This is a genomic window from Candidatus Villigracilis saccharophilus (genome assembly GCF_016711665.1).
Genome location: NZ_JADJSO010000013.1, coordinates 1 through 57,218, shown reverse-complemented (window position 1 = coordinate 57,218; position 57,218 = coordinate 1). Strand labels below are relative to the sequence as shown.

Annotated in this window: 59 protein-coding genes (1 of these 59 running past the window's edge); 37 read left to right on the top strand and 22 right to left on the bottom strand. The window is 49.6% G+C overall.

Annotated elements, in window-relative coordinates; genetic code table 11:
• Positions 1-883: the 3' portion of a quinone-dependent dihydroorotate dehydrogenase gene (locus tag IPL17_RS05305; protein WP_345306035.1), read on the top strand. The gene continues 293 nt to the left of window position 1, outside the view; 883 of the gene's 1,176 nt are visible here — the last part of the coding sequence; its start codon lies beyond the left edge, outside the window; its stop codon occupies positions 881-883.
• On the opposite strand, the gene IPL17_RS05300 is transcribed toward IPL17_RS05305, so the two are convergent.
• Positions 771-1,412: a hypothetical protein gene (locus IPL17_RS05300; RefSeq protein ID WP_345306034.1), complete on the bottom strand. Its 642-nt coding sequence runs from the start codon at positions 1,410-1,412 to the stop codon at positions 771-773. The genes IPL17_RS05305 and IPL17_RS05300 overlap by 113 nt on opposite strands.
• A 100-nt stretch (positions 1,413-1,512) precedes the next feature.
• Here IPL17_RS05300 and IPL17_RS05295 point away from each other — a divergent pair, with 100 nt between their 5' ends.
• From IPL17_RS05295 to IPL17_RS05280, 4 genes are all read left to right on the top strand, one after another.
• Positions 1,513-1,878 (top strand): hypothetical protein, encoded by a 366-nt coding sequence (locus IPL17_RS05295; RefSeq protein WP_345306033.1) that lies wholly within the window; start codon positions 1,513-1,515, stop codon positions 1,876-1,878.
• A 57-nt stretch (positions 1,879-1,935) separates the two neighbouring features.
• Positions 1,936-2,712, top strand: coding sequence for an enoyl-CoA hydratase-related protein (locus IPL17_RS05290; RefSeq protein ID WP_345306032.1), 777 nt, complete (start codon positions 1,936-1,938; stop codon positions 2,710-2,712).
• A 205-nt stretch (positions 2,713-2,917) separates the two neighbouring features.
• Entirely contained in the window at positions 2,918-4,216 is a 1,299-nt protein-coding gene (locus tag IPL17_RS05285) for a Glu/Leu/Phe/Val dehydrogenase (protein WP_345306031.1), read from the top strand.
• Positions 4,217-4,380: 164 nt separating this feature from the next.
• Positions 4,381-5,574 carry an acyl-CoA dehydrogenase gene (locus IPL17_RS05280; RefSeq protein ID WP_345306030.1) on the top strand — a complete coding sequence of 398 codons (1,194 nt, stop codon included), beginning with the start codon at positions 4,381-4,383 and terminating at the stop codon, positions 5,572-5,574.
• Positions 5,575-5,621: 47 nt separating this feature from the next.
• Here IPL17_RS05280 and IPL17_RS05275 read toward each other — a convergent pair whose 3' ends face one another.
• From IPL17_RS05275 to IPL17_RS05265, 3 genes are all read right to left on the bottom strand, one after another.
• On the bottom strand, positions 5,622-5,987 hold the full coding sequence (locus IPL17_RS05275; RefSeq protein WP_345306029.1) for a VOC family protein: 366 nt from the start codon (positions 5,985-5,987) through the stop codon (positions 5,622-5,624).
• A gap of 124 nt (positions 5,988-6,111) precedes the next feature.
• Complete coding sequence (locus IPL17_RS05270) at positions 6,112-6,480, bottom strand: rhodanese-like domain-containing protein (RefSeq protein ID WP_345306028.1); 369 nt, start codon at positions 6,478-6,480, stop codon at positions 6,112-6,114.
• A gap of 77 nt (positions 6,481-6,557) precedes the next feature.
• A complete protein-coding gene (locus IPL17_RS05265) occupies positions 6,558-8,360 on the bottom strand; it encodes a M3 family oligoendopeptidase (protein ID WP_345306027.1) in 1,803 nt (600 codons plus the stop codon).
• A gap of 116 nt (positions 8,361-8,476) precedes the next feature.
• Between IPL17_RS05265 and IPL17_RS05260 the strand changes: the two genes are divergently transcribed.
• The 3 genes from IPL17_RS05260 to dnaN all read left to right on the top strand — a co-directional run bounded on the left by IPL17_RS05260 (position 8,477) and on the right by dnaN (position 12,184).
• Positions 8,477-8,950, top strand: coding sequence for a hypothetical protein (locus tag IPL17_RS05260; protein WP_345306026.1), 474 nt, complete (start codon positions 8,477-8,479; stop codon positions 8,948-8,950).
• Positions 8,951-9,007: 57 nt separating this feature from the next.
• Entirely contained in the window at positions 9,008-10,924 is a 1,917-nt protein-coding gene (locus IPL17_RS05255) for a DUF5671 domain-containing protein (RefSeq protein WP_345306025.1), read from the top strand.
• Between the two features lie 126 nt (positions 10,925-11,050).
• Positions 11,051-12,184: a DNA polymerase III subunit beta gene (gene dnaN / locus IPL17_RS05250; protein WP_345306024.1), complete on the top strand. Its 1,134-nt coding sequence runs from the start codon at positions 11,051-11,053 to the stop codon at positions 12,182-12,184.
• A 75-nt stretch (positions 12,185-12,259) separates the two neighbouring features.
• Here the strand turns inward: dnaN and IPL17_RS05245 are convergent, their stop codons facing one another.
• Genes IPL17_RS05245 through IPL17_RS05215 form a run of 7 tightly spaced genes read right to left on the bottom strand, consistent with a single transcriptional unit; the run spans position 12,260 to position 17,164 of the window.
• Complete coding sequence (locus IPL17_RS05245; protein WP_345306023.1) at positions 12,260-13,048, bottom strand: CPBP family intramembrane glutamic endopeptidase; 789 nt, start codon at positions 13,046-13,048, stop codon at positions 12,260-12,262.
• Positions 13,049-13,099: 51 nt separating this feature from the next.
• Positions 13,100-13,318 carry a hypothetical protein gene (locus tag IPL17_RS05240; RefSeq protein WP_345306022.1) on the bottom strand — a complete coding sequence of 73 codons (219 nt, stop codon included), beginning with the start codon at positions 13,316-13,318 and terminating at the stop codon, positions 13,100-13,102.
• 9 nt (positions 13,319-13,327) lie between these two features.
• On the bottom strand, positions 13,328-14,152 hold the full coding sequence (locus tag IPL17_RS05235; RefSeq protein ID WP_345306021.1) for an ABC transporter permease subunit: 825 nt from the start codon (positions 14,150-14,152) through the stop codon (positions 13,328-13,330).
• Positions 14,149-15,084: an ABC transporter ATP-binding protein gene (locus IPL17_RS05230; protein ID WP_345306020.1), complete on the bottom strand. Its 936-nt coding sequence runs from the start codon at positions 15,082-15,084 to the stop codon at positions 14,149-14,151. The genes IPL17_RS05235 and IPL17_RS05230 overlap by 4 nt, the downstream gene beginning before the upstream one ends.
• 5 nt (positions 15,085-15,089) lie before the next feature.
• On the bottom strand, positions 15,090-15,743 hold the full coding sequence (locus IPL17_RS05225; protein WP_345306019.1) for an SdpI family protein: 654 nt from the start codon (positions 15,741-15,743) through the stop codon (positions 15,090-15,092).
• A gap of 36 nt (positions 15,744-15,779) precedes the next feature.
• On the bottom strand, positions 15,780-16,721 hold the full coding sequence (locus IPL17_RS05220; RefSeq protein ID WP_345306018.1) for a slipin family protein: 942 nt from the start codon (positions 16,719-16,721) through the stop codon (positions 15,780-15,782).
• Between the two features lie 23 nt (positions 16,722-16,744).
• A complete protein-coding gene (locus IPL17_RS05215; protein WP_345306017.1) occupies positions 16,745-17,164 on the bottom strand; it encodes a GntR family transcriptional regulator in 420 nt (139 codons plus the stop codon).
• Between the two features lie 290 nt (positions 17,165-17,454).
• Here IPL17_RS05215 and pdxS point away from each other — a divergent pair, with 290 nt between their 5' ends.
• The 8 genes from pdxS to IPL17_RS05175 all read left to right on the top strand — a co-directional run bounded on the left by pdxS (position 17,455) and on the right by IPL17_RS05175 (position 24,124).
• Complete coding sequence (gene pdxS, locus IPL17_RS05210; RefSeq protein WP_345306016.1) at positions 17,455-18,342, top strand: pyridoxal 5'-phosphate synthase lyase subunit PdxS; 888 nt, start codon at positions 17,455-17,457, stop codon at positions 18,340-18,342.
• 77 nt (positions 18,343-18,419) lie between these two features.
• Entirely contained in the window at positions 18,420-19,001 is a 582-nt protein-coding gene (pdxT, locus tag IPL17_RS05205) for a pyridoxal 5'-phosphate synthase glutaminase subunit PdxT (RefSeq protein WP_345306015.1), read from the top strand.
• 53 nt (positions 19,002-19,054) lie between these two features.
• Positions 19,055-19,975: a hypothetical protein gene (locus IPL17_RS05200; protein ID WP_345306014.1), complete on the top strand. Its 921-nt coding sequence runs from the start codon at positions 19,055-19,057 to the stop codon at positions 19,973-19,975.
• Positions 19,975-20,652, top strand: coding sequence for an HAD family phosphatase (locus tag IPL17_RS05195; RefSeq protein ID WP_345306013.1), 678 nt, complete (start codon positions 19,975-19,977; stop codon positions 20,650-20,652). Before IPL17_RS05200 ends, IPL17_RS05195 begins: the two co-directional genes overlap by 1 nt.
• A 47-nt stretch (positions 20,653-20,699) precedes the next feature.
• On the top strand, positions 20,700-21,854 hold the full coding sequence (locus IPL17_RS05190; protein ID WP_345306012.1) for a hypothetical protein: 1,155 nt from the start codon (positions 20,700-20,702) through the stop codon (positions 21,852-21,854).
• Between the two features lie 121 nt (positions 21,855-21,975).
• Complete coding sequence (locus IPL17_RS05185) at positions 21,976-22,986, top strand: fatty acid desaturase (RefSeq protein ID WP_345306011.1); 1,011 nt, start codon at positions 21,976-21,978, stop codon at positions 22,984-22,986.
• Positions 22,987-23,136: 150 nt separating this feature from the next.
• Positions 23,137-23,448: an RNA-binding protein gene (locus tag IPL17_RS05180; RefSeq protein ID WP_345306010.1), complete on the top strand. Its 312-nt coding sequence runs from the start codon at positions 23,137-23,139 to the stop codon at positions 23,446-23,448.
• Between the two features lie 70 nt (positions 23,449-23,518).
• On the top strand, positions 23,519-24,124 hold the full coding sequence (locus tag IPL17_RS05175) for a DUF998 domain-containing protein (RefSeq protein ID WP_345306009.1): 606 nt from the start codon (positions 23,519-23,521) through the stop codon (positions 24,122-24,124).
• 36 nt (positions 24,125-24,160) lie between these two features.
• On the opposite strand, the gene IPL17_RS05170 is transcribed toward IPL17_RS05175, so the two are convergent.
• Both IPL17_RS05170 and IPL17_RS05165 read right to left on the bottom strand, forming a co-directional pair.
• On the bottom strand, positions 24,161-25,222 hold the full coding sequence (locus IPL17_RS05170) for an amidohydrolase family protein (RefSeq protein ID WP_345306008.1): 1,062 nt from the start codon (positions 25,220-25,222) through the stop codon (positions 24,161-24,163).
• A 109-nt stretch (positions 25,223-25,331) separates the two neighbouring features.
• On the bottom strand, positions 25,332-26,777 hold the full coding sequence (locus IPL17_RS05165) for a solute carrier family 23 protein (RefSeq protein ID WP_345306007.1): 1,446 nt from the start codon (positions 26,775-26,777) through the stop codon (positions 25,332-25,334).
• Positions 26,778-27,082: 305 nt separating this feature from the next.
• Here IPL17_RS05165 and icd point away from each other — a divergent pair, with 305 nt between their 5' ends.
• The 14 genes from icd to IPL17_RS05095 all read left to right on the top strand — a co-directional run bounded on the left by icd (position 27,083) and on the right by IPL17_RS05095 (position 39,825).
• Positions 27,083-28,483 carry an NADP-dependent isocitrate dehydrogenase gene (gene icd / locus IPL17_RS05160; RefSeq protein WP_345306006.1) on the top strand — a complete coding sequence of 467 codons (1,401 nt, stop codon included), beginning with the start codon at positions 27,083-27,085 and terminating at the stop codon, positions 28,481-28,483.
• 116 nt (positions 28,484-28,599) lie between these two features.
• On the top strand, positions 28,600-28,947 hold the full coding sequence (locus IPL17_RS05155) for a DUF1304 domain-containing protein (RefSeq protein ID WP_345306005.1): 348 nt from the start codon (positions 28,600-28,602) through the stop codon (positions 28,945-28,947).
• A 224-nt stretch (positions 28,948-29,171) separates the two neighbouring features.
• Complete coding sequence (locus IPL17_RS05150) at positions 29,172-30,881, top strand: succinate dehydrogenase/fumarate reductase flavoprotein subunit (RefSeq protein WP_345306004.1); 1,710 nt, start codon at positions 29,172-29,174, stop codon at positions 30,879-30,881.
• A gap of 2 nt (positions 30,882-30,883) precedes the next feature.
• Positions 30,884-31,321, top strand: coding sequence for a succinate dehydrogenase, cytochrome b556 subunit (sdhC, locus tag IPL17_RS05145; RefSeq protein WP_345306003.1), 438 nt, complete (start codon positions 30,884-30,886; stop codon positions 31,319-31,321).
• A gap of 10 nt (positions 31,322-31,331) precedes the next feature.
• On the top strand, positions 31,332-31,697 hold the full coding sequence (locus IPL17_RS05140; RefSeq protein WP_345306002.1) for a hypothetical protein: 366 nt from the start codon (positions 31,332-31,334) through the stop codon (positions 31,695-31,697).
• Between the two features lie 3 nt (positions 31,698-31,700).
• Positions 31,701-32,522, top strand: coding sequence for a succinate dehydrogenase iron-sulfur subunit (locus IPL17_RS05135; RefSeq protein WP_345306001.1), 822 nt, complete (start codon positions 31,701-31,703; stop codon positions 32,520-32,522).
• Positions 32,523-32,655: 133 nt separating this feature from the next.
• Positions 32,656-33,045, top strand: coding sequence for a hypothetical protein (locus tag IPL17_RS05130; RefSeq protein WP_345306000.1), 390 nt, complete (start codon positions 32,656-32,658; stop codon positions 33,043-33,045).
• Positions 33,045-33,473 carry a hypothetical protein gene (locus IPL17_RS05125; protein WP_345305999.1) on the top strand — a complete coding sequence of 143 codons (429 nt, stop codon included), beginning with the start codon at positions 33,045-33,047 and terminating at the stop codon, positions 33,471-33,473. Before IPL17_RS05130 ends, IPL17_RS05125 begins: the two co-directional genes overlap by 1 nt.
• Before the next feature lie 103 nt (positions 33,474-33,576).
• Positions 33,577-35,370: an FAD-dependent oxidoreductase gene (locus IPL17_RS05120; RefSeq protein ID WP_345305998.1), complete on the top strand. Its 1,794-nt coding sequence runs from the start codon at positions 33,577-33,579 to the stop codon at positions 35,368-35,370.
• An 11-nt stretch (positions 35,371-35,381) separates the two neighbouring features.
• A complete protein-coding gene (locus IPL17_RS05115; protein WP_345305997.1) occupies positions 35,382-36,089 on the top strand; it encodes a succinate dehydrogenase iron-sulfur subunit in 708 nt (235 codons plus the stop codon).
• Between the two features lie 143 nt (positions 36,090-36,232).
• Entirely contained in the window at positions 36,233-37,486 is a 1,254-nt protein-coding gene (locus IPL17_RS05110) for a class I SAM-dependent RNA methyltransferase (protein WP_345305996.1), read from the top strand.
• Positions 37,487-38,140, top strand: coding sequence for a 5-oxoprolinase subunit PxpB (gene pxpB, locus IPL17_RS05105; RefSeq protein WP_345305995.1), 654 nt, complete (start codon positions 37,487-37,489; stop codon positions 38,138-38,140).
• Positions 38,133-39,062: a biotin-dependent carboxyltransferase family protein gene (locus IPL17_RS05100; RefSeq protein ID WP_345305994.1), complete on the top strand. Its 930-nt coding sequence runs from the start codon at positions 38,133-38,135 to the stop codon at positions 39,060-39,062. The genes pxpB and IPL17_RS05100 overlap by 8 nt, the downstream gene beginning before the upstream one ends.
• A gap of 37 nt (positions 39,063-39,099) precedes the next feature.
• Positions 39,100-39,825 carry a 5-oxoprolinase subunit PxpA gene (locus tag IPL17_RS05095; protein ID WP_345305993.1) on the top strand — a complete coding sequence of 242 codons (726 nt, stop codon included), beginning with the start codon at positions 39,100-39,102 and terminating at the stop codon, positions 39,823-39,825.
• A 39-nt stretch (positions 39,826-39,864) separates the two neighbouring features.
• On the opposite strand, the gene IPL17_RS05090 is transcribed toward IPL17_RS05095, so the two are convergent.
• A complete protein-coding gene (locus IPL17_RS05090; protein WP_345305992.1) occupies positions 39,865-41,760 on the bottom strand; it encodes an NAD-binding protein in 1,896 nt (631 codons plus the stop codon).
• A gap of 206 nt (positions 41,761-41,966) precedes the next feature.
• On the opposite strand from IPL17_RS05090, the gene IPL17_RS05085 reads away from it, so the two are divergent.
• From IPL17_RS05085 to IPL17_RS05070, 4 genes are all read left to right on the top strand, one after another.
• On the top strand, positions 41,967-42,608 hold the full coding sequence (locus tag IPL17_RS05085) for a molybdopterin-dependent oxidoreductase (protein ID WP_345305991.1): 642 nt from the start codon (positions 41,967-41,969) through the stop codon (positions 42,606-42,608).
• A gap of 160 nt (positions 42,609-42,768) precedes the next feature.
• Positions 42,769-44,772 carry a hypothetical protein gene (locus IPL17_RS05080; protein WP_345305990.1) on the top strand — a complete coding sequence of 668 codons (2,004 nt, stop codon included), beginning with the start codon at positions 42,769-42,771 and terminating at the stop codon, positions 44,770-44,772.
• 58 nt (positions 44,773-44,830) lie between these two features.
• The gene (locus tag IPL17_RS05075; protein WP_345305989.1) at positions 44,831-45,154 is read left to right on the top strand and encodes a cupin domain-containing protein; all 324 of its coding nucleotides are present in this window, start codon (positions 44,831-44,833) and stop codon (positions 45,152-45,154) included.
• Positions 45,155-45,255: 101 nt separating this feature from the next.
• On the top strand, positions 45,256-48,462 hold the full coding sequence (locus IPL17_RS05070; RefSeq protein ID WP_345305988.1) for a substrate-binding domain-containing protein: 3,207 nt from the start codon (positions 45,256-45,258) through the stop codon (positions 48,460-48,462).
• 183 nt (positions 48,463-48,645) lie between these two features.
• Here the strand turns inward: IPL17_RS05070 and IPL17_RS05065 are convergent, their stop codons facing one another.
• From IPL17_RS05065 to IPL17_RS05055, 3 genes are all read right to left on the bottom strand, one after another.
• Positions 48,646-49,527 carry a GNAT family N-acetyltransferase gene (locus IPL17_RS05065; RefSeq protein WP_345305987.1) on the bottom strand — a complete coding sequence of 294 codons (882 nt, stop codon included), beginning with the start codon at positions 49,525-49,527 and terminating at the stop codon, positions 48,646-48,648.
• Between the two features lie 298 nt (positions 49,528-49,825).
• Positions 49,826-50,065, bottom strand: a complete 240-nt coding sequence (locus tag IPL17_RS05060; RefSeq protein ID WP_345305986.1) for a DUF3955 domain-containing protein — start codon at positions 50,063-50,065, stop codon at positions 49,826-49,828.
• 236 nt (positions 50,066-50,301) lie between these two features.
• Positions 50,302-50,841, bottom strand: coding sequence for an isoprenylcysteine carboxylmethyltransferase family protein (locus IPL17_RS05055; RefSeq protein ID WP_345305985.1), 540 nt, complete (start codon positions 50,839-50,841; stop codon positions 50,302-50,304).
• 71 nt (positions 50,842-50,912) lie between these two features.
• Here IPL17_RS05055 and IPL17_RS05050 point away from each other — a divergent pair, with 71 nt between their 5' ends.
• A complete protein-coding gene (locus tag IPL17_RS05050) occupies positions 50,913-51,383 on the top strand; it encodes a hypothetical protein (RefSeq protein WP_345305984.1) in 471 nt (156 codons plus the stop codon).
• Here IPL17_RS05050 and IPL17_RS05045 read toward each other — a convergent pair.
• Positions 51,364-52,020 carry a hypothetical protein gene (locus IPL17_RS05045; protein WP_345305983.1) on the bottom strand — a complete coding sequence of 219 codons (657 nt, stop codon included), beginning with the start codon at positions 52,018-52,020 and terminating at the stop codon, positions 51,364-51,366. The genes IPL17_RS05050 and IPL17_RS05045 overlap by 20 nt on opposite strands.
• Positions 52,021-52,095: 75 nt before the next feature.
• Here IPL17_RS05045 and IPL17_RS05040 point away from each other — a divergent pair, with 75 nt between their 5' ends.
• Entirely contained in the window at positions 52,096-52,278 is a 183-nt protein-coding gene (locus tag IPL17_RS05040; RefSeq protein WP_345305982.1) for a hypothetical protein, read from the top strand.
• Between the two features lie 322 nt (positions 52,279-52,600).
• On the opposite strand, the gene IPL17_RS05035 is transcribed toward IPL17_RS05040, so the two are convergent.
• The 3 genes from IPL17_RS05035 to IPL17_RS05025 form a co-directional block, all read right to left on the bottom strand.
• Positions 52,601-53,032: a methyltransferase gene (locus IPL17_RS05035; protein WP_345305981.1), complete on the bottom strand. Its 432-nt coding sequence runs from the start codon at positions 53,030-53,032 to the stop codon at positions 52,601-52,603.
• 17 nt (positions 53,033-53,049) lie between these two features.
• Positions 53,050-54,210: an ISL3 family transposase gene (locus tag IPL17_RS05030; RefSeq protein WP_345306053.1), complete on the bottom strand. Its 1,161-nt coding sequence runs from the start codon at positions 54,208-54,210 to the stop codon at positions 53,050-53,052.
• Positions 54,211-54,504: 294 nt separating this feature from the next.
• Entirely contained in the window at positions 54,505-55,002 is a 498-nt protein-coding gene (locus IPL17_RS05025; RefSeq protein ID WP_345305980.1) for a hypothetical protein, read from the bottom strand.
• A 150-nt stretch (positions 55,003-55,152) separates the two neighbouring features.
• On the opposite strand from IPL17_RS05025, the gene IPL17_RS05020 reads away from it, so the two are divergent.
• Positions 55,153-56,136 (top strand): integron integrase, encoded by a 984-nt coding sequence (locus IPL17_RS05020; protein ID WP_345305979.1) that lies wholly within the window; start codon positions 55,153-55,155, stop codon positions 56,134-56,136.
• A gap of 122 nt (positions 56,137-56,258) precedes the next feature.
• Here the strand turns inward: IPL17_RS05020 and IPL17_RS05015 are convergent, their stop codons facing one another.
• On the bottom strand, positions 56,259-57,203 hold the full coding sequence (locus IPL17_RS05015) for a hypothetical protein (RefSeq protein WP_345306052.1): 945 nt from the start codon (positions 57,201-57,203) through the stop codon (positions 56,259-56,261).
• Between the last annotated feature and the right edge of the window lie 15 nt (positions 57,204-57,218).

Genomic DNA, 57,218 nt, shown 5'->3' with positions numbered 1-57,218 from the left:
GTCCCCGCGCGTCTTTCGCCTTATAGAGGATGAAGCTGTGATCAACCGCATGGGATTCCCAAGCAAAGGCTCCGAATTCATGCAGATGAAATTGAATCCATCCCTGCGTTCGGGGTTGTTCGAGAATGTGTATGGAATCCAGCCGCGCAATAAAAAAAAGAAGATCACATCCATAAAAAAAGGCGGGGCGATACTTGGCATCAATCTCGGCAAGAACAAGGAAACGCCCAATGAAGAAGCTGTTCTGGATTATTTGGAACTGCTTCAAAACTTTTCCCCATATGCTGATTATTTAACGATCAATGTCAGTTCACCGAACACAGCCGGATTGCGCGATCTGCAGGGACGCGCCGCGCTTGAAAGTCTGTTAACCCATTTACATCAACAGAGACGCATCGAGGAAAAGAGACTGGAGAAGAAAATTCCGATCCTTGTGAAACTTGCGCCCGATCTATCCACATCAGAATTGAATGATTCCATCGAAGCGATCTTGAACGCGAAGATGGACGGCATTATTGTTACAAACACAACGTTGTCGCGCGAGGGATTGAGATCAACGCTAAAGGGCGAAACAGGCGGATTGAGCGGGTGTCCGCTTAAGGCTTTGAGCGAAGCGGTTCTTCATCAAACCATAAAAAAGGTGAATGGGGAAATTCCTGTCGTGAGCGTCGGCGGCATCATGGATCCAGCGGATGCAAAACGCCGCCTGGATATGGGGGCGGCGCTGGTGCAGGTTTATACAGGCTTGATCTATCGCGGACCTGGATTGGTTAAAGAGATTTTGAATACGACATATATAACCCGCCCGAGGATTCCATCCAATCGGCGATCTTCTCGGTGGCGGCTTCGATGTTGTTATCCGAAACATCCAATTCAAGCATAGGCAGAATTGATTCGCCGGCAAGTTTGCGGATCAATTTTTGTTCCTCGACAAACAGGTTCAAGTCGTTATATTGCGACGGGTTGCCTGAAACCTTGAGCCTTTCAGCGCGCGCGGCTTCAAAAGATTCGGGCGAGCGGGTGAGCAGCACCAAACGGAAATTCAGCGGGAGCAGCCGCTCTTCGAGCCAGCGGAAATCGTAATCCTTTTTGTAAGTGTTCAATTGATACATGCGCGTGGACAGGTGAAAACGGTCCACGATCCATGAGTAATAGCGCTGCAATTCGAAGAGCCTGACCCAGGTGGCGTAGGTTTCCATGGCGAGCGCTTCTTCCTGCGGCTCGAAGTTGATCAGCCCGCGCCCCCAGGGAAAATTGGTGAAGGCGCACCATTCCCCCGAGACAAGCGGAGAGTGATATTTATATTTGCGCGGTCCCACCACTCGTGGATGTTCGTTGAGCGCAAAAGCGATGTCGGTTTTGAAGGTCAGGCGTGTGCCTTCAAGGATGATCTTTGGGGTTAGTTTGGACATGTCCATATTATATGCCAGGAAAAGCCTGACAAAACTCTAATGAGATTCTGAAACAAATTCACACCCTAGATGTGGTATATTCTCGAACATAGGTAAAATTATGGAAGATAAAATCACAATCATCGAAGGTCCTACACCGATTTTTGAGCATGTCAACGACGGCTGGGCGTTGGGTCTGAACGAAAGCCCGAGCCTTTCCGTCCCCGCGCTCACTCGGCTGCGCACTTTTAACGGTCCCGCGCTCGTGGAGCGCTGCTATGCCGCCTGGCATAAAAAAGCCTCGATCCATCTGCACTACAGGAACGAAGCTGGCGCGGAGGAAACCGCTCCCATTCTCGCCGCACGGAATGTCACTACTCCAGACGGGCACATGCTGCTCTTGTGGGTCTATCTCGACAGCGATGGCATCGAATACGAAACAGATGCCGGCGATGACGACCAGATGGATGATTATCCCGACGAATAGGTTTATGAGTGACAGTCACCTTTAAGGTGACTGTCACTTTTCTTATATGGAGGATTTATGACAACCGTTCTGACTGACCTTCAATCTGGTACAGCGACATTGACTTTGAACCGCCCCGAGCGCGCCAACTCCTTTAACTTTGAGATGGTCAACGAGCTGAGGAATGCTCTCGCGGATGCAGAACAAGATCCGCAGGTGCGTTGTGTGATTATCACTGGTGGCGGCAAAGTATTCAGCGCCGGGCAGGATATTTCCGAAATGAAGCAAGGGGAAAAGATATCCTATCGCGAGCATTTGGAGCGGACCTATAACCCGCTGATCCTGCAGATCCGTAAAATGGGAAAACCGGTTGTGGCTGCTGTCAACGGTCCCTGTGCGGGTGCGGCTTTTGGCGTGGCGCTCGCCTGTGACTTGCGGGTCGCCAAATCCACTGCGTATTTTGTGGTTGGTTTTGGCGGAATTGCGCTTGCGCCTGATTCGGGAGTCTCCCTGTTGTTACCTGCTTATATTGGATTGGGGCGCGCGCAGGAATATTTCTATTCCAACAAACCCATCTTGGCTCGCCAGGCATATCAATGGGGCATGGTCAATAGAGTGGGTGGATTCAACTACCAGGCGCTGGTCAGCCAGATTGCGGCTGATCTGGCATCAGGTCCGCGTGAAGCGTTTGCCGCCGGGAAAGAGGCTTTTAATCATGCCATTCTTCCCAACTTGGAGGAATCACTCAATTTTGAAGGAATCCTACAAGAGAAGGCCGGTAAAACTGCCGAACACTACGAAGGCGTGGCTGCATTTTTGGGGAAACGGAAACCGATTTTTAATAAACATGTTTGAAACGCTCAAAAAGCGTCAGTAGTAATCAGAATTATGCTGATTTTTGTCATATTGACGTCACTCCGATTTTCGTGTAAAGTTTAGGTACATTTTATTGGAATGATGATATGACTCAGTGTATTGACATACCTCGTGATTAAAGCGGGCGCCCCTGTCTGGGGTGCCCGCTTATATTTTTCTCTACATCCCTAATTAGGAGAACAACATGTCAGGACAGATCAATGCGTTTGAAATGGCACAGAAGCAATTCGATGGTGTTGCCAAACAATTGAAGCTCGACCCCGGTGTGGCTGAAGTTTTACGCTGGCCGATGCGCGAATTTTCTTTCCGCATCCCCGTGCGTTTGGATGACGGCTCGCTCAGGGTTTTTCAGGGCTTCCGCGTACAGCACAATGATGCGCGTGGTCCCAACAAAGGCGGCATTCGTTTCGCCGCGAACGAAACCATGGACACCGTGCGCGCGCTCGCCACATGGATGACCTGGAAATGCGCCGTGGCAGATATTCCGCTCGGCGGCGGTAAAGGCGGCATCATTGTCGATCCCTCCACGCTTACTGTCAATGAAAAAGAAGAAATGTGCCGCGGCTGGGTACGCGCCATGTGGAAGAATATCGGCCCGCGCAATGACGTGCCCGCTCCGGATATTGGCACCACTCCCCAAATGATGGGCTGGATGATGGATGAGTATTCCCGCCTCGTCGGTCAATACACCCCCGGTGTATTCACAGGCAAGCCTCTTGGCGGCGGCGGTTCACTCGGACGCACTGAAGCCACCGGCTACGGCGTGATCTACACCGTGCGTGAAGCGATGAAGCACCTCAACATCGACGGCAAGAATTCCGTTGCTGCCATTCAAGGTTTTGGCAACGTGTCACAATACGCGGCTGCCGGCTTTGTTGAAATGCTCGGCGGACAAGTTGCCTGCGTTTCCTGCTGGGATCGCCATGAGAAGAAGGCTTTCACTTATAGCAAGAAAGGCGGCGTTGATCCGCGCTTCCTGCTCACCATCGTGGATGAGTACGGCACGATCGACAAGTCCAAGGCTCAGGATGCCGGCTACACCGTCGAAGACGGCGACGCCTGGATCACCAAAGAAGCCAATGTCTTGATCCCTGCCGCGATGGAAGGACAGGTCACCGCAGATACCGTCAACAAGATGTCCAAGGGCATCAAGATCGTAGCTGAAGGCGCGAACGGTCCCTGCACACCCGAAGCGGATGAATTCTTCAAGAAGAATAATATCTTCGACATCCCAGACTTCCTGTGCAACGCCGGTGGCGTGACCACCTCCTACTTCGAACAGGTTCAGAACGACATGAACTTCTACTGGAGCAAGGAAGAGGTCCTCGGCCGACTCGATGAAAAGATGACATCAGCCTTCAACAGCGTTGTCGATCGCAGCGAGAAGGAGAAAGTTTACATGCGCGATGCGGCTTACATGGTCGCCATCGATCGTGTGGTACAGGCCATGCACCTGCGCGGCTGGTTGACTGGAAATTCGTAAAGAGTAATTGGTAATTAGTAATTGGAAGAGGACTTGCCTTTAGGTGAGTCCTCTTTTTGATATACGCTTCGCACTTAACTGAAAGTTGATTCTGTTTTCCCAAAGAGAATAGAACCTGCGTACATTTTGATACAATCACCACATTCAATATTCACGAGGTACTCATGACCAAACAAACTTTCAAATGGGATGATCCCTTCCTGTTCAATGACCAGCTCACCAGCGAAGAACGGATGATCCGCGATACGGCGCGTAAATACTGTCAGGATAAGTTAATGCCGCGCATCCTCGAAGCGAATCGCAATGAGACTTTTGACCGCGCCATCATGAACGAGATGGGCAGTATGGGATTGTTAGGTTCCACGCTTCCGGAGGAATATGGCGGTTCAGAATTGAATTATGTTTCCTATGGTTTGATCGCCCGTGAAGTGGAGCGTGTGGACAGCGGTTATCGCAGTGCAATGAGTGTACAAAGTTCTCTGGTGATGCATCCCATTTATGCTTATGGCTCCGAAGAGCAGCGTAAAAAATATTTGCCAAGACTTGCCAGCGGTGAGATCGTTGGTTGCTTTGGCTTGACCGAACCTAATCATGGCAGTGACCCTGGCAGTATGGAAACCCGCGCTAAAAAAGCGGATGGCGGTTGGATTTTGCAAGGCAACAAAATGTGGATCACAAACTCCCCCATTGCAGATGTTTTCATCATTTGGGCAAAGGTCTTTGGCGGCGCAGACAAGGATGGCGATATCCGCGGCTTCATTCTCGAAAAAGGAATGAAGGGATTGAGTGCGCCGAAAATTCACGGCAAGTTTAGCCTGCGCGCCAGTTCCACAGGCGAGATCGTTATGGAAGAAGTTTTTGTGCCAGATGAAAATATGCTTCCCAATGTGACGGGCTTAAAGGGACCATTCGGCTGTTTGAACAAGGCCCGCTATGGGATTGCCTGGGGCGCGTTAGGCGCGGCTGAATTCTGCTGGCACGCAGCGCGTCAATACACGTTGGATCGTCCGCAGTTTGGGCGTCCGCTGGCAGCGAATCAGATCATTCAGCTCAAACTTGCCAATATGATGACAGAGATCACTTTGGGGTTGCAGGGCGTTCTGCAAGTTGGGCGTTTAATGGATGAAGACAAGTCCACCCCTGAAATGGTTTCCTTGGTCAAGCGTAACTCATGCGGGAAAGCGCTCGACATCGCGCGCAACTCACGGGATATGCATGGCGGCAACGGCATTTCAGATGAATATCACGTCATCCGCCATGTGATGAATTTGGAAGCCGTGAACACTTATGAAGGCACGCACGATATCCACGCATTGATCTTGGGCAGGGCGCAAACGGGATTACAGGCATTCAGTTAAATCAAAAAGAGGACATCCACATAAACGGATGTCCTCTTTTTGATTCACTAGATCTTTTCCATTAATTCAATTCGATTTCCGAATGGATCGAAGACGTGCACGCGGTTGTATCCAGCGAGTGGAGGCTGGGTGAGATCCGTTTCAAATCCAGCGGACTGAATTTTAGATATCAACGCATCGAGGTCGTCCACGACGAAAGCGGGATGCGCTTTTCTCGCGGGACGGAAATCTTTCTCCACACCCAGATGTATTTGCACAGTTCCAGCTTCAAACCAGGCTCCGCCGCGCTTGGCTAACTCTGGCGGCTTTGGAATCTCTTTAAATCCAAGCAAGTTGACAAAGAAAACGCGGGCTTTTTCTTCGCCTCCCTCTGGCATGGCGAGTTGAACGTGATCTATTCCAAGAATGCTCATCTAATTATTCCGTTGGAAAACCTGCTTCAGTCCAGGCGGACAGACCGCCGAGAATTGGGTTGACACGGGTATATCCATTTTGCAAAAGGATGAACGCCGCACGGGCGCTCGTATGCTCATTCTGTCAGGTACAGTAGGTAATGATCCACTGGTCTTTTTCCAATGGAATGTCGGCAGGATTATTCTCAAAGTTGATCAGCGGGATGGAGATCGCGCCAGCCACATGACCTGCGGCGAAGGACTCCGCGCTGCGAACATCAACGATGACCGCTCCAGCATTGTCTACTGCTGCCTTGGCATCTTCAACTGAAATGCGCGGCACGTCCGCTTCTGTGAGCGGGATATTTTGTCCCTCAGTTTTTGGTTGCGTTGCGATACCTTGTATCGTCGGCAACGGGTCTGATCCTGTTTGAGGTACTGCCGCATTGCAGGCAAGTGTTAATGAAAACAGTACTGATGCGATAAGAAAAAGTTTTATTTTTCCGTTTTTCATTCTCTCTCCTGATTTCTAAAGTTGACCGTTCTTTAAATAGAATCAGGACATGCATAAAGCATGTCCTGATAAAGTCCTTACAGTTCGCAGTAGCGGTCTACATGCTTGCCGATGATGGCGATGCTATCCGCCCAGAATTTCTTGGTGCGGATATTGATGCCAAAACGGTCGGCCAGTTCTGCCGCGCGGTCTTCGCCTGTGGAAGCAAGCAGGTTCTTGTAATCAGGCACAAAGTCTGCGCCGCGTTTTTGGTAAATGGCATATAGCCCGGTTGCAAACAATAATCCGAATGCATAGGGATAATTGTAGAAGGAGAATCCGCTGTTGTAGTAGTGCGGTTTCCAAGTCCACATGAATTTTTGTAGATACTGCTCGTCGAGGCCGTCACCGTACGTGGCTTTTTGCGCGCGTTCCATGATGTCGTTCAAGTCATCCGCGGAAAGTTCGGATTTTTCGCGGCGTTCAAAAACTTTCTTTTCAAAGAGATAGCGTGAGTAAATATCAACAATCACCGCGGAAGCGTTACTGATCTGAGCTTCCAATACCGCCAGTTCTTCCTGCGGATCGGTCACCTGTGACAATACGGCTTCAGTAACGATCGTCTCACACATAATGGACGCTGTCTCAGCCAATGTCATCGGTGTGGATTGTTGCAGCTGGGTCTTGTTTGCCTGATATGCGCATTCATTGTGGAAGGCATGCCCAAGTTCGTGTGCCAGGGTGCTGACCTGATCGAACGAGCCGTCAAAGTTGCTGAGGATGCGGCTCTCCTTGACTCCCGCTACTCCCATGCAGAATGCGCCGCCGCGTTTTCCGTCGCGCTGTTCGGCATCGATCCAGTTGTTGTCAAAAGCCCGTTGGGCGAATGCGCCTAATTCTGGGGAGAACTTATTGAAATTACTGACGATGAAATCACGTGCTTCTTCGAAGGAATAAACCTTGTCGGTCTTGCCCATCGGAGCGGATACATCCCACCACGCGAGTTTTTCCTTGCCGATCAATTTGGCTTTATGTTTGAAATATTTCCTGAACATCGGGAAGGAATCTTTCATCGCGCTGAGCATGGCATTAAGCGTGGCGCGGTCCATGCGGGCAAAGTCAATGGATGAGTGCAGAGCGTCTTCACGTCCGCGTTTTTTATTGAGGGTCAGCGCTTCACCCTTGACCCCGTTCATGCAGGCCGCCAATGTCTCTTTGACTCCCTCCCAGGCGATATTCTCCGCTTCGTATCCGCGGCGGCGGGTTGGTTCATCGGGATGCGAGCGCAGATTGATCAGCGCGGGCATGGGTAATTTCTCAGTTTTTCCACCCAGTTCAAAGTCAACTGAAAGCTGCGAGGTTAATGTTCCCTGCAATTTACCGAAGGCATTGCCTCCGCTCAGGGTTAATTCTGTAGCGAGAATTTCCTCAGCTTCGCTCATCAGGTACCTGGATTGTTCAACACTTTCGTTGAGTGTGAACTCATGCGCTTTTGCAGAAGCGTTCATTTTTGCGGCTTTCTTCACTGCGGCTTTGCCCAGCTTGCCGACCCATGCCTGGAATTTGGTTTCAAGAATGTTGGCCTGGACAGACATCTGTTCAAATTCCGATAGTGCGCGCATGGCTTCTTTGTTGCGCGAGTCTGTGGTGACGAAAGAATAAATAAAGGCTCTGATGGTGCCGGCCAGTTCGAAAAGCGCATTGAAGCGGTCTACAGATTCTCCGAGCAGTTTGCCCAGCTTCTTTGGGTCGGCTTTTGAATCTGCCTTGCTGGCTTTCTTGAAAAATACTTCCATTTCATCCAGCATGGATTTGTACTTTTTGACGGATGCTTTAAATTCTTTGGATTCGAGAGAGGGGAAGACGTTGGTCATATCCCAACGGGTTGCGGAAATTGTCATGACTATGCTCCTGTAAAAGTAATATGGAGGTAGTATACCAAAGGCCTTTGGGAACTTCCTTGCTTGCTAATTCATCTTTAACCCTATACAATGAATTTAGACTACGGAGGTGTTTTATGAAGCAAGACCGTTTTTTGACCGGTATTTTGATCGGAATTGGTTTGCTCATTCTGGTTGCGGTTGCATTGTTCTTCATGCGGCAGGACGAGAAGAAGTTTCTAACAGAAAAATCACCCTACGCGGCAACATACAACTATGTACTGGCTGTCACCAACCAGGATTATAAAGCCGCCTATGCATATCTCGCCGATAAAGAACACAAACCCACCTATGATCAGTTTAGACAATCTTTCTTTAGCGGAAACGTCAATTCGGATAATGTCGGCGTGAATGTAGGCGAGGCTGATGTGAATGGTGATGAAGCCTTTGTGGACCTAACCCTGGTTTACGCTTCCAGTGATCCGTTTTCAGGCGGCTATAACAACACAGACCGCGCTCAACTCGTCAAACAGAATGGTGAATGGAAACTGGTCTATATGCCCTATAACTTCTGGGCGTATGACTGGTATACGGAACCGATCAAGCCGTAAAGACAATATGTCATTGCGATGGGCAGGATCGTGTTGCAATGATTGGAGGAAGTAATCATGAAAACCATTCGAAGACTGTATTTTTACGCGGTCGCTTTTATTAGCTTTGAAGTGGTGCTGTGGGGATTGATCGGTCTGATCCGTTCCATTATCAATCCCGATCTCGTCACCAACAACGCGCAGGCATTGGCGCAGGCGCTTTCGCTTATTTTGGTGGGTGTGCCAATTTTTCTGATTCACTGGTTATGGGCACAGCGCACGTCCGCCCGGGAAGAGGAAGAAAAAAATGCCACTCTGCGCGCTGTCTTTTTATATGGTGCGCTTCTTGCCACGTTGATCCCTGTGGTACAAAATTTACTCGCGCTGATCAACCGCGCCTTTCTTGGTGTAGTCCGAATATCTTATGAACGCGCCTTATTAGGAGGGACTCAAAGCTGGCCGGACAACTTGATCGCGATCACGCTTAACCTTTTGCTGGCTGCTTATTTCTGGAGCATTTTACGCGCGGACTGGTCCACCCTGACGGACACCGAAAACTTCAAAGATATCCGCCGCCTATATCGTTTTCTGTGGGTGTTGTACGGCCTGTTGATGGTCATCTTTGGCGCACAGCAGATCTTACGCTACATTTTCTATATCCCAACCGGTGTGATCGGGATGATGGGACGCGAGACATTTATCAACGCGACGGCATTACTCATCATCGGCGCTCCGATTTGGTCCATCGCCTGGCGCATCTTGCAGGACGCTTTAGCTGATCCCGATGAAAAGGAGTCTCTCCTGCGCCTTGGCATTCTCTATCTGCTTTCACTGAGCGGAGTCATCGTGGTGCTCACTTCTGGCGGAAACTTATTTTATATACTGCTAAATCGCTTATTTGGCGAACAGATGGTTTCGAGTGATTTTATTCAAAAAATCGGCGGACCCATTTCGCTGGGATTGCCCTTCGGCGTGATGTGGGCGTATTACGGCAACTGGCTCAATCAGCAAATTGGTTTTGAGCCGCAACTCCCACGCCGCGCAGGAATGATGCGTATTTATTTTTACATCCTTTCTCTTTTAGGCTTGATCGCAGCTTTTATTGGATTGGCTTCTCTGTTCTCATTTTTGATCGATTTTGGGGCGGTCGATTCATCCCTGAACAGCAGCGGGGTTCGGCAAGCTTTGACAAGCGCTCTCGCCATTCTCGCGGTTGGCTTGCCGCTTTGGCTCAAGTCATGGCGTCCTCTGCAAACGGATGCTCTGACCGAAGGTGATGTTGGCGATCACGCCCGCCGTTCCATTATCCGCAAGGTATATTTGTATCTTGTACTGTTTGCATCTGTGATCGGTGCCATGGTATCTGCCGGGACTTTGATTTTTACGCTGATCAATGCCCTTCTGGGCGGTGATGCCCCGGGTTTTATAAATTCTATCCTCAATAGTCTGCAAACTTTGATCCTGTTTGTTATTTTGTTGACCTATCATCTGTCGGCTTTGCGAAAAGACGGTGCCGTGCGTGCTGATGCCTTGGAAGCCAGACAGGAGCAATTTGGTCTATTGGTTTTTGATCATATGAATGGCAAATTTGGTGAATCAGTTAAAGCGGCTTTCATGAAACATGCTCTCAAAGTCCAGATAACAGTAGTGAATTTAAATGAAAAAATTCCTGACGATATGCATCCCAATGCTGTTGTGCTGTCAGGGTCTGTGGCTGTGAATACGCCCGAAAATGTCGAGGTGTGGATGCGTTCATTTAACGGGAGCAGGCTCATCGTCGCGGATGATGCGGCGGGGGTCTATTGGCTGAATGATCTTGGGCAGGCGGCTGAATCAGTGCGCATCCTGGCTGAAGGGCAGAAACTCCCCCCGCAATCAGCAGCCAGAAATACATCAGTATGGACCACGGTCGCGTACGTTTTTGCGGCGTTATTCGCTTTACAGTTGGTGTTTATACTGATCACCTTGGGTATATCGCTGGTCACTGGTTTTTAAGTTTTCTACTAGATTTCAACAAAGAACGGGCAGAGTCTCTGTCCGTTCTTTGTTTTTATTTTGGTCGTTTGTTTTTTAGTGATATACTTTTGAAAAATTCAACTTTATGATCGAGGGCGATAACCTATGAAAGTAACTGTCCTTCAAGAAAATCTGGCACGCGGTTTAAGTGTTGTCTCTCGCGCTGTTTCACCGCGCAGTACGCTTCCCGTTCTCTCCAATATTTTGATCGCGACTGATGAAGGCCGTTTGCGGCTCTCTGCCACCAACCTTGAGTTGGGTATCACTTGTTGGATCGCGGCGCGTATTGATGAAGAAGGCTCAACAACCGTGCCATCGCGTACTTTCGGCGATCTGGTAAATACATTACCTGGCGATCAGGTGCAGTTAACCCTCGACGTGAAAACGCAAAGCCTGCATGTAAAGGGTGGGTCATCAAATAACGATATCAAGTGTATTGATGCGCAAGAGTTCCCTCCTTTGCCTGTTCCTGAAATGGATGGCGCCGTGCAGTTGAATGTGGCTGATTTCAAAGAGATGATCCAGCAGGTGGCTTTTGCTGCGTCGACAGATGAATCCCGCCCGGTGTTGATGGGTGTGTTACTGCATGTAGAAAAAGACAAGGTCACGATGGCGGCGGCAGATGGTTTCCGGTTGTCAGTCCGCAAGGCCTTGCTTTCACAACCCGTCCCGCAACCCATTAATGTCATCATCCCTGCCCGCGCGTTAAATGAGTTATCGCGTGTGGCTTCTGACAGCGAAGAACCCATTTATATGGTTGTTCCCAAAAATCGCGGACAGGTCTTGTTCCGTGTGAAGGATGTTGAAGTTGTCTCCCAATTGATCGATGGGACATTCCCCGATTATCAACAGATCATTCCGCGCAATTACAAATCACGCACTTTAGTTTCCACCGCCTCATTGCTTAAGGCTTGCAAACAGGCTGAGATCTTTGCCCGTGAAGGTTCGAATGTCGCCCGTTTTGATATCAAGCAGTCCAATGGCGAAATGCAGCCGAGCGAAGTTGAAATCTCTGCTGTATCCGAAGAAACTGGCAAGAATGAAACCATCGTTGAAGCTACAGTTGACGGCGGCAGTGTGTTGATCGCCTTCAACGTAAAGTTTCTGCGCGAGGCATTGGAAGTCATCAAGACTCCGAATGTTGCGCTTGAAACCTCTGCGGCGAATGCGCCTGGTGTAGTTCGCCCGGTGGGTGACGATAACTTCTTGCATGTCATTATGCCGATGCATTTGGGATAGGATAAAAAATGAAAACGTCGAGCCCAAGAGCCCGACGTTTTTTTTGTTGCCTTATTTATAGAACAAATGTTCTATTTATAAAACCATTAAAACATGCAAAACTATATCTGCAGAGAAGTGTGCGATCATTGCCGATTCAAGTCCGTGTTTTTGATAGAGCCAGCCAAACATTATGCCACCTATTGAGTTCAGCAGCACAGTCCGAATCATAACAAGCGTTGTGATCGGAATGATCGTTGCGACAGCTGGTAAATGTCCAAGACCAAACAAGATTGCCGCAAGAATATTTGCCATCCAAAATATTATATTTGTTGGCTTTCCATCTTTTGTTTTGTTGATGAATGAACCCAGCCATGCCAACAATGACATTACAAATAAGCGCAAGAGAATCTCTTCTGCAATGCCTCCATAGAATGATGCAAGGAAACCTTTCCATGCGGCTGGTTGAATAGTTAGATTAAGTGCATTTGCTTTCTCTCCGAGTTCTTGAATTAATGCGGGTTGAAAGATGTAAGTATCAAGTCCAATGATAAGCACAGACGCAAGAATACCCAACCCAATACTGATCGGTAAAAATGCGCGTACTTTGTTGAGTGCTGATTCACCTCGAGCAATAGCATCCAGAACGGGAGTCCCAAGCCCGATGCGCTTTGCAAGGAGCATTCCTAAAAATGTGCAGACCGCGAAAAGCAATCCGCTTTGAAGGACTTGCAATGTAATTAAAATTGGGAATGGAATGGGCAGATCCAGTTGTTCAAGAACTCCAGATTGAAGTTCAAGTGTGTATGGCAAAATTGCGATGGTCGCAATAAATGATGCAATCCAAAGCATAAAAAATACACGCCAATTAATAATGTTTTTCATATTGTTCCTTTTCTGCTTGTGCAAGCGCTTATACAGCAGGTGTGGTAATTGTTATCCAGGCATCGAGCGAGATCGTCTTGTTTCGCGTGTCAATGGACGTTTTGCGACTATGGTCACCTTGCCGCTTCCTTCGGGGGTATAGACGTGAGTCACTTCCCAGCCTTCACTTCCCCAATCATTTAGCATCGCCTCAATATTGTCGTCCTTGGTTCCAAAGATACTACCGATGGTCTGTACGCGGTATTCCCATTGTTTGAATTCTTCTGTCATTTTAGCCTCCTACAATTTTGCGACTAACGCACTGCGTTTGAATTTTTTCACGCTGATGTAAATCAACGCCGCATCCACCAGCCAGATGATCGTACCAATTATCAGCGTAGTACCAATTCCAAGAAACAGGACGCCGCTAACCTGTCCAGCTACGAGCCCGAGCACAAGCACCACCAGCGATGCGCTCATCTGGTAGGCTTCCATGAATGTGCGTACGCGGGATGAGATCAGCACCGTTGCGGAAATTCCCAGTACTGCCAGCGCAGGAGTCATCCACAACATTAGAGGCCACCAAGTGGGCAGCGGAAACCAGATGCTCCCAAAGAGAGGATAGCTGGCAACATTTACAACAATAATGTACACCACATAGGTGATCCAGGACAAACCTATTGCAGGGATGACTGCCGCGAGTACCTTGCCTAGGAACAATTCCATGTCACTGGTCGGCGTATAAAGCAGGGCTTCCATTGTTTTTCGTTCGCGTTCTCCCACAAATGAATCTGATCCGATCACCGTTGAAAACATCAACGGCATGACGAGAAACAATGGCGCCAGCATGAATCCTGCCATATAAAGCACGAACATCTGCTCCAAACTTTTTCCTTCAAACAGCACTTGTAGTGCGGGCGGCATGGCGCGCAGCATCCCATCCAGATCGCCCAACTCTCTTTGCACATCCTCAACGGGAATCACCTGCGGCAAAATGATGAACATCAGCGGCATGAAGACCGCGAATACCAGCGGCACCACGATCCCGGGACCCCAGGCCATCTTGTTCTGACTGACTTCCTTCAAATCTTTTTTGGCAATCGTCCATATCGAACGCCAGTTCATTTCTCACCTGCCTGCAAAGAAAAATAAATATCTTCCAGTGTGTAGTCACGCGGATTGACTCTGAGGATGGACGCTCCCTGCCCCGTCAAATGTTGCACGACCTGCGGGATCACTTCCTCGTTTTCGACTTGCGCTTGCATCGTCTTGCCCTGACCTGTGATCTGTATCACACCGCGTAGAGTTTTGAGTGTCTCTGTGACAGTTTCTGCAGGCGTCTCCCAAAATGTGATATCCACCCAGGTGACTGGCCACAACTTACGTGTCAATTCCTTGAGGCTGCCCATCGCCAGGATACGTCCCTTGTTCATCACGGCCACTCGGTCACATAGACGCTGCGCTTCGAGCAGGTTGTGCGTCGCCAGCAGGATCGTTTGCCCGCTGCGTTGACTGAGGCTCGCGATCAATTCGTTGACCTGTTGTGCCGCCTCGGGATCCAAACCCGAAGTTGGTTCATCCAAAAATAAGAGTGGCGGCTCATGGATAAGAGCACGTGCCAATGCCAGGCGCTGCTTCATCCCTTTGCTGTAGGTTTCCACCTTGTCGTTCACACGATCTTGCAGGCCGAAGAATTCCAAAATATCCAGCACGCGTTGCGAGAGTTTTTCCGCGGGGATACCCGCCAGTGTGCCGAAGAACTCCAGGTTTTCCCGCGCCGAGAGCCGTTCATATAGGGATGGAGATTCCGTCAACACGCCCGTTTGCTCACGGATGCGTTGTCCGTCCATTAAGGGATCCAGCCCGAAGACCCGCGCCGTTCCGCCCGACGGCGGCAGGATGCCGTTCAACAAGCGGACCGTTGTGGTCTTGCCCGCGCCGTTGGGGCCGAGCAGCCCAAAGACCTCGCCCTGTTTCACGTGAAACGTCATTCCATCCACGGCGCGGTTCTGCCCGAAGATACGTTCCAGCCCGTTGACTTCAACAATATTTTCCATGGATTTTATTGGCCTTTTGTTTCGCGGCGATATAACACGTATGAGTAAATCACAAGAAACAGAGTCGAGCCCATTATCGGAACGAACAGGAACCAGAATGCGATCATGCCGCCAAAGAGACCGCCGATGATGGCACATGCGCCTGAGACTACGAACAAGGTCGCACCGAGTTGATGGGTCTTATCCCATACATAGTCGCTGGATAGTGTCCACGGCGTGCGAATACCGATGAAGAAATTGCGCTTCGCTTTTCGCAGCAGGGATCCTATGGAGATGAACAGCACTCCCATGAAAGGCAGCATGGCTGAGCTCATCTTGAAATTTGTAAATCCGAGACTCCACGCCAAGGTCAAACCGTGGACGTAAAGCATAAATGCTATGATCAGCACGATGAAGACATTGAACGTTTCGCGGAATTGCGCGATATTGGCCTTCAACGGGTCAATGCCTGGCAAGACCAGGAATAGGACCAACATTCCCATTGTGACGAGAGGCATTAAGAACACACCCCAGAACTTTGGCATGGTCCCATCGACCTGGTCATTGGCGTTCCAGTGGGATGCTATTTGCTCTGGCAGCTGATCCCAGATCGCGAGTCCTGCGATGGTGGCAATGGTGATCAAAATTATTGAAATGATGGTGGTAGTTTTAGTAGTCATTTTATTTCTCCTTCTCTCTGTTTCACGTGAAACAAATTATTTTTCCTTGGGTAGGTTGTTCTGCGCCAGCGAGACCATTCCGCTCATCGCGCCGAGGTTCATTGAATCCACTGCCGAGGAGGGCACGATCACGAGCGCGCCTTTTTCCTTCAAACCTTCAAACAGCATGTTCATCGCACGCAGGTGCAGTGCGGTGGGGTTGTTGATATAAGCTTTCGAGGCTTCGGCGAAGGAGGCTGCGATCTGCTGCTCGGATTCACCGAGGATCACGCGGGACTGTCTTTCGCGTTCTGCCTGTGCCTGGCGGGACATTGCATTCTCAAGATCTGGCGGGATGATCACATCACGGATCTCGACCGACTGCACGGTCACACCCCAGGGAGTTGTTCTTTCGTCAATGATCTTTTGCAGGTCGGCGTCCATCTTGCCGCGGCCAACCAGAATATCTGCCAGTGTCATTTGACCGATGATCTCGCGTAACGCGGTCTGCGCAGCCCAGGAGATCGCAGAGTTGTAATCGGTCACTTCAAGCGCCGCCTTCTCCGCATCCCATACAACCCAGAACAGGACTGCGTCCACATCCACAGGCACTGTATCTTTTGTTAGGGTCTTTTCGGCAGAGAATGAAGTTACTGCCACGCGGTGGTCGATCCACATCACGGCGGTATCTATGATCGGGATGACCCAAAACAAGCCAGGACCTTTCAGCCCGATGAACTTGCCAAGGCGCAGGACTACAACTTTTTCCCACTGCGATGCGACTTTCATAGCAAACAAAAAGTATGTTCCAATGAGAGTCCAACCGAGCACCCAGGTTCCGATTATCGCATCTGGATAATTCCCATCTCCGATGATGGCTCCAATGATCCCGACGATCAGTAATAGGCCAAACAATGCACCTGCGATCGGCGAGATATGTTGTTCATCCTTTTTTGTGTTTCTTTTTTCGATTGCGGTTTTGATAAATTTTGTATTCATTTCTGCGTTCTCCTGTTTTTTTATTATTCACTATCGTTGGTTATTGCTTCTTTACTTATCTTCAATCTGTCTCTCACCATTTGGCTGACTTCGCGCTCTGAGAACCCCAGCCGAAAAGCCTCGCTGATGAATCGCTGGGTGAGGGCTTCCAGTGATTCCCGTCTTAGTCGTTCGTTGACTTCCGGGGGCGGGATTTCTGTGATGTATGTACCGCGTCCTTGTTGTGTTGAGATGATATGTTCTTCATCAAGGATGCGGTATGCCCGCGCAACCGTGTTGAAGTTGACTCTCAATTCCTGTGCCAGCGCGCGTACCGTTGGTAATTGGTCTCCGGGTTTTAGTATCCCGTTGACCAACTGGCTTTGGATTTGATTCACGATCTGTGTGTAGATCGGTAGCCCAGATCGAACATCTAATGATAGGGTGAGTTTCTTTTCTGTCATATGCATCCTTATGATTGTACTAATTGTATCATTGTAATAATTGTAGCACGCGGTTTCGTTTTGTCAAGTGGCGATTCTTTTAGCGAATAAACCAGCTTTCATATTGTGAGATGATGCGATTATTCATTTACAGTCCTCTTATGAATTTATGATTGTCTGCATGGTAGAATTCATTTGCATTACAAAGCACCGCAAAAACAAGTTGGACAGAATAATTATTTTTTACTGGCATCTTTTGCCCGAAAGATTAGTAAGTTCTGCAACAAGCGGTAATTAAAGGAGTCGATAAGATGGAATCAAAAACTGGAACATGGATCGAGAAGAAGGGTTTGGCCCAAATGTTAAAAGGCGGCGTCATCATGGATGTGGTGAACGCCGAGCAAGCCAAGATCGCTGAAGATGCTGGCGCCTGTGCGGTGATGGCATTGGAGCGCGTACCCGCTGATATTCGTGCGGATGGCGGTGTGGCGCGTATGTCTGACCCGGATATGATTTTGAAGATCATTGATGCGGTCAGCATCCCTGTCATGGCGAAGTGCCGCATTGGTCATTTTGTGGAAGCTCAGATCCTTGAAGCAATTGGCGTTGACTATATTGATGAGTCGGAAGTTCTGACCCCGGCTGATGAAGAGCATCATATCTTGAAGCATAACTTCAAAGTACCTTTCGTTTGTGGATGCCGAAATATTGGCGAAGCGCTGCGCCGAATTGGTGAAGGCGCAGCGATGATCCGCACCAAAGGCGAAGCTGGTACTGGCGATGTAGTGGAAGCTGTCCGCCATGCGCGCACTGTGATTGGCGCGATTCGTCAACTGCAAACCATGGGTGATGAAGAACTAATGACCTTTGCCAAGAATAACGGCGCGCCCTATGAATTGGTAAAAGAAGTTAAGGTGTCCGGCCGAATGCCTGTTGTGAATTTTGCCGCCGGCGGAGTTGCGACTCCGGCTGACGCGGCTTTGATGATGCAGCTCGGTGTGGATGGAGTCTTTGTTGGCTCTGGTATCTTCAAAAGCGGTGATCCTGCCCGCCGTGCCGCCGCCATCGTAAAGGCTGTGACCCATTATCAGGATGCGTCCATTCTGGTAGAAGTCAGCAAGAATCTTGGCGAAGCCATGGTTGGGCGCAACGTTTCGCAGATGCCTGAAAGCGAGAAGATGGCAGGGCGTGGTTGGTAATTTGATGTAGGCACGTAAATAGGTAGACAGGTAAACACGTGTCTGCTTGTCTACTTGTCTACTTATATACATAAATCATGAAAATCGGAGTACTCGCCTTACAAGGCGATTTTTCAGAACATATCTCCATGCTTAAAAGAATAGGTGTGGGGACAGTTGAAGTCCGTCTACCGAAACATCTTGATGGGGTAGACGGGTTGATCATTCCCGGCGGAGAATCCACCACGATCGGCAAGCTTGCTGTCGCCTACGATTTGATGGAACCGTTGAAACAGTTCGGTCAGCATAAGGCGATTTGGGGAACATGTGCTGGCGCTATCTTTCTTTCAAAAGATATAAATCGCAGTGACCAGCCTTTACTCGGATTGATGGATATAAAAGTCCAGCGCAATGCCTTTGGCCGCCAGGTGGATTCATTTGAAACCGATCTTGAAATTGATGAGTTAATGAAAGCCACAGGCACAGAGTATCCTTATCATGCTGTCTTTATTCGTGCCCCGTTGATTGAGTCAGTACATGGAAATGCCAAAATACTTTCCGCTCTGGATGATGGCCGCATTGTTGCTGCGCAGGAAGGTCACTTGCTTGCTACTTCCTTTCACCCCGAATTGACAAGTGACACGCGCTTTCATGAGTACTTTGTATCTTTAGCTCGTTAATGTGTCATTGCTTTGAATGAAAGTGTATCTCCTATCAACGACATAAAATTAATATGCCCATTCGTTCTCTTGACCTGTTAGACATCCCCATCATTACACGCTATCGAAACGACGTCATCACCCTCGATAGCGCGCGTGCCCTCACTCGCGGACATCCGCTTGGGGCGATGGGACTGCTTGCGTATGTTAACCCCGCCAGGCATTTATACGCCGCCATTGCAAACGGAGGGGACTCGGCCTTGCTGGGCGGAGTCATTCATACGCGCGGAGAAACATTTGCCAAACTGTTATACCTTGCGCCCGCTTCTCGTTTGGACGATCCCGAACTTCCACCTTTGCTCGAACACCTCGTAATCCAGGCCGGTGAGTGGAAGGCGTTCCACGTAATGGCGGAAGTTGATGAGTCGAGTCATATCTTTCCCGCACTGCGCACAGCTGGATTCTCCGTGTACGCATGGCAAAGACTCTGGGATGTGAGTCAGATCGAGAAAACAGAGTCAACTTCAAATCAAGGCTGGAGGCGCATCAATTCCCTGGATCTGCCCTCTGTGCAGAGTCTGCATTACCAGATCGTTCCGCCGTTACTGCATCCGGTTGAACCCGCGCCAAAGCGTGTGAGTGGATTTGTATATTCAGAGAACATGAAAGCTTATGCGAGTGTAACTTCGGGTATGTATGGCATTGTCCTGACGCCTCTTATTCATCCCGATGAAAATAATGTCAGCGAAAAGATCGCAGCGCTGGTCGCCAATCTTCCCGACCGGAGGGGACGGAAAGTTTATTTGTGTGTGCGCTCATATCAGACATGGCTTGAGCCGGTGCTGGAAGACCTTGGCGCGCAGGCGACTCCGCGTCAGGCGGTGATGGTGAAACATCTTGCCCGTTTGATTCAGGAAGGTCAGGCGGTGCGCTCGGTTCCAGCGAATGTCAACATACAACCTTCGCGCATCAGTAGAATGGATATTGAAGAGTAATGATCAAAGCATTGATATTTGATTTTGACGGCTTGATCCTCGATACCGAAACGCCAGAAGTTCTGGTTTGGCAATCCATTTATAAAGAACATGGATTTGAATTGCCTGTGCAGGAATGGGAGAAAACGATCGGCGGATATGGACTCTCGAATTTTGATCCTTCACAACATCTCTCGCTTCTCGCATCGGGACGACTGGATCCTGTTTCTTTGAGATCCCGCTACCGAAAAGAATCGGACGAGATCATTCATGCCAATCCTATTTTGCCCGGCGTGGTTAATCTGATCGAACAGGCAAAGCGATCTAATGTACAAGTTGCAATTGGTTCCAGTTCGCCGCATTCATGGGTGGATACGCATGCAAAACGACTGGGTATATTCGATTATTTTGACCAAATCATTTGTCAGGATGACGTCCCGCCTGGCAGGACAAAGCCCAACCCGGATATCTACCTCAAGGCGCTGGAACAGCTCAACGTTAAGAAAGATGCGGCTGTCGTTTTCGAAGATTCTCCCAATGGCGTATTGGCAGCCCGCCGTGCGGAGATCTTTGTGGTGGCAGTGCCAAATCCATTAACCGAAAAGATGGGAGTGTCGGGCGATATCACAGTTCCTTCGTTGGCTGGTCTATCTATGCAGGAATTGAACGTATGTCTTCACGACGCAAAAAATATATAAAATTCTTATTTTTCATGCTTGTTCTTTGGGGGATGTTGATTTCTTGTTTGAAAACCCCTCTGACCGAAATTCCTCTTACGCCCACGAATGTGGTAATTCCCACCCAAACATTTACACCCGCGCATATCCCCGAAACAATTCCAATTGAAGATGGTCCGTTAAAAGAGTCTGTTATTGCCGCAGGGGACTATTTGGCGCGTCAGCAGCTTGCGAATGGCGAACTTTCCTATCAGGTAAATTTTTTGAGCGGAGAGCGGGCTTACTCCCCATCCACGATCCGCTTGATTGAAGGGACGGGATCGCTTTTTACTGTATGCAGGGTTTCAGGCGAGATAAGATTTTGTAATGCAGGAAACCTTGCGCTTGAGCATTATCTTGAATTTTTGGTGAGCGATCCAGGAAAATTCAAGGGAACCTGTCTATATACAGAAGGCGCCTGTCAATTAAGCGGTTCCGCCCTGACGGTGGATGCCATTTATAAACGCTGGCAGGCGACCAGCATTTTTTTTCTTAAGGATCAAAACCTGCTGAATACGGCTATGAATCTTGGGTATTTTATTGTATCCATGAGAAAGCCTGATGGCGGCTTCTATCATGCGTTTGACCCTCATTATGCGGGGACAGCTAACCCTGATTATTACTTGGCATTCTCTTCCAGTGAGGCATTACTGGCGCTTCTGGAACTTTATGAAATGACGGGGAATGAATTTTGGCTGAAGCAGGCGCGTGAGGTCAATGCCTATATGACCACACAACCGCTCACAGAGGATCACTGGCATGGTCATGCATTTCGTATGATGTCACGCCTGGACAAATTAAATAAGATGGATTTGACTTACGCAGTTGATATTGCAAATACGATCATTGCGGGACAGGTCCGCTCTCTGGACCCGAGGAATACAAGCGGTTCAACCGCCGCAAAAATTGAAGCACTGGCTTCTATTGCTCAATCGTTATTTCTTTCAGGCGAGGAACATGAATGGCTTGACCCTGAGATCGGAGCTTTTATTGATTTCGTGGGAGCACGTCAATTGCCGAAGAACAATTGTAATTGGGACATCAGCAACGATATGATTATGAAATATGGCGGCGGCATCTTCAGCAGTTGTGAGGACGCCTCGATCCGTATTGACAGCCTTCACCACTGGATCAACGGTGCGACCGCATATCTAGAATATCAGAGCGTGATAAAAGTAAGGTAACACGCAGAATTTATTGATCATTTGCGTGATACACTTATTACCAGATTTTAGAGGTTTTGACGTGTTAGCGAAAAGGCAGATTCCCGATTCTGTCCGCGAAAACTTAACAAGGAGATTTATTATGAGTATCGGAAAAATCAAATGGCAATCTGTTGTTTCCAAGTATGCATACCCGGAAACATGGCGAAGCCTGTGGCAGGTTGTGAACTCAGTCATCCCATTCTTTGTGCTCTGGTACCTGGCGTATCGCAGTCTTGAGGTTGGATATTGGCTTACGCTCTTGATCACCATCCCTGCTGCGGGATTTATGGTGCGGATGTTCATCATTTTTCATGATTGTTGTCACGGGTCATTCTTCAAGACGCCGCTCGCCAATGATCGTTTGGGATTATTGCTTGGCGCAGCTGTCTGGACTCCGTATTTTGAATGGAAGCACTCTCATGCCATTCACCATGCCACTGCGGGCGACCTTGACAGACGTGGTGTTGGCGATGTTTACACCATGACCGTGGAAGAATATATCGCCGCCCCCTGGTATAAAAAATTTGGGTATCGGATCATGCGTAACCCGTTTATTTTGTTCACGATTGGCGCGACCATCGTTTTTGCGCTCACACATCGTTTCTGGACCTCGAAATCAGGCAAACGTGAACGCAACAGTGTGGTCTGGACGAATATGGCTTTATTCGCTTTTGTCGGGTGGACGGTCTATCATATTGGCTGGCAGGCTTATGTTCTGGTGGAACTGCCCATCCTGCTGATGGCTTGCGGTGCGGGCGTGTGGCTGTTCTATGTCCAGCATAATTTCGAGCCAACTTATTGGGAACGTCATAAGGATTGGGAATTCTTCAAAGCCGGCATGGATGGAAGTTCCTTCTACAAGCTTCCCAAGGTTCTGCAATGGTTCACGGGCAATATTGGTTTTCACCATATTCATCACTTAAGCCCGAAAATCCCCAACTACAAACTGGAGCAATGCCACAAAGAGAATCCGATCTTTCAGATCGAGCCGATCACATTCCGCGACAGTTTGAAATCCTTATACTTCCGATTATGGGATGAAAAGGAAAAGATGCTCGTCGGTTGGCGAGCAGTAAAAAAATATAAAATGAAAATGCAGATAGATCAATAGGTAAACAAAAAGAGACCGGTCGAAAAACCGGTCTCTTTTTGTTTATGTAAATTTGCATGAAAAACAAGGATAAATTCTACTAACTTGGATTAATTTATGATAAACTTCGCACATCGTTCAGGCTGGACGTTGAAATAATTTGGAGACGAGATGGAAAACAAGTTATATGTAGGCAACCTACCCTACGCCGCCAGTGAAGAGGATATCAAGACCCACTTCAGCAAGGCTGGTACAGTCACCTCCGTTGCGCTCATTATTGACCGCGCATCAGGCCGCGCAAAAGGTTTCGGTTTCGTGGAGTTGTCCACTGACGAAGAAGCCCAGAAGGCCATCAGCATGTTCAACGGCCAGGATTTCATGGGACGCAGCATTACAGTCAATGTTGCCCGTCCTCGTGAAGAACGCCCACGCAGTTTCGGTGATCGAAATCGCGGCGGTGGCGGCGGTAGACGCGATCGCTAGAAAAAAAACCAGCCCTGAACTTGAACAAAAATCAACAGCCTTGCAAAAGCAAGGCTGTTATCATTAACCCATGAAGCGAATTATCTTACTTGGCCCGCTCCTTTTTGCAATAACACTCGTCACGCTGACTATTATTCAATATGATTTCATGCGCGGACTTGGCTGGCATCCGCTCAATGACCCGACCTTTGATTGGCCCAGCGGACTCGCGCTCGGTCCATACGGGATCGTAATGACCGCGACCTTCATCATCAGCGGATTACTGATCGCCCTCCTCGCCATGCGCCTCAAAGCGGACCTCGAATCTGATATAACATCTCAAGCAGGATCAGCGCTTTTGGTTTTGTCCGGTCTAGCTCTTGCCTCCCTTGCATTCACCACCGATCCGACCATTCGCTCCACTCCGGCAACCTGGCATGGACGTATACACGATCTGTCGTTTGTTTTGCTTGGGCTGACCTTGTTTCCATCCATGATCACCCTTGGTTTTGCGTTTCGACAAAATGAAGCATGGCAAAAGTATTCAATTTATACCTGGCTGACGGTTATCCTTGTCATTCCCTCATTCATTCTAAAAGGGGTGTTTTTTTACATCTTTCTGTTTGCCATTCTATGCTGGATCGAATCCCTCGCGTGGAAGTTGAATTTTTCTCCAGCAGGGGCGACCCGCCCATAAAGAGCAAGCTATCAGATTAATTGTGAAGGGTCGCGCCTACTCTCTGATGTTTTTCCCATACCCCGCTTCCACTAGAATCTTTCCATCTTCGAATGCGGTCTTTCCGCGCAGTACCACTTTGCGGACTTTGCCTTTAACTTGCCAGCCTTCAAACGGAGTCCAGCCGCAGCGGGTAAATTGTTCTTCCGCTTTTATTTCATATACCGCGTTTTCATCAACCTCGACCCATGTTTCAGGTTGATCTGGCAGGTTAAAAATCTTTTTGGGGTTGGTGTACATTTTTTCAATAACTTGATCAAGAGTTAACTTGCCTTCGCTGACAGCAGTAAGGAGTAAAGGCAAAATGGTTTCCAGCCCGGGGAATCCAGGCGGGGGAGTAGCTGAATCTTTTTCTGCCACAGTATGCGGCGCGTGGTCAGTGGCGAAGCAGTCTATCACATCAAGGTTTTCCCAAAGCGCATCCACATCTTTTTGAGTTGCCAGCCTCGGGCGGACTTCCATTCGCCCCTCACTCTGCCCTCTCCCAGAGGGCGAGGATGAAGTCATAAATAAATGATGCGGACCAACTTCACAGGTGACTTTGAGTCCCTTTTCTTTGGCGGCTTTGATCAACAGAACTTCTTCCCTCAATGAAATATGAGCGATATGTACCGGATGGTCATAGATCGCAGAAAATAAAATCGCCGCCGCCATGCTGCGGCTTTCAGAGTGGGCCACAATGGGATATTTCTTTGGATACTTTTCAAAATGCGGCTGCCATAAGGTCATATCGTCGAGACGCAATTCTCCAAAAGTTGAGTCGAGATACATTTTGAGCCCGGCCGCTTTATCTGCAAGCGATGCGGCCATGCTCGCGTTATCCGGTCCTGCACCGACGAATTGACCATAGTCACAGCGAGCTTTTTGCTTCGCGGCATTTAAAGCAAGATCAAGCGTATCCGCGTCAAAAATGGGAGGTTTGGTATTAGGCATGGCCAATACCATTGTTATCCCGCCAGCCAGCGCGGCGGATGTTCCAGAATCAAAATCTTCTTTGTGAGTCGCGCCGGGTTCGCGCAAGTGGACGTGCGGGTCAATTAAGCCGGGGAGTTTGATCATCTTTCAGGGTTCCAGAATCAGGTGTCAGATTGAGTGATGAAGCGGATATAAAAAGGGATTGGGAACGGACTCCATTCCCAATCCCAAGTATACAATAAGTCTATCTGTGTTAATCGCCGCGTACTGCGGGGGCTTTGAAGATCAGGAAGATCGAGTTGATGAAGATGCCGATGATGGCGGCGAAGACGATGGCGGGGATTCCGTTCGGGAACAGGAACGGGATCTGGAAGGGGAAGACGCCATTTGCAAGCGCGAGATTTCCGCCGATGCCTGTGATGAGGATCACAGCGCCGACTGCGAGCTGCTTCGGGTCAAAGAGATTTACTTTTTCAGATTGGATGAGCGCGACGCCCTGCATGCCGATCACACCGAAGAGGTAAATGCTCAAGCCGCCGACGACTGCCGTGGGCATGGTGTTGACCAGCGCCACGAGTTTGCCGAAGAAACCGAAGATCATCGCCATACCGCCGGCCGCCATGAGCACCGCTGTGGAATAATTGCGGGTGATCGCCATCAGCGAGTTGTTCTCGCCGTAATTCGTGCCGGCGCATCCGCCGACCATGCCGACGATAATATCATCCGCGCCGTCTGCGACGAGGTTTAGGCCGATGAGTTCCTTGATGTTGTAAGGCTTGCGTCCCATTTCCGCGGCAAGCTCATCAATGTACAGGCTCATCTGGTAAAGGTGAGCGGTGGATTCAGGTACAGTGGCGATGAAGATCAACGCGATGCTCAGTGCCATGCCCCAGGCGGCAGGGTTGCCAAATGCGGGGAAGGTAAACTTGGGCAGTTCCAGCCACGCGGCATTGGCGACATTTTCAAAATGAACCAATCCAAATGGAATGGCGACGATGTATCCGAAGATCGCTCCGAGCAGGATCGGCAGCATGCCGATCAGTCCTTTGCCCTGCAGATAAACCGAGAAGAGAATGGTCGCGATCAATGTGATGAAAGCCACTGTCCATGTGGATGTTGCCACTTCAGGCGCGGCCCAGTTGCCGGCATTCCCGAGCGCGGCGTTCGCCAAAGCCACACCAATGACCATCGCCATCGAGCCTGTGATGATCGGCGGCAGGATGCGGTCCAATGCAGTCTTTCCGATGCGCATGATGAGCAGACCGATCAGAATTTCAAAGACGGCGGTCAGGATGATGCCCACCTGCACGATCTGCACACCTTCCGGACAATATGTCGCTGTGGAGTTGTAGCAATCGGGTGCGAACTTGCTCATGACCGTGATGATGACCGCGATATATGAAAATGACGAGCCATAGTACATCGGGATCTTGCGCTTGGAGACCAACAGAGCCACGATCGTGCCGAGCCCCGAAGCCAGCAATGTGATGCCGACATCGAACTTGGTCAGAATGGCGACCAGTACCGTGGCGGGGAACATCGTCAGGAATTGTTGGAAGCCGAGACTCAACATTGCGCCAATGGGAGGCGTGTCATCGGGCAAAAAGCCGAAGACCTTTCCCGACGTTTCCCTCTGCGCTTCAACCTGCTTCTGAACAACGGGTTGATTCTTCGCTGGTACCTTTTTCTTTGCTGCCATAACATTCTCCTCTTTCTGAAATGGGATACAAAAAAAGAGAGCCGCTGAAAAGCGACTCTCTAGTTCACAAATGAAATAACCGTTCCGAAGAAGTGATGATGATACAGGTCTTTGCCTTGAATTCCTTTGTGCATATTGTGCGGTATTTTACGCCGATTCGGAGGAGTGTCAAGAGGAAATCTAATTTTGTTGGAACAGGAACAGTCAAACGGTCAGAATTGAAGCGGGATGAAGTGACAATTGTCACTTAAGGTAAAAAAAGTCCACTGTTATAATCCGACAAAATTTCCAAAGGAGAAATTCAAATGGCATACACACAGGTAACGGTCCCCGCAGAAGGGGCGAAGATCACAATTGAAAATGGGAAGTTGAACGTTCCCAATAACCCGATCATCCCGTTCGTGGAAGGCGACGGCACCGGACGCGACATTTGGCGCGCCTCTGTCCGCGTTTTCGATGCGGCGGTCGAGAAGGCTTATGGCGGCACACGCAAGATCCATTGGATGGAAGTGTACGCCGGCGAGAAGCCCTTCAAGATGTTCCAGAGCTGGCTGCCCGACGAGACTGTTGAAGCCTTCAAGGAATTTTTGGTCGGCATCAAAGGCCCGTTGACCACACCGATCGGCGGCGGCATTCGTTCCTTGAATGTTGCGCTTCGCAAATTACTTGACCTGTACGTCTGCCAGCGCCCTGTGCGTTGGTACACCGGCGTGCCTTCCCCAGTGAAGCACCCCGAGCATGTGGACATGGTTATCTTCCGCGAGAACACCGAGGATATTTATACCGGTATTGAGTTCCAGTATGGCACTGAAGACAACACCAAGTTCATGCAGATGTTCAAGGAAAACTTCCCGAAGGAATATGCCAAGATGCGCTTCCCTGATACAGCCGGCATTGGCATCAAGCCTGTTTCCGTGGAAGGTACTGAGCGGCTCGTACGCGCGGCCATTCAATGGGCGCTGCTAAACAAACGCAAGAGCGTGAACTTCGTCCATAAGGGTAACATCATGAAGTACACCGAAGGCGCGTTCAAAGATTGGGGTTATGCGCTTGCCAAACGTGAGTTCCGCAATGAGATCGTGACCGAGCGCGAAACCTGGATCCTCGGCAACAAAGAAGCCAAAGCTGATTTGAGCATTGAAGACAATGCCAAGATGATTGATCCCGGCTTTGATATGATGAGCCCTGCCCAGCAGAATGACATCAAGGGCGAAGTGGAAGAAGCCATGAAGCTGTGGGACACCCACGGCGGTGGCAAGTGGAAGAAGATGCTTTTGATCAAAGACTCCATCGCTGATGTGAGTTTGCAGTTCACCCTCATCCGCCCGAAGGATTACGATGTGATCGCCACGTTGAATCTCAATGGTGATTATCTTTCCGATGCTCTTGCCGCGCAGGTTGGCGGTATCGGCATCGCTCCGGGAGCGAATATTAACTATGTGTCCGGTCACGCCATCTTTGAAGCGACTCACGGCACTGCGCCCAAGTATGCTGATCTCGATAAAGTGAATCCTGGCTCGGTCATCCTCTCCGGCGAGATGATGTTCCGCTACATGGGTTGGGGTGAAGTTGCCGACCTGATCGTCAAGGGTATGGAAGGCGCTGTCGCAGCCAAGACCGTGACTTACGACTTCGCCCGTCTGATGGACGGTGCGACTGAAGTCAAATGTTCCGAGTTTGGTGACGCGATCATCAAGCACATGTAATAAATAATTAGAGAATGTTGAATTCAAAAGTCGGAGCCAATTTGGTTCCGACTTTTATTTTGGGAGTATCATCACACTGGAAACGAACACACAACTTTATTTACAAGGAGAAAACAATGAACATCATCATAAATATCATTATCGGTATCGTAGCTCTTTTGCATGGTTACTTCCTCATCCTTGAAATGTTCTTATGGGAGAAGCCTGCCGGACGAAAATCTTTCCGCACAACTGCGGAATTCGCTTCACAGTCCAAAACACTGGCGGCGAATCAAGGGCTGTATAACGGTTTCCTTGCAGCGGGGCTGGTCTGGGGAATTTTTGCGGATGATGCTGTGAAAATTTTCTTCTTAAGCTGTGTGATTATCGCCGGTCTGTTTGGCGCATATACTGTCAGCAAGAGAATATTTTATATTCAGGCCCTGCCCGCGTTGATTGGGCTCGTGCTTCTTTTGGTGGCGTGATGGAGTGCGGACTTCAGTCCGCAAAGCTAAAAGGCAGGCTGAAGCCTGCGTTCCAGTAGCAAGTTAAAGTCGGGCTGATCGTGTCCCGGCTTTTTGATTCCTCAATTACTATGACTACACTCCGCGCAATCCATGACAATTATCACTAACCAAAAAGGGGATAAAGACTACAATAAATCTCGAATTGATGGATTCATCTTATTCCGCAAGGAGAAGAACAGCCAATGGAAGTCTATAATCATGATCTGATCATTTTGGGCACCGGCTTGGCAGGTTTACGCGCCGCGCTGGAAGCCTCAAAACAAAGCAAAGGGGAGTTGGACATTGCTTTGGTCTCGAAATTACAACTGATGCGTGCGCATTCCGTGGCGGCTGAGGGCGGAACTGCCGCTGTCATGCGCCAGGATATGGGCGACAGCTACGAACTGCATGCCTGGGACACGGTCAAAGGTTCTGACTTTTTGGCTGACCAGGATGTTGTGGATTTCTTCGTGCATGAGATGCCGAAGGAAATTCTGCATCTCGATCACTGGGGCATTCCCTGGTCTCGGACGGAAGAAGGTCATATCGCACAGCGTCCGTTCGGCGGGCATACATATCCGCGTGCAGTCTTTGCTGCGGACAAGACGGGTCACCTCGAAATGCAGACCCTGTACGATACCCTGATGAAGCACACCAAAAAGATCAATCGCTACGATGAAGGCTTTGTCACATCCATCCTCATCGAAAACGGACGATTTGCCGGCTTGACCATGATCGACATGATCAATGGCCGCTTCGTGCTGATCCGCGGCAAGGCGCTCATTCTTGCGACGGGCGGGGCTGGTCAGATCTTCGGGTTCACCACCTACTCTGAAACAGTGACCGGTGACGGGCTGGCGATGGCCTATCGTGCCGGGCTGACGCTCAAGGATATGGAATTCATTCAATTCCACCCGACGGGACTTATCCCGAGCGGCATTTTGATGACCGAAGCCTGCCGCGGCGAAGGCGGAACATTACTTAACTCAAACGGTGAGCGTTTCATGGGGAATTACGCTCCCTCCAAAATGGAACTCGCGCCGCGCGACATGGTCTCCCGTTCAGAGATGACCGAGATCGAAGCAGGCCGCGGCTTCCCCGGACCTGAGGGTCTGGACTACATCCATTTGGATCTGCGCCACCTTGGCAGGGCAAAACTACTCGAACGCCTCCCGCTCATCCGTGAAGTGACCATCAAACACATCGGGCTTGATCCAATTGACAAGCCGATCCCGATCCGCCCTGTGGCGCATTACACCATGGGCGGCGTACATACCGACATTAAGGGGCATACACCCGTCGAGAATATCTGGGCGGCAGGTGAAGTATCCTGCGTTTCATTGCACGGCGCGAACCGACTCGGCGCGAACTCCACGGCGGAATGCCTGGTATGGGGACGTGTGGCGGGTGAGGAAGCGGCGCGTTATTGTGAGTCTGCGTCGATGCCGGAAATGCCGAAGACGGCCGATCAGGAATGGGCGAAGATCGAAGCTCTGATTAAGTCCAATGGAACCGAGGATCATTACCAGATCCGAAAAGAGTTGAGAAAGAATCTCGATGCCACGATGGGTGTCTTCCGCACAGGCGAGCAGATGGAAGCGGGCTTGAAGAAGATCCGCGAATTGAAGGAGCGCTACAAGTCCATTTCGTTGAAGGATAAGAGCCTGCGCTACAACACCGATCTTGAGCGCGCCGTCGAAACTGGATTCATGATCGACGTGGCGGAAGTTGCCACGCTTGGCGCATTGACGCGGACTGAATCACGCGGCGGTCATGCCCGTCGCGATTACAAAGTCCGCGATGATGAGAATTGGTTGAAGCACACCATGGCGAATTACACCGAAGCTGGACCGAAACTTAGTTACAGCAAAGTGGATATTTCAATGTGGAAGCCTGTCGAAAGGAAATATTAATCATGGCAAACAAACCTACTGCTTATAACAATAGACTCGGACTCAAGGGCTGGGTGTACGCGGGCAACTATACATTTGAACGCTATCTGTACATTGGCCATCGCCTTTCGGGGCTGGGATTGATCTCTTACATGGTCTTGCATATCATCGAGACTGCGAATCGTATGCGCGGCGAGGAAGCCTGGGCGGCGTTGATGGGATTGTTCGCATCGCCTGTCTTCAAGATCGTCGAATATTTACTTTTTGCGGCGGCAGTTTTCCATGCGATGAACGGCGTGCGTCTGCTGCTGGTGGAACTTGGTTTCTTTTTGGGCAAGCCGCAGGAACCTATCTTTCCATATAAATCATCGGTTATGAAGCATCGACCTTTGACGTACATCATCATGCTGCTGGCTGGGCTGCTGATGGCGCTGGGCGGTTCGAGCTTGTTCTTCGAGTAGGAGATATCTCATGCGTGAAACTCGTTTATGGTCTTTACATATTCTGGTCATTCCAGTCATTGCAATTTTGCTTGGCATGCATTTCGCTGTCCAGCACTATGCGCCCGTCTTTTACGGGATGAGCGTGGAAAAGGCGCGTGATTTTGCGACGATGATCGAACGCGGCAAAAGCACGGCTCAGTTCGTTGTGTATATCCTCCTGCTTGCCGCGGGTCTGTATCACGGACTGTACGGCACGCGCGGAATCATCCGCGAATTACCGCTTTCGCCTGTAATGGTGAAGGTTGTGGATTGGGGCATTTTATCGGTTGGCGTACTTATGTTTGCACTTGGCACCTACGTTACCTGGTGGACGTTCGTCCACCCTGGAGTATGAGATATGACTGACACAAAACAAATCACATTTCGCATCCGCCGCTATGACCCTGATGTGGATACCATTCCGCATTGGGAGGAACATAAACTGAATGTCCCGGATGGCATGACCGTGCTCGAGGCTTTGCACGAGATCAAAGCGGAACAGGCGCCGACTCTGGCGTGGCGTTCCTCCTGCCGTATGGGCGTCTGCGGTTCATGCGGAATGTTCATCAATCACCTGCCGATGCTCGCCTGCCAGACCCAGGTGCTGCATTTGGAAACTGATGTGGTCACGATCGCGCCGCTGCCGAACTATGACAACGTTAAAGACCTTGTCCCGGATTTGGAGCCGCTCATTCAGAAGCATGCCGCGATCAAACCGTTCATCATCCTCAGCAACTCAAAGGAAATTGACGAGCCGACGGGCGAGTTCATCCAGACTCCCGAACAGCGCGATGAATACAGCCAGTTCACCTTCTGCATCAAATGCGGATTGTGTCTCGCGGCCTGCCCCACTGTCGCAACAGATCCGCTCTTCCTTGGACCTCAGGCTTTGGCGCAAGCCTACCGCTACACCGTCGACAACCGTGACTGCGGTCTGCAAGAGCGGCTCGAAGCCATTGACGCATTCCACGGACCGTATCAATGTCACATGGCGGGCGCGTGTTCTCAGGCCTGTCCCAAAGGCGTTGACCCTGCCTTCGGCATTCAACTGCTCAAGCGCACATTGGTGTTGGACAGTATTGGATTCGGCAAAAAGAAATCATCTGTTGCGAAGGTCATGCCTTTGGCGGATATCGTGAAGCAGATCGAAGAGTTCGCTCCGCCGCCACGCACCGTGTAAGAGAGTGTTGATAAGCCGTATCTTTGATGATGCGGCTTTTTTTTGTTGACCAACTGGCGTTTCACCAGTGACAAGGGTAAAATACTGCCTTGTGCTTGAATAACAAACAAAATACTTCACCTAGGAGAATGCAATGGGTTTGAATAGAAATGTTCCCCTTTCCACGGCTCTGCGGTACAAAGGACAGGGTCCCTACCTAACCTTTATTCTGCATCGTATGGGCGGCGCGGGAATGGCGATTTTTGTGACCATACATGTCCTTGCCACGTTCGTGGAAAAACAGGGGTGGGCCATTGGGGATTTCATCAATGATATTTACATGAGTCCGCCTTTTCAGATATTCATTTTGTTCTGCGTGCTATTCCATGTCATCAATGGAATGCGCATCAGCATCCTTGACCTGTTCCCCCAGAAATTGATCCCCTATCATCGTCAGGCGATCATGATCGAATGGGTGGTGTTCATTGTGATATTTGGATTCGCCGCGGTCAGCGTGATCACGACGGCAATCGGGAGGTTGTAATGAGCCAGACTCGAACCCTTCCCATTTCAAAACGCGGAATGAGCTTTGAAACATTCATGTGGGCATTCACACGTTTAACCGCGTTGGGCATGTACTTTTTTATTTTTGTCGGCGTGGTTGGCGCCATTATGATGGGCGCGATCAAAGATATGACCTTTGTGGAAGTGATCCGCTGGGCGTTGGTCAGCAACCCCGGCCACGTGGAATATACCAATGTGCCAGATATCGCTCCCTGGGCAGGCGCCTTCTGGCGGGCGGTCGCGAGCGGCATGTTCCTTACCGCATTGGCTCACGGCATTCACGGTGTAATCGTCATCTTTGATGATTATGTCGCCACAGCCAAAGGCCGCGACTGGAATCGCTACTCGAATATGGCGCTTTTCTTCGTTGTGATGGCCGCGGGGTTGTATCTCATTTGGACTGCATAAGTTTTTAAACACCAAGGACACAAAGTACACAAAGGTTTAAATGGGTTTCGCTTAGTAACCTTAGTGCCCTTCGTGTTTAATGTTTTGTACTCAGGAGTAATTCATGGCAAAAGTTCATCAATTTGATGTGGTCGTTGTCGGCGGCGGCGGTGCGGGACTCATGGCGGGTCTGTATGCATCCAAGACGGCGAAGACCGCGGTGATCAGCAAAATGTATCCCACGCGCTCGCATACGGGCGCGGCGCAGGGCGGCATTGCCGCTGCACTTGGCAATAGTGAAGGCGATAACCCGGCCTGGCACATGTACGATACGGTCAAAGGGTCGGATTATTTGGGCGATCAGGATGCGATTGAATTCATGACAAGTGAAGCGCCGCAAGCCGTGATCGAATTGGAAAATATGGGTCTGCCATTTGACAGAACCCCCGAAGGCCGCATCTCACAGCGACCGTTTGGCGGGCACACCAACAATGAAACTGGCAAGCCTGTAAGGAGAGCCGCCCACGCCGCAGATCGCACGGGTCATATGATCTTGCAAACGCTGTATCAACAGTGTTTGAAGAACAAAGTTAATTTCTTCGATGAATATCAAGTACTCGATTTCATCATGGTCAATGGCAAAGCTGCGGGCGTTGTGGCTGTTGAACTGTCGACAGGCGAATTGCACACGATCCATGCGAAGGCTGTTATCTTTGCAACAGGTGGACATGGCCGCATTTTCGAAGTGACGTCCAATGCATATGCATACACGGGTGACGGCGCGGCGATCCTGTTCCGCAAGGGAATTCCGCTGGAGGATATGGAATTCTTCCAATTCCACCCAACAGGAATTTACAAACTCGGCATTCTTATTACAGAAGGCGTACGCGGAGAAGGCGGTGTGCTGATCAACGGCAAGGGCGAGCGTTTCATGCCCAAGTATGCGCCGACCATCAAAGACCTGGCTTCGCGGGACGTTGTCAGCCGTGCCATTTATACAGAGATCAAAGAAGGACGCGGCGTGGATGGCAAGAACTACGTCTATCTCGATATTCGACCTGAGACTGTGAACAAGTTTGCGGCGGAAGATGGCCGCACGAATCCTGACGGTTCCAAATTTAATTTGACCGCCGAGCAAGTCTTGAAAAAATTACCCGATATTATTGATTTCTGCCGCGTGTATCTGGGTGTTGACCCCGTCACACAGATGATGCCCATCCAGCCGACGGCGCATTACACAATGGGCGGCATTCCCACAAATAAATTTGGCGAAGTTGTCATTGATGATAAGAACACAGTTATGCCCGGGCTTTATGCGGCAGGCGAATGTGCCTGTGTTTCGGTACATGGCGGCAACCGTCTGGGATGCAATTCCCTGCTGGATATTGTCGTCTTCGGAAAGCACGCGGGATTACGCGCTGCCGAATATGTGAAGACTGCCGAGTTTGAGAAACTGCCCGAGAACGCTGAATCAGCTTCACGGTCAGAGTTTGATGCGCTGCGAAAGGGGTCGGGTAAAGAGAACGTGTTCGACCTGTCCAACGAGATGAAGAAGGTCATGTTCGCAGAGGTCGGCATTTATCGAAATGAAAAAGACATGCAGTCTGCTTTGGAAAAAGTGCGTGAGTTGAAGAAGCGTTTCAAAGACGTGACCGTAAGCGACACAGGCAAAATCTTCAACACCGAATTGCTGAATGCATGGGAATTTGGCAATCTGTTGGATATTGCGGAAGTGGTGGCGTTGAGCGCATTGAATCGAAAAGAATCCCGCGGCGGACATTCACGCGAAGATTTCCCCGACCGTGATGATAAGAATTGGTTGAAGCATACGCTGGTATGGAACAAGAATGGCAAGTTGGAAATTGATTACAAGCCCGTGGTCATTACCAAACATCAACCCAAGGCGCGAGTTTATTAATAGAGGCGAACATGGAAATCACAATCAAAATCTTCCGTTATGATCCCGAGAAAGACACGCGCGGCCACTACGAGACCTATGTGGTCGAAGGTGACGAGAATGACCGCGTGTTGGATGTGCTTGAGTTGGTGAAAGGCAAAACCGACGGTTCGCTGGCATTCCGCCGTTCGTGCGCGCATGGCGTGTGTGGTTCGGATGCGATGCGTATCAATGGCCGTAACCATCTGGCATGCAAAACGCTGGTCCGCGATGTCGGCGCGAATATCACCGTGGAGCCTGTGCTTGGCTTGAAAGTGAAAAAAGATTTGATCGTGGATATGGATCCGTTCTTCGATAATTATAAGAAGATGCTTCCCTATTTGATCAACGAAAGCCCGCTGCCCGCCGATGGACGCGAACGCCTGCAAAGCCCAGAAGACCGCGCGCGCTTCGATGAATCAACCAAGTGCATTTTGTGCGCGGCTTGCACCACCTCCTGCCCGTCGTATTGGGCGAATGATGCATATTATGGCCCTGCTGCCATTGTCGCTGCGCACCGTTTTATTTTCGACAGCCGTGATGAAGGCGCTTCCGAACGTTTGCACATCCTGAGCGAGACCGATGGAACAGTCCGCTGTCACACGGCGTATAACTGCACTGAAGCCTGTCCGCGTGATATTAAGATCACAAAGGCCATTGGCGAAGTGAAGATGGCGATGGTAACAGGAAGCTTAAAGTAGTTATTTTATTCAAGATGCTGTACTAATAACAACAGGTCGCTCAATGGCGACCTGTTGTTATTATGGTAACTTCTTAACGAGATGATTGTATAATGTGTTTGGGAAGATCAAATATATTACCCAAATTATTCAGGCGGTGGTGAATGTCCTCCAGCGATAGCCCTCTTTTTTTTGACATCCTGCTCGAAAAACTCACCTATGGCGGCGAAGCCATGGGACGTTTACCTGATGGCCGCGCGGTCTTTGTGCCATTTGGACTGCCGGGCGAAACTGTCCGCGTGCGCTTGACACAAGACAAACAAAACTTCGCGCGCGGAGAACTGCTTGAGGTGTTAACAGCATCTGCTGAAAGAATTGACCCAAAGTGCAAACACTTCGGCAAATGCGGCGGATGCCATTATCAAAACCTATCCTATGAAAATCAATTGCAGGCGAAAACAGAGATCCTGCGTGACCAATTCCAAAGGATCGGGAAAATAGAAAACCCGCCCATTAAAGCAATCGTCCCTTCACCGCTTGAATGGAATTATCGCAATCACGTTCAATTCCATTTGACCGCGGAAGGTAAACTGGGATTTGTAAATTCAAAAGGAAATTCAGTTTTCCCGATTGAAGAATGTCACCTGCCCGAAACAGGCATTGACTCATTCTGGCGCGAACTGCAATTCGAATCCAACAAGGATGTCGAACGGGTTTCCCTGCGGGCGGGACACAACGAAGAATTAATGGTCGTGCTTGAATCTGAAAATTTTGAGACCCCCGAGTTGGAAATCGAAGCGGACGTTTCCGTTGTGCATTTGTTTGACGAACATCCTGTGGTTATTGCGGGACGAGATCATTTTGTTGTCAGCGTTCTTGAAAAAGACTTCCGCGTTTCTGCCGCATCGTTCTTTCAAGTCAACACAAAAATGGCGGAAAAGATGGTCGAACATTTACTCGGCCATTTGCCTGTTTCCCTGTCCACAACTCTGCTTGATGTTTATTGCGGTGCCGGATTATTCAGCAAGTTCTTCGCGCCAACATGCGGACAGGTGATTGGTATTGAAGAATCAGAATCTGCCTGCGAAGATTTCGTATTTAATCTCGACGAATTCGATAATGTCGAATTATATGAAGGCACTGCGGAAGAAGTTCTACCCGGGCTGGCGGGTCGGCTCGATAGTTCCACCTTCGTCATTGTTGACCCGCCGCGCGCGGGGATTGAACGGCACGCATTGGACGCGATCATCAGCATCAAGCCGCAGATCATCGCTTATGTATCCTGCGATCCATCCACACTTGCGCGTGACGCGGCGCGCTTGATCAACGGCGGCTATCGTTTGGCGGAAGTGACCCCATTCGATCTTTTCCCGCAAACCTATCACATTGAATCGATCTCAATTTTTGAAAGTATGTAAATGTTCAAGCCTCTTGGCGATTCTGCTTTGCTTGTCCAACTCGGCGACAAAATAGACTCTGCCATCAATCAACGCGTCCACGCGCTCAACGCGCTTTTACAAACAAAAAACATCGCTGGCATTATTGAGACTGTCCCCGCATATTGCACGCTGCTCATTCACTACGATCCATTAATTTTGACATTTAATCAGGTCACATCTTGGGTGCGGGACAATCTGACTCAGGTGGATGATTCTCTTAATAGGAAGCCGCGCCAACTTGAAGTCCCGACCAGATACGGCGGCGCATCCGGTCCTGACCTGGAAACTGTCGCAGTCTCGAGGGGCATTTCTATCGCTGATGTGATCCGCATCCACAGCGAGCATGAGTACATTGTGTATATGATTGGATTCACACCGGGATTCCCATATCTTGGCACGCTCGATCAACGTCTCATCATGCCGCGAATTGAAACGCCGCGCATGCTCGTAAAAGCTGGGACAGTTGCCATTGCCGGTTCGCAGACGGGAATCTATCCGCTTGATTCGCCCGGCGGCTGGCATCTCATCGGCTGGACTTCACTGATATTATTTGACCCAACCAGTAATTCACCATTTCTATTCGCCCCCGGCGACATTATTAAATTTATACCCATTGGGGAAGATCATGCTTGAAGTCCTGGATGTTTCTGGTCTGGTCACATTCCAGGATTCCGGCAGGCATGGCTTTGCAAGTTATGGCGTGCCAACTTCAGGTTCAATGGATTGGTTTGCATATCAAGCCGCGAATTCATTGGTGGGAAATTCTGTCAACGCCACTGTGATCGAAATTGGGTTGGGAGAAGCGGTCTTTCGTGCAAAACGGAATTGCATTTTGGCAGTGACCGGCGCGGGATTTGAAGTATTGAATTACGTGTGGACATTCCCATTGTGGACTTCATTCTTCGTGCGCGCAGGCTGGGTTGTGCATGTCAAAAAGACCAGCGGCGGTAACTGGGCATATCTCGCAGCCGCCGGCGGATTTGAAGTTGAGACGGTTTTAAATTCAAGTTCCACATATTTGCGCGGCGGGCTTGGAGACTCAATCCATGCGGGAGATATTTTGCAAACAGGAAAACCTTCCAACGAATTATTGAAACTTGCGGCGCGAAATTTTCCCGTTGAAAAATATATGGCTTACAGCCAGTCGCCTGTGATTGAAGTAATTCCGGGTCCACAAAAGGAAAGGTTTACTGAAGAAGGGCTTCTAACCTTTCTAAATAGTGAATATACCTTGAGCGCCTCGTTTGACCGCATGGGCTATAGACTGGATGGAAGCCCCATACAACACAGCGCTGGCGCGGACTTGATCTCGGAAGGGATGATGATGGGGAGTATACAGGTCCCTGCAAATGGTCAGCCCATTATCATGATGGCAGATTCTCCGACAACGGGAGGCTATCCAAAAATTGCATGTGTTGTGAAAACGAGCCTGCCGCTGCTGGCACAATGCGAGTCGGGCGTGAGTAAGATAAGGTTTAAAGAGACCACGGTGGAAGAAGCGCAGAACAAGTATCGGGAATTACGCACGGAGCGCGGACTTCAGTCCGCTGTTTAGGTGCAGACTGAAGTCCGCGCTCCGCAGGGAAAATATGATGAAAATAGACCTCAATTGCGACCTCGGCGAAGGCATCGGCAATGATGAAGCCATCATGCCGCATATCACATCCGCCAACATCGCCTGTGGATTCCACGCGGGCGATGAAAATATAATGCAAGCCACGGTGAAACTGGCAAAGCGGTATGGTGTGAATATCGGCGCACATCCAGGTTGGAATGATAAACAAAACTTTGGCAGGCTTGAAATGAATGTCCCTGGAGAGGAAGTTGAAGCGATCGTTTTTAAACAAATAAATAGTCTGGCTCAAATTGCAAAAGCCGAAGGAGCTACGTTGACGCATGTTAAACCGCATGGGGCTTTATATAATCAAGCGGCCACAGATCGCAGATTGGCAGATGCCATTGCGCGGGCGGTAAAAAGATTCAGCGCAGAGTTGATCCTTATCGGGCTGGCAGGCTCGGGGTTGTGCGAAGCGGGTCTCGAAGCGGGTCTCAAAGTCGCAAGCGAAGGATTCCCGGACCGCGCGTACAATCCTGACGGCACATTAAAGTCGCGCAGTAAACCAGGTGCGGTAATTGAATCGCCGGAAGATGTGGCGAAAAATGCGGTGAAGTTGGTCGGGGATGGAATAATGTTCGGAGAACGACGGGTGTTTGTAGATACGTTATGCTTACATGGCGATAACAAACGCGCAGCAGAAAATGCAATTCTGCTGCGCGAAGTATTGACGAACAATGGAATTGAAATTGCGCGATTATAAAGTGACGGTCACCTCACAGGCGACCGTCACTTTATTTTATTACCCTTCCGCAATGACGATCAATTTATCATCCGTGGTAAATGTAATTTTTTCCGCTTTCTTCGGATTGGTGTGAATGCCGTAGGATTTTTCGGAATCATGGCTCTCATTGATCAGGCGATAGCCAAGAGCGGTCTCACCGCGCCTTCGGGCAGCTTCGACAACTGTATAGAAATTAATGGACTGACCTGTAACCACATAATCCCCGATCGGCTTGAGGTATATCTCCGCACCTTCGGGATCGAAGACATCATTGAATACTCCCAGTAATTCCGCATTCTCCGAGAGCTGCGCCATCATCAAACTGATGAGGTGCTCGCTGACGATGAAGTCATCCACTTTGGCGGCTTCGGCAAGTTCGCGGTTGCGCAGGTCAAGCATCTCGCTTACGATCGAGAATGGGGTCGCGTCACGCTCGGCAATGTCACGCAGGTGCAGCAGCGTGACCAGGGTGATCGCGTCCGCTTCCTGCGGCTCGAGGTGACTGTACGCCAGCACGATGACATGGTCGTATTCCGCGGCTTCAAGTTTTTCAAGCAATTCACGATTGCGAATGTCGCCTTGCTGTACTGTAACTTTTTGGTTTACAAGTTTTCCGGTTTCCAGCAGGAGTTGATGCTCGAGGTCCTCGATATCAGCGACCACTGTTACCTGCGAACCTTTTGGAACATAATTATCCAGTTCGCGGATGATGATGGCTGCGGAACGATTCCAGCCGAGGATGAGCGCTTTTTCAGCCTTGGAACCAGATGTTTTCTTGTTGATCTGGATCAGCTTTTCGTCGAGCGGGATGCGTGAAAGTCCGGAAAGAATAATTTTGTCATCATCTTCCGCGAGGGCAAATATCTGGTCGCCGGACTCAATGCGTGTGTCCATCGAGGGACTCATCGCGACCGTTCCATCCGCTTTGCGAATGCCCATCACTGTGGATGATTCGTAGGCGAGCAAGGCCTCGCCATAGGTCTTGCCGGCAAGCGCGGGTTCCTGTTTGAAATAGATCTCATCGCCTCCAAAATTCATCAACTCGGTGTAGACAAGGGAGAGGCCGCTTTGACGGGACGTCTGCGCAACCACGCGCGCGATCAGTTCGTTGGTAAGGATCGGCTGAACGGTATCCTTTGCACTGATCATCTTGACCACGTCCATATTTTTCGGGTTGCGGATCTGCGTGACGATGTGATACGGTTCCGCGTGGCGGTTTGGATTATTGGTGATCGCCAGTACGGATTTGATGACATGCGTATCAGGGTCCGCGCCTTCTGCGAGAACGATAATGGAGCGCGCGCTATGCGGGCTCGCGATCTCAAGATCGGTCAGGTCGATCGGGCTTCCTGAACGGCAGATGACTTTTGTGTTTTTCGTATCCGGAATGCGCTCATTGATGGCGTCTTCCATCTCGACCTTGTCTTCATCTGCCAGGACAACGATGACCGCCCCGCTTTTGCGGCTCTCGTTGGCGAGGACGATCTCGGAAATGATGGTGAACACCTGCGGTGTCCAGCCGAGAATGACCGTGTGATCGTTTTCAAGGACCTGCGAGCGTCCTTTGCGAAGTTCGTCCATTTTATCTTCAATGCTGTTATTAATAATACCGATCAGCGCGCTGACAACAAAAACGCCCCCAAATGTAACGATCAGCATCATGAAAAGGAAGAACGGGCTGCCTGAATCGCCGCCCATCGTTCCCGAGTCCAATGTGCGCAGCAGGCTCATCCAGGCTACTCCAAAAAAACCCACTCCCTCAGGAGCGCTGTTGGTGATCTTGACCAGCGCCGCCGCGATAAAGATGATCAATGCGGATAAAACGAATAACCCTGTGAGCATCGCGCCTGATCCACGCGCCATATAATTATCGAACCAATATTGAAACCGTTGTTTAAAGCTGTATGTTTTCATTTCTTCTCCTCGCACTTTTGATATGGCTCCATTATAAGAGGTTATACTTCGAAAATAATCAAAAACTTTACTTGCAATCTATTTGCATCTTTAAATCAAAAAGCAATGCAAGTTAAGAAGACTATAATCTTTACCAGGTAACATCGATATACCATACCGAGTCTACTCAATGCCGCAATTGTATATTTTGGAAAGTGAGGTAAACCATGTTCTCATTCGAAGGTTTTGACCGCCGCAAGGAAGAAGACCGTATCCGTTCCGAGGGACGGCTGCCCCCCGGACAGTCATTGACGTTAAAGTTCCCCGTTCTTCACTATGGACCTGTGCCGTCGTTCAACGCCGCCACATGGGATCTGCGCGTATGGGGCGAGGTGGAAGAGGAAAAACGCTGGTCGTGGGCTGAGTTCAATCAACTGCCGCGCACCACCATAAAGATGGATATCCATTGTGTGACGCGCTGGAGCAAGGCCGACACAACCTGGGAAGGTGTTTCTGTCAAAACGATGGTGGAGAATGGACTGATCAAGATCAAGCCGAGCGCGACTCATGTGATGCAGCACGCCGAATACGGATTCACGGTCAACCTGCCGCTGGAAGTTGTTCTGCAGGATAATTTTTTGCTCGCCACCCATTTGGACGGCGAGCCGATCACAGCCGATCACGGCTATCCGTTGCGCGGAATGGTTGGGTTCATCCCTGCCAAAAAGGATTTGGAAACCCCATATCTTTGGAAGGGCGCAAAGTGGCTGCGATCCCTGGAATTCATGCCGCGTGACAAGCGTGGATTTTGGGAGCAGGCCGGTTATCATAACCGCGCGGATATCTGGCGCGAAGAGCGTTTTGGATGATTTTATTCGCTTCTGCATTCAAGGATTTTTTCTGAAAAAGCGTAGCGACCTGTTTATAAAGAGGAAGGATGGCGTAAGTTATCTTTCCTCTTTTCCTAATCCTGCTTTTAGTAAAAAACGGTATCATCAATAAATCTCTTTGCTTCAAAGGAAAATTATGATGGAAAATAAATCAAATAGCACGTTGATCATAATAATAGGGATAGCCGCTGCGTTATGCTGTATCTGTGTGCTGGTGGCCGGCATAGGCGGGTATGGATACTACATATACACCCAGACAGCTCAAATAACAGGCGACGACCCCTTTTTACCCATTATTGAAGAAGTGCTTACCCCCACGAGTGTGCCGGAGGTCGTGCGCCCGCCCGCTGATACGATCTCAAATGAAACGCTGACCACCATTGAGCAAAGCCTGGTCCCGGAAAATGATCCGTATGAACTCGCCTGTCGTCTGCAGGGATTATGCGATATCCCAACCACCGTGGAAACAAAATTGTATCAGGTTGGAGACGCCGAAAAATTCTGGGTCATGAACTCGGACACACAGGAGCACCGTCAGATGGATGCCACCCTGCGCTACGTCACCGACCACACCTATTTCTGGGTGGAGAATGGGACAGATGTGAACGAGAACGATATGAAGGCTTTGATGGATACGTTTGAAAAGGAGATCTATCCAAAAGACCGCGAGTTCTTCGGCAGTGAATGGACGCCGGGGGTGGATGGGGATCCGCATATCTTTGTGTTATACGCGAATGATATTGGCGGGAACATTGCCGGGTATTACAACTCGTCTGATCAGTTCAATCCCATCGTTAAAAAATATTCCAACGGACACGAGTCCTTTGTGATCGGCACCACCCAGGATCTTGGCGATGAATATACCTATTCCACGCTGGCACATGAATTCGTGCACATGATCCAATTCCCATCCGACCGCAACGATGTCAGCTGGTTGTCGGAAGGGTTTGCTGAAGTGGGCGCGTTCATCAATGGCTATGGCGTTGGTTCTGCAGATTATTTATATATTCAGAACCCCGACCTGCAATTGAATACCTGGGAGGATAGTTCTTCGCCTGATTTTTCCGCACATTATGGCGAGAGCTTCCTTTTTTTGACCTATTTCCTCGACCGTTTTGGAGAAACAGCTTCGAAGGCGCTGACCAGCAACCCTGAAAATGACCTGACCAGCATAGACGATACCCTCTCCGACCTGAATATCACCGATCCCGCGACGGGCAAACCGATCACAGCCGATGATTTCTTCATCGATTGGGCAGTGACCAACTTCCTCCTGGACGGCTCGGTCGGTGATGGGCGTTATATCTATAACAATTATCCCGAAGCGCCGCGTGCCTCCGCCACTGAAACGATCACAGATTGTCCACAGTCCACACTCACCCGTGATGTCCATCAATATGGCGTGGATTACATCGCCATCGAATGTGCGGGCGATTACACACTATCGTTCACAGGTTCCACGGTCACAGGCTTGCTGCCCACCGACCCATCTTCCGGAAAGTACGCGTTCTGGTCAAACAAAGGCGATGAGTCGGATATGACCTTGACAAAAGAATTTGACTTCACCAACCTCAGCGCCCCGATCAGCATGTCATTTCAAACCTGGTACGACATCGAAGAGAACTGGGATTACCTGTATCTCGAAGTCTCAGAAGACGGCGAAGTATGGCAGATCATCAAGACTCCCTCAGGCACAGACTACAACCCTTCCGGTAACGCCTATGGCTGGGGGTATACCGGCGCAACCAATGGCTGGATCGAAGAGACCGTGGACCTTTCACAATATGCCGGCAAGAAGATCTCTGTCCGCTTTGAATATATTACCGACGCGGCGATCAACGGCGCCGGGCTTTTAGTGGATGACATCTCGCTTGAGGCGGCAGGCTACAATTCCGATTTTGAATCGGATGACGGCGGCTGGGCGGCTGAGGGATTCGTGCGAGTCGAAAACGTTCTTCCTCAAACCTTTAGATTGGCCCTGCTCCTGACCGCTGATTCAAGCGTGAAGATGATCCCGCTCGCCGAAAACCAGACGGCAGAGATCCAACTCTCTTTGAAACCCGGTGATACAGCCTATCTGGTGGTGACCGGCACAACCCGTTTCACGCGTGAACACGCCGGGTATCAGATCGAAATTCGATAATTGCGTTTATAAAGCGTAACGTCTCCGCACATTACACTTAAATATTTGTGAGGTACACATGTCAACAGCACCAACATCTCAAATTCTTGCTCTCACCGAAATGGTGAATTACCAGGACGGCGCGGTGGTCAGCCGCCAGATCACCAAAGCGGAAGCCGGCAACGTGACTCTCTTTGCGTTCGATACGGATCAAGGCTTAAGCGAACACACCGCGCCCTTCGATGCGCTCGTCCACATTTTGGAAGGCGCAGCGTTGGTGACGATCTCCGGCAAACCATTCGAGTTGAAAGCCGGTGATGTGATCATCATGCCCGCCAATGAACCGCATGCGTTGAAGGCCGCGCAGAAATTCAAGATGCTTTTGACCATGATCCGCGCGTAAAGCATCATCATGCTTTCTCTGCCGTTGAACCGCAAAGAAAATTGTTAAGATATTAACAATACCAATTCACAGCTCCTGTCTTATAATTTCTGCACACCACTATGTCGCCTACAAAAAGATTGGACGGAAAACGAAAGACGATTGCCGTACTTGGCGCGCAGCTAAGCCGCCTGGCTGACTCGGAATTTATGACCGGTGTTCTGGAATCAGCCAAAACCCACGATACGAATGTGATCTATTTTGTGGGCGGCAAACCTGCAGCCCTGACCGCACACGGTATGGACAGGCAATCTTACGGCTTGTATGACCTGATCAAGCCAGAGCAGTTCGATGGCGTGCTGCTCACTGCGGACATGGGTCACGATACCTCCGCAGATGAAATCAGGAATTTTTGCAGCCTTTTTGCGCCCGCGCCTGTCGCTTCCTTTGCGATACAGGCGGAGGGCGTATCTTCTTTTATGGCGGATAATACCGGCGGGATGCGTTCCATCATCCGCCACCTGATCGAAGCGCATGCATATCAACGCATTGCCTTCGTGCGTGGTCCCAGGGGACATTTGGAGTCTGACCTGCGTTTTAACGCCTATCTGGATGAACTCAAGACACACGATATCCCATTCGAAGAACAATTTGTTATGGAGGGAGATCACACAGTAGAGAGCGGACGCGCGGCTGTGCGTACCTTGCTTGATGAACGCGGTATTCAGGTGCAAGCCATCGCGGCATCCAATGACCGCATGGCATTTGGCGTTATGGAGGCTTTGCAGCAGCGCGGCATTCACGTCCCGGACAAAATAGCATTAACCGGTTTTGATGATGTAAAAGAATCCCAATTACTGGGTGTGCCGCTGACCACCGTGCATCAATCCTTTATCGAGGCAGGCAGACAGGCTTTCGGCGCGTTATTGAATCGAATGAACGGTGTGCAGGTGAACGATATTAATATTCTGCCGGTGCAATTGATCGTGCGTTGGTCGTGCGGATGTTTGCCGGAGAATGTGCAAAGAGCGGTCGTCCTCCCGAAAGAGGTCTCGCATACCGGACGGCTTGAGAACAAAAGGGATACCGCCATCTACGCCTTGTTCGGAGCGGCGGGTATCCTGGAGAACGATCCTCTCAAGGATCAATACCGCGACGTATTTGGCCGCGCCTGGGATGTGTTCCTCGCGAGTTTGCGCGACACAGACAGGAGCAACGCCTTTATGAAAGCCGTGCAATCCATGGTGGAGGTATTGCAGGATAACGGGTTTGATTCAGCCACCTGGCACAATGTGATCTCGACGTTCAGGAAATATGCGCTGGGGGGCATCACCAGCACCACTACAATGCTGCGGGCGGAAAATCTCTTTCAGCAGGCGCGTTTGTTGGTGGGAGAACTGTCGCAGCGCGCGCAGGCCTATCGCCGCCTGCAGTTCGAGCGGCGCGAAGAAGCGCTTAACAACTTCAGTTTCTCAATGGCTCCGGCCATGTCGCTTGAAGAGATCGGGAGTGCCATCTCAAAGAATTTCCCGCTGCTGGGATTCAAACGCTGGTATGTCATGTTTTACAGTGATGTCAGCGCGCCGGGCTCGATCTCCTCGCCGCCGCCTGAAAGTTACAAACTGCTGCTGCAGTACGATGAAAACAAATTTGGCATCCCAAAGGAAAAGCGTTCGCTTGCCACTGGCGGTTTGGTGCCGCGTGGAAAGACTCCGGAAGACCACCGCTATGACGCGGTCGTCATGCCGTTGACCCTGGCGAGCAACCGTTTTGGGTTCATGTGGGCTGAAATGGGTCCGGCCGATTGGGATATTTATGTTCGTTTGAAGAATCTGCTTTCCAGCGCGCTGCTGCGGACGATGCTTGTCCAGCAGCGTGAACAGGCCAAGAAGGAAGTGGAGCGCCTGCTGAACGAAGCGCGTGAACGCGCGGTGGAACTTGCGCGCGCGCGCGATGCGGCGGAAAAAGCCGCGGCGAAGAACGAAAAACTTTATGAGTCTGAGCAGGCGCGGCGGCGGGGGGCGGAAGCGCTGGCTCGTTCGTCGCGTCAGTTGTCGTCGCTGACCACGATCGAGAAACTGCCGCAGCAGATCCTTGAACAACTGCAGGCAGTCCTGCCTTACGACCGCGGACTCTTGTTCATCGAGGATGTCAACAACAGACCGCAAATCCACGCGCATCACGGGTTTGAGGTGGATGCGGATCTTTCAGGTTTTTTCCTGAAGGTCAATCAACTTGATTTTTACAAGACGGTCGCCCGCAAGGGAGAGACGCTGCTCGTCAAAGATTCAAAAGTAGTGGAGGGCTGGGAACAACCCGCATGGCTGCCCAAAGACCGGTCCTGGCTGGGTGTGCCCCTGTATTCGAAGAGCAAGGTGATCGGTTTGTTGCTGCTCAGCCGAGCGCTGAACTCGTTCAATGACGATGACGGATTGATGGCAACCACCTTTGCGATGCAGGCGATCGTTGCGCTGGAGAACGCCCGTTTATATAACGAGGTCACCAGCATCAATCAGATGATGGAACGCATGGTCTCCCAACGGGTGGAAGAGTTGAACGCCGCCTATAAGAATCTGGCAAAGCACGACCAGAATAAATCCGTGTTCATTCAGGTGGCTGCGCATGAATTGCGCACCCCGCTGACCGTGGTGCTGGGTTATCTTGGCATGCTGCAGATCGACCCGCTCGTTCAAAACAACCCCGCGCTGTCACAGGCGGTCGAAGGCGTCTTGCAGGGCAGCAACCGCTTGCAGCAGATCGTCACCAGTATGCTGGATGTGGCGCGTCTCGACAGCCAGTCCATCACCCCGCATACTGAGTCTGTCAATTTGAGCCTGATCCTGCGGCTGATCCATAAGGATTTCATGGAAGATCTCGCGAACCGCGGGCAGACCTTGAGCATGGAGGATGCCATTCGCGACATCCCCCCGCTGATGGCTGATTCTGACCTGCTGAAGAAGGCGCTTGAACATATCATTATCAATGCGATCAAGTTCACGCCTGACGGCGGCTCGATCCATGTGTCTGCCTGTGTGGTGGATGATCCGCACCTTGGCGGCTGTGTAGAGATCCGCGTGAAGGATAGCGGTATCGGCATTGACGCGGAGCATCATAAGATCATTTTTGAGAAGTTATATCAACTGGGCAAGGTGGAGTTGCACTCGTCCAGCCGCACCAGTTACAAGGGCGGCGGCGCCGGGCTTGGCCTTGCGATCGCCTCCGGCATCGTCAAAGCGCTGCACGGCAGCCTTTGGGTGGAAAGTGAAGGACAGGATGAGGAAAGGTTCCCGGGCAGCACGTTCTTTATACGGATTCCCCTGGTGAAGTAAAAGTAGAGATCATTCTTCTGGAACAAGAACGGGATAACGAATTCGCTGTCCCGTTCTTGTTTTGATCAATCTGTTGTCGAAAATTCGACCTTCAAAAGTTCGCGCGCGCTACTTTTCTGAAATGAACATTCCGTATTCCTTTGGAATCAGGCAGGGATGGCGCTGCCGCTCATCGGTGGGCGGCTATGAGACGGCTTTTGAAAACCATAGTTTTTCGGAGACGCAAACAAATCCTAAGGCAATTGCCAGTCTCTGCATGGCGATGTTTTCACTGCTTGTACCGAGCCTGGCTGTGTTCGCGCCCGCATTTTTAAGGGCGATTAAGCCTGCGGAAGTTATTGCCTTACCCAGTCCGATTCCTAGATATGACGGATGGGTGCCAATGGGATCGGTCGTGCCAATTTTTTTCTCAGGATCATCAAAACCGCAGACACAAAAAGCAGCCAATTCATTGTTTGGAGCAACTGCAACCAAATCCATTTCCTGAATATATTGCGGCGTGCTCATCATCGCCAAGCGGTATTCTATGGTCATATTATTTGTCCCAAAGGCGGCTCGATGCAAGGCAACGAGTTGCCATGCTTCGTCCCTGCCTTTTACGCAACGAATTGAAAAGCCTGCTGGAAGTGGTTGTTCGGCAATTTGTTTATTGAGAGGGCGTGAATATTGTAGAGAGCGAACTGGTTCGAGGATAAATCCATGTTTTTCCAGAGTGCTGATGCGGCGGCTATTATCGGCGTTACAGGTGCAATCCAATGTAGTGTCTGCGCTTATTTCAACGATGCGTCTTTTTCTACAAAGAACTCCCCACTCGATAATTTCAGTTTCCAACTCGTCAAGCAGGGGAAATTCCGTTTCGGTATCAAACCATAAATTGTTGTATTCGTCCATGAATGCGAAACCAACGATTTTATTATCCTGTTTCCAGATTCGAGTCGTTTCCCTGGTCGATGACAGCAATATTTGTTCGTCAAAATCAACGATCGTTGATCTGGAGGCAATTCGCCCCATTAGTTCTCTCATCGCCTGAACGTCATTGTCATCGAACAGTATTGAACTTTCCATAAATGAGCTCCGATCTTTAGACGCAACTATTCGCCAGTACGCATGGATTGCCCTTCTGAATCATTGGATTTTATCGGTAATTAGAAAAACCGTTTACTGATGATGTGATGATGTAACGCGCCGCACAACTGGAAGTATGTTAAGGCGTAGGAACCTGCTTGATTCGAAGCGACAGTCCCCTTCAGGCTCCCCACTTTGCAGTAGGAAGTCTGAATTTACTTATAAGCTGAAAATCCATGACGAAGTTAATAATATTGATTTGAATTATCGAAACAATAATCAAGACACTACAATTGGTCTATTGGCGTATCTGTTCCTTTTGTTTTGTTTGCGCAACCCGTGCAAAGATATTCACGCCGCCTGCAATCAGGCTGAACATAAAGAACAACCAAAATAACGGGATCAGAAAGAAAGGCTCGTGCAGCATGCCTTGCGCGTCAACTTCTGAACCAATCATGTTGAACGCGATCATGCAAACCACAGCCCCAAGAAATAGAAGAACTCCCAGCCAGAATGAAACTCGAATTATTTTATTCATTTTTTTCTTTGCTCCTTTTTCGCCATGGATTTTTACAAAGATAAAGCCATGGCGCTTTCAAGAGCTTGCAAAGACTATCTGGATCGTGACTCTTCAATCGCGATATGCTCATTTTCGTTGTGCAAGGAACTGTACAATGGTTTGCCCTATCCACTTAAATTCCATACAACTTCCGATGTCCCCCATACTCAACGCACGGCCCCGCCCTGCGACCTGCGTTCACAGCTCGCCCTCGGTTAATGCCGCCTGGGAAGTCTTGGAATGATGAAGGGGACTTCCCGCTTGTATCTCAGGTACGCTTCGCCGAACCTTTCGGCTAATTCCTTCTCCTCAAGCAGTTTGAGATAGAGCACCAGCAACGTACCAAAACAAAGCGCGATGCCGATGCCTGCAATGGTTCCAGCATGGACCGCAATACCCAGATAGGCTGTGACGGTCCCGAGGGTCATCGGGTTGCGGCAATAGCGGAACGGACCTCCTACAAGCAGTTTCTGAGTGGGTAACATTGGCAAAGGCGTTCCGCCTGCCCGCGAAAATTGATCATAGATCGACCAAAGGGCGAAGGAGAACCCCAAGACCATCAATATTCCACCGAGGATGTGGTTGATCGTGCCGAGATCAAGGTCAGGCAAGCCAAACTGTCGGTCGATGGACGCAGCGCCGTTGGTGATGGCGAGCGGAAGCAGATACAAAAATAGCATGCCCGCGGGGATGAGCGCCAATATTCTTCCTGTCTCAGTTTGTTTCTTTTTTGCCCATTTGGAGTAAAGTGACATATCTCGCTCCTTGGTTTTTCTTTCATTAAGATGATATGTCAATTCCCTTGTTGTTTCATGTGTCATTTGTAATGAAAAACTCCCGCCGGCCTTTCGAGGCAAGCGGAAGTTTGAAAAATTTAACGTTTGCATTTGGGGCGGGTGTAGATTCTGCTTCGGAACAGAGAAAACCCGAAGCCACGCGTGTACACGAAATGCCTGTTCAGTGTCGGGTGCGCCGCGCGGGGCAGACATTTCGCATGGCGGCGCAATCGGGGAAGCAGGCGGATTGCGCATTTGGAGCGATGTATCGGCGCTTGTGGGCCAGGTTGGGACCATCGCAGGCGATTGTGCGTGTGGTCTATCGTATGTTGAAATACAAAGTGGAATATGACCCGTCGAGTGTCAACGAATATCAAAAACAGTATAAGGAGCAGCAGATCAAGTATATGAAGAAGAAATCGGCGAAGTTCGGCCCCAGCGTGAATGTGAAAAGTTGGGATGAGACAAGGCGTCCTCGTGGCGAAGACGCTTTGTTTTCGTTTAACGAGACTCGTTTTTGAAACGCTTGATACGATTTTGAATATCTGAGACAACACCCTTAATTTCTGTAAAATCGGTTTCGTTCACGTATTTGGACAACTCACTTAACAATGGTTTCATATCGGGTTGATAATAATGAAGCAATGTAGCAATATCGTTTTCGTAAATTCCAACTCTTGCGAAGTTGCCTTGCCGATACATAGAAGGCAAAGCGTATAGTTTCAACAATAATAGACCTTCAACTGTTGCCAAGGGGATGTTGCGGTCAAGAAATCTTTGTACTTTTGAATACTCACTGTGAACTTTCTTGAACAATGGATTCTGAGTGAGCAAGACATCAATTTCTAGTTCGTTGTATTTCGCTCGAACAAAATACATATCTTGACTGGAAACTTTGAGTTCGGGTAACTTTTCCAGCGATTCAACAGCCATAAGTAAATCTAAATCTTGGGTATTTCGTCCTTCGACATAATGAAGGATGGCAATTCCCCCGACGAGAACGTAATCAATCTTGCGTTGCTCTAGTACAGTGAAAAAATCTTGAACAGACTGGATTAAAGAATCAGAATTCATTGTGCCACCTAGCCAGTTTTTGACGTTGAAAACAACGGCATTGCGAATAACAGCACCGATTTGAACGCTACTCTGAATAGTCATTGTAAATATCCTGTGGCAAGTGTAGCATAAAACTGACGCTGGGCGAAGAATCGTGCGGGGCAGGCCACGCAAAGCGTGGCGGCGCAATCCGTGAAGCAGGCGGACTGTCCGTTTGGGATGATGTATCGGATGTTGAAATACAAAGTGGAATATGATCCGTTGAGTGTGAATAAGTATCAGAAGCAGTACGAGGAACAACAAGTCAAATACATGCAGAAGAAAGCTGCGAAGTTAGGCTTCCAGCTCATCCTGGTATAACTAGGTATAGATGAAAAAAAGAGGCGTCCTCTTGAGAGAACGCCCGCTATGCGTCTAATCACTTGCGTGCTTTTTCGAATTTTGCCTGACGATTTGTGTATCTTTACCTGGAGAAGCGCATCTGAAGATTATTGCAGGACGCTCGTGATGATATGGTTTCTGAGTACGCTGTGTTACCCCGCATTTCGTACACGGAGGCCCATTCTTCATCATTGCTGCCTTCCTCGCCACGACAGTTATTTGGTGGACGGTTGTCATTGCCATCGCTGGAGTTGCCGTTGCCATCACCTTCTTGTTTGCAAATATCTGAAAGACATCCCACCTAATACAGAAATGGAAATAACCGTTTTGATGTATGGCGGCGCAGGGGCCATACCTGTTTATATTGCTCTGCAAAATCCCTTTCCATGTTTTTGATGCGATGGATGAAGCCGACAGTCAGTGGGATCAATAATACCAGTCCGACCCAGGAACGGAATGCGAGCGCAAACCCTAGGCAGTAGATGATGAGGCAAAGCAGGCCAGGATGACGAATAAATTTATAAGGACCATCAAATAGGAGTGCAGGGTCGATCTGTACGCGTGCGGTCTCTTTGCGCAGATGATTGACCCACGTAAGATTAGCCCATACCGAAAGCACCGCACCGGCCAGATAAATACCCAGCCCTGCCCATCGCACAGGCGGGTTTTCCGCCCAAGCTAAAATATTGCGCCTGTCGCCATAGGCGGCAAGTATGAAAATAAAATGATACATATCAATCTGCCAGTGTGTCAAATCAATCGGGTGTTCATGTCTGGGTTGTGGCGGCATAATATAGACCAGCCATGCACCAAAAAGTGCCTGTAGCATGACCGTGATCGCAAAAGACATGCGGACTTGATTGGTTTTTCCAAGTGCGCCCAGTATGGGGTCAAGATAGTTTTCTGTCGTCTTCGTTTATATTCTGGAGGCTGCTCATTCGCCAAATTCTTCCTCACTTTTTCTCTGCCAATGCGAAGCGAACAACTGATCGCACGTATGCTAAGTCCTCTCTGCTTCAATTGATGAATTTCTTCAAATTGCGCTTGACGCTTTTCACGCATTTGTTGACGTTGCTTTTCGTAGCCAGTCAGCGAAATATTCTGTTCTGAACTTACTGGCAGGTCTTTTTTTGCGGGTTTTTCAGCTTCTGTTCCCTTTCCAATTGTTTTTCTGAATGCTGCCTGTAAGTCCTTATACCTGCGATTTAGTGTCCGCTCAATTGTCTCCACAAGATTATGAAGTAAGTGCCAGCGGTCCGCCACCTGAATAGCACTGGCCGCGCCTTGATTTATTGCTTCTATATAAATGGGAGAGCGGTCCCGAGTGACGATCTCCACACCCGGATGCTCCAGCAACCACTTCTTGACTGTATCTACAGTACGATCTGGCAGTAGATCCACGGGGCGGTGGGTTTCCAGATCGATCAGGATGGTTCCATACGAATGTCCTCGCCGAAATGCCCAATCGTCAATCCCCAGTTTCTTCGGGGTTGGCTTTTCCAGGATCGGTGCGATTCGGACGAGACGAATCAATGTGTCTGGACTGGTGGGTAATGCCAGTTTATGAACGATCTTTGATCCACCTTCACCTCCAGCAACAAAACCAACCTCGCGTTGTGAATTCAACATGCGGTTTGTACGCCGCGCATATGATTCAATGCTTCCAGGCATGCGTTCTGTAAATGTACATTTATAACAGGATGGTGTATCACAGAAAAAACGCCGAACACAAACATGCAAAATAACCGAAAGATCTGCCATGGGCAGATCTTGAATTGTTCGGCTGTAATGGCTGTGGATTCTGTCAGAGATTCTGTGGCAGTCTGGGCATTTTGCACCCCCGCCTTTCGTCCGAACTTCCAAATTCAAAACCTTATTTTGATCGAGTGAATACGATATCAATTCGAACATTGCTGGATTTGGCAGGAGGATAGGGTGCATTTATAACAACTCCAATCGCGAAGTTTATGTTACCCCACATCCTACTCTCCTTTCACGTAATTTGCGGGAGACCCCATTTTCGCTTGCAAAAACATAAAATCCGAAACAGGCACCACCATTGATCAATGAGGTGACAAATGATAGCGTCAGGCGGGCAAAAAAATAAATTGATGAGTGGGGATGGATAAATGACCCTTTGAGCGTGAAAAGTCGATTATTTTGGATTGGACGGACAAATGGGGGTGTTTTGGTTTGTGTCTCGGCCTAGACTTTGCTTGGCTTCCAGTCAATTGCATTTTTCACTGCAACCATAGCAGACAATCCAATGAGCCATAATGCCTGGCTTATATCCTCAATAAAACCTATCGCGGAAAACATAAGCCCGAAACTTACAAGGAAAAATAAAAATACTACCAAAGAACTTAATGACCTTGAATTTCTAATGTTTTTAACCTTTTGCGCAAAACTTGATTGACCATCAAACAATAGTGATTTGAAAGGAAAGCTTTGATAGTGATCATTCGCAGTTATTGGGAATATCAACAATCCAAAAAACTGGGCAATTGAAATAGAACCGACAAGACTTAATATCCAATTTTCTTTAATGCTCAACCAAAATATTAAACCATAAGAGATAAGTGTCAGAGAAACTATTCCTGCAAACACTTCAAGCCATAAATGGGCACGTTTTCCCAAGAAAATAGAAACATAAATCGCCAAAGACAAAGGGAGTAAAAGGATAAGAATGGAAATTAAGTTCATACTTTGTTCACTATGACGTTGACTGCCCAACTATGATTTAACCAGCGGAATCTGTGTATAAGACCCCGTTTTGGGTGGTTATACAGAAATATTTCTGTATAAGAGCCTATATACGAATTATAAGTCACCAAACCAAAAAAAGGCAATAAAATGACAGAATCAACTTCCATCCCAAAAGAGAAAAAACTCCTCGAACAATATAGTGACGCCTTGCGCCTCAAACAGTATTCCCCGCGCACCGAAAAAACCTATATCCTTTGGACAAGATCGTACATTCTTTTCCACAACAAACGCCACCCCAAAGAAATGGGAACACTTGAAATTCGTCAATTTATCACTCACCTTGTCACAGAGAAAAAAGTTTCCGCATCCACGCAGAATCAAGCTCTCAGCGCAATTCTTTTCCTTTACCGCCATGTGCTCCATGTTCAATTGGATGAATTGGAATTAAATGCGATCCGCCCGCAAAGGGCAAAATCACTCCCGGTTGTTTTATCAAAAGAAGAGGCCAGGGCTGTAATTCTTAAAATGTCAGGAGTTCCACAACTTGTTACCCAGATCATGTATGGCGGCGGACTTCGCATCATGGAGGTCATGCGCCTGCGAGTCAAAGATATTGATTTTGCAAATCGTCAGATCATTGTCCGCGATGGAAAAGGAGAGAATGATCGGTTTACGATTCTCCCTGATAGCTTGATCGAACCTTTGAAGATACATTTACAACAAGTTAGGCATACGCACGAGATCGATCTATCAAAAGGATTTGGTTCTGTTTACTTGCCTTTTGCTCTGGAGCGTAAATATCCAAATGCTGATAAGGAATGGATCTGGCAATACGTTTTTCCCGCAACATCCTTATTCAAAGACAAAAAATCTGGGATTACCCGTCGTCATCATCTTCATGAAACCGTCATACAAAAATCCATAAAAGAAGCCGCTCATCTCGCAAAAATTGACAAACGGGTTACGCCGCATACATTCAGACATAGTTTTGCTACTCATTTACTCCAGAACGGCTACGACATCCGTACCATCCAGGAACTTCTTGGTCACAAAGATGTCAAGACCACCATGATCTACACCCATGTGCTTCAGCGCGGCGGACTCGCCGTCAAATCTCCCCTCGATTCCTGACCTTCACGCGGAGCGTTCATTCTCCATCTTTTCCCTCGCGCCGAATTATTCGTTGTGCAGGTTATTTACACGCTCGCGCAAATAAAAAAGACCGTTGAAAAAATCAACGGTCTTTCAATGTTTTACACCACGCTCTCTGCCACCGTCTTCCCATATGCCAGCAGCGCCTTGACCATTTCCATGCTTCTGCCTTCGGCGTACACGCGCAAGACAGGCTCCGTGCCGGACGGGCGGATCAACAGCCACGAGTCGTCTGCCATGATGTACTTCACGCCGTCGCGTTGACTGACCTCGTCCACGTTCTGACCGCCGATCTCCTTCGGCGCTTTCTGGGTCAGGAACTCCGTCATTTCGGCCTTGGCGATCGGGCGGCTCAGGCGCAGGTCCGCGCGTTCGTACAGGGCGGGTCCCACGTCCGCGAGCAAATCCTCCACCATCTCATACAGCGACTTCTTCGAAGCGGCGATCATCTCGACCAATAGCAAGCCCATGATGGGACCGTCGCCTTCGGGGATGTGTCCCTTGAACGAAATGCCGCCCGACTCCTCGCCGCCGATCAGCACATCTTCCTTCATCATATAATCGGCGATGTGATTGAATCCCACGGGCGTTTCATATAACTTCAAGCCGTAGCGTTTGGCGAGACGGTCGATCATGCGGGTGGTGGATACCGTCCGAACGACCGCGCCTGTCATGCCGCGATTCTCCACCAAATACTTCAGCGACAGCGCCATGATCTTATGCGGGTCGACGAAATTCCCGCGCTCATCCATCGCGCCGATGCGGTCAGCGTCACCATCTGTCACCACGCCAAAATTGCCCATGCCCGAACTGACCGCGCTCGCCAGCGGACCGAGATATTTGGCGATCGGTTCTGGATGCACGCCGCCGAAGCCGGGATTCATCTCGCCGCGGATCTCGGCGATCTCACAGCCAGTGCCCTGCAAAAAGGATTTGATCACGCCACGCCCCGAGCCGTACATCGCATCCACCACAAAACGCTGGGGGTTGTCCGCGATGATGTCGGTGCGGATCAGTTTGTTCAGGTGCTCGAAATACGCCGTCAATGGATTGAACTTCTG

Coding starts and splice junctions, on each gene's coding strand:
- IPL17_RS05135 (WP_345306001.1), top strand. CDS start 31,701: ATGACTGACACAAAACAAATCACATTTCGCATCCGCCGCTATGACCCT.
- IPL17_RS05240 (WP_345306022.1), bottom strand. CDS start 13,318: ATGACAGAAGAATTCAAACAATGGGAATACCGCGTACAGACCATCGGT.
- IPL17_RS05085 (WP_345305991.1), top strand. CDS start 41,967: ATGTTCTCATTCGAAGGTTTTGACCGCCGCAAGGAAGAAGACCGTATC.
- IPL17_RS05140 (WP_345306002.1), top strand. CDS start 31,332: ATGCGTGAAACTCGTTTATGGTCTTTACATATTCTGGTCATTCCAGTC.
- IPL17_RS05270 (WP_345306028.1), bottom strand. CDS start 6,480: ATGAAAAACGGAAAAATAAAACTTTTTCTTATCGCATCAGTACTGTTT.
- IPL17_RS05055 (WP_345305985.1), bottom strand. CDS start 50,841: ATGTCACTTTACTCCAAATGGGCAAAAAAGAAACAAACTGAGACAGGA.
- IPL17_RS05020 (WP_345305979.1), top strand. CDS start 55,153: ATGACAGAATCAACTTCCATCCCAAAAGAGAAAAAACTCCTCGAACAA.
- IPL17_RS05110 (WP_345305996.1), top strand. CDS start 36,233: ATGTCCTCCAGCGATAGCCCTCTTTTTTTTGACATCCTGCTCGAAAAA.
- IPL17_RS05080 (WP_345305990.1), top strand. CDS start 42,769: ATGGAAAATAAATCAAATAGCACGTTGATCATAATAATAGGGATAGCC.
- IPL17_RS05150 (WP_345306004.1), top strand. CDS start 29,172: ATGGAAGTCTATAATCATGATCTGATCATTTTGGGCACCGGCTTGGCA.
- IPL17_RS05130 (WP_345306000.1), top strand. CDS start 32,656: ATGGGTTTGAATAGAAATGTTCCCCTTTCCACGGCTCTGCGGTACAAA.
- IPL17_RS05090 (WP_345305992.1), bottom strand. CDS start 41,760: ATGAAAACATACAGCTTTAAACAACGGTTTCAATATTGGTTCGATAAT.
- IPL17_RS05175 (WP_345306009.1), top strand. CDS start 23,519: ATGAAGCGAATTATCTTACTTGGCCCGCTCCTTTTTGCAATAACACTC.
- IPL17_RS05050 (WP_345305984.1), top strand. CDS start 50,913: ATGAAAAACTCCCGCCGGCCTTTCGAGGCAAGCGGAAGTTTGAAAAAT.
- IPL17_RS05290 (WP_345306032.1), top strand. CDS start 1,936: ATGACAACCGTTCTGACTGACCTTCAATCTGGTACAGCGACATTGACT.
- IPL17_RS05300 (WP_345306034.1), bottom strand. CDS start 1,412: ATGTCCAAACTAACCCCAAAGATCATCCTTGAAGGCACACGCCTGACC.
- IPL17_RS05115 (WP_345305997.1), top strand. CDS start 35,382: ATGGAAATCACAATCAAAATCTTCCGTTATGATCCCGAGAAAGACACG.
- IPL17_RS05275 (WP_345306029.1), bottom strand. CDS start 5,987: ATGAGCATTCTTGGAATAGATCACGTTCAACTCGCCATGCCAGAGGGA.
- IPL17_RS05235 (WP_345306021.1), bottom strand. CDS start 14,152: ATGAACTGGCGTTCGATATGGACGATTGCCAAAAAAGATTTGAAGGAA.
- IPL17_RS05245 (WP_345306023.1), bottom strand. CDS start 13,048: ATGAAAAACATTATTAATTGGCGTGTATTTTTTATGCTTTGGATTGCA.
- IPL17_RS05220 (WP_345306018.1), bottom strand. CDS start 16,721: ATGAATACAAAATTTATCAAAACCGCAATCGAAAAAAGAAACACAAAA.
- IPL17_RS05095 (WP_345305993.1), top strand. CDS start 39,100: ATGAAAATAGACCTCAATTGCGACCTCGGCGAAGGCATCGGCAATGAT.
- IPL17_RS05155 (WP_345306005.1), top strand. CDS start 28,600: ATGAACATCATCATAAATATCATTATCGGTATCGTAGCTCTTTTGCAT.
- dnaN (WP_345306024.1), top strand. CDS start 11,051: ATGAAAGTAACTGTCCTTCAAGAAAATCTGGCACGCGGTTTAAGTGTT.
- IPL17_RS05285 (WP_345306031.1), top strand. CDS start 2,918: ATGTCAGGACAGATCAATGCGTTTGAAATGGCACAGAAGCAATTCGAT.
- IPL17_RS05070 (WP_345305988.1), top strand. CDS start 45,256: ATGTCGCCTACAAAAAGATTGGACGGAAAACGAAAGACGATTGCCGTA.
- IPL17_RS05180 (WP_345306010.1), top strand. CDS start 23,137: ATGGAAAACAAGTTATATGTAGGCAACCTACCCTACGCCGCCAGTGAA.
- pxpB (WP_345305995.1), top strand. CDS start 37,487: ATGTTCAAGCCTCTTGGCGATTCTGCTTTGCTTGTCCAACTCGGCGAC.
- IPL17_RS05260 (WP_345306026.1), top strand. CDS start 8,477: ATGAAGCAAGACCGTTTTTTGACCGGTATTTTGATCGGAATTGGTTTG.
- IPL17_RS05225 (WP_345306019.1), bottom strand. CDS start 15,743: ATGACTACTAAAACTACCACCATCATTTCAATAATTTTGATCACCATT.
- IPL17_RS05075 (WP_345305989.1), top strand. CDS start 44,831: ATGTCAACAGCACCAACATCTCAAATTCTTGCTCTCACCGAAATGGTG.
- IPL17_RS05120 (WP_345305998.1), top strand. CDS start 33,577: ATGGCAAAAGTTCATCAATTTGATGTGGTCGTTGTCGGCGGCGGCGGT.
- sdhC (WP_345306003.1), top strand. CDS start 30,884: ATGGCAAACAAACCTACTGCTTATAACAATAGACTCGGACTCAAGGGC.
- IPL17_RS05035 (WP_345305981.1), bottom strand. CDS start 53,032: ATGTATCATTTTATTTTCATACTTGCCGCCTATGGCGACAGGCGCAAT.
- IPL17_RS05125 (WP_345305999.1), top strand. CDS start 33,045: ATGAGCCAGACTCGAACCCTTCCCATTTCAAAACGCGGAATGAGCTTT.
- IPL17_RS05185 (WP_345306011.1), top strand. CDS start 21,976: ATGAGTATCGGAAAAATCAAATGGCAATCTGTTGTTTCCAAGTATGCA.
- IPL17_RS05065 (WP_345305987.1), bottom strand. CDS start 49,527: ATGGAAAGTTCAATACTGTTCGATGACAATGACGTTCAGGCGATGAGA.
- IPL17_RS05030 (WP_345306053.1), bottom strand. CDS start 54,210: ATGTTCGAATTGATATCGTATTCACTCGATCAAAATAAGGTTTTGAAT.
- IPL17_RS05265 (WP_345306027.1), bottom strand. CDS start 8,360: ATGACAATTTCCGCAACCCGTTGGGATATGACCAACGTCTTCCCCTCT.
- IPL17_RS05230 (WP_345306020.1), bottom strand. CDS start 15,084: ATGGAAAATATTGTTGAAGTCAACGGGCTGGAACGTATCTTCGGGCAG.
- IPL17_RS05025 (WP_345305980.1), bottom strand. CDS start 55,002: ATGAACTTAATTTCCATTCTTATCCTTTTACTCCCTTTGTCTTTGGCG.
- icd (WP_345306006.1), top strand. CDS start 27,083: ATGGCATACACACAGGTAACGGTCCCCGCAGAAGGGGCGAAGATCACA.
- IPL17_RS05215 (WP_345306017.1), bottom strand. CDS start 17,164: ATGACAGAAAAGAAACTCACCCTATCATTAGATGTTCGATCTGGGCTA.
- IPL17_RS05195 (WP_345306013.1), top strand. CDS start 19,975: ATGATCAAAGCATTGATATTTGATTTTGACGGCTTGATCCTCGATACC.
- IPL17_RS05170 (WP_345306008.1), bottom strand. CDS start 25,222: ATGATCAAACTCCCCGGCTTAATTGACCCGCACGTCCACTTGCGCGAA.
- IPL17_RS05295 (WP_345306033.1), top strand. CDS start 1,513: ATGGAAGATAAAATCACAATCATCGAAGGTCCTACACCGATTTTTGAG.
- IPL17_RS05100 (WP_345305994.1), top strand. CDS start 38,133: ATGCTTGAAGTCCTGGATGTTTCTGGTCTGGTCACATTCCAGGATTCC.
- pdxS (WP_345306016.1), top strand. CDS start 17,455: ATGGAATCAAAAACTGGAACATGGATCGAGAAGAAGGGTTTGGCCCAA.
- IPL17_RS05255 (WP_345306025.1), top strand. CDS start 9,008: ATGAAAACCATTCGAAGACTGTATTTTTACGCGGTCGCTTTTATTAGC.
- IPL17_RS05060 (WP_345305986.1), bottom strand. CDS start 50,065: ATGAATAAAATAATTCGAGTTTCATTCTGGCTGGGAGTTCTTCTATTT.
- IPL17_RS05200 (WP_345306014.1), top strand. CDS start 19,055: ATGCCCATTCGTTCTCTTGACCTGTTAGACATCCCCATCATTACACGC.
- IPL17_RS05165 (WP_345306007.1), bottom strand. CDS start 26,777: ATGGCAGCAAAGAAAAAGGTACCAGCGAAGAATCAACCCGTTGTTCAG.
- IPL17_RS05280 (WP_345306030.1), top strand. CDS start 4,381: ATGACCAAACAAACTTTCAAATGGGATGATCCCTTCCTGTTCAATGAC.
- pdxT (WP_345306015.1), top strand. CDS start 18,420: ATGAAAATCGGAGTACTCGCCTTACAAGGCGATTTTTCAGAACATATC.
- IPL17_RS05045 (WP_345305983.1), bottom strand. CDS start 52,020: ATGACTATTCAGAGTAGCGTTCAAATCGGTGCTGTTATTCGCAATGCC.